Here is a 52,305-nt window from a genome sequence, read left to right on the forward strand (position 1 = left end):
ATGGCCAAGGATATCCACAGCAAGGCAGGCACCACCCTGCCCCCCTATTTCAACATTGATCCCGATGCAGCCATGGCAGAGCTGGACCAGCCCACCGACACTGCCCGCTTTGCCGAGATTGCCGAAGGCTGCGCCCGGGGACGTGCCGATCTCGCCAGTCGCGGTCTCGATGAAGAAGGGACAAAACACCTGCGTCTGTTCTCCACCTGGGAAATCACCCGCTATCTGATCCCGGTGGCGCAGGCCCATTTCCGCCGGGTGCTCAAAGCCAATCCGGATCTGCCGCAGGGGCGCTCGGAAACCGAAGGCGGCGCCAAGTGGTTCACTTTGGATGAGGTGCTGCGGCTGCGCGCGTTTTTTGCCGCGCAAGGATCAAAGGCCAAGAACTACCTGCCCTATCGCCCCGAAGGGCTGGCCGCCAAACTGGTGGCGGTGGCGAACTTCAAAGGCGGCGTTGGCAAGACCTCGACCGCCGCGCATTTGGCGATGTCCGCGGCGCTAGATGGCTACAAGGTGCTGGTGATCGATCTGGATTCCCAAGGCTCGATGACCTCAATCTTTGGCGGCAAGGTCGAGGATGAGTGGAAGACCGCCTTCCCGCTTCTGGCGCGTCACTACGGCGAACATCTGCGGGTGGAAAACCAGCGCCGTCTCGATCGCGGCGACGCACCGCAGCCGCTGGACGAGAGCCTCACCGCAGCGATGGAGATGACGGCGGCGGATGTGATCCAGCCGACCCATTGGCCCAACATCGACCTGATTGGCGCGCAGCTGAATTTGTATTGGGCCGAGTTCCAGATCCCGGTCTGGCGGATGGCGGCGCGCGCGTGGAAACTCTGGGACGCGCTCACCGACCGGCTGGAGGCCGACGGGGTGCTCGATCAATACGATGTGGTCTTTATCGACACGCCCCCTGCCCTTGGCTACCTCACCATCAACGGGCTTTCGGCCGCCGACATCCTCCTGGTGCCGATGGGGGCGTCTTTTCTGGAGTTCGACAGCACGGGGCGGTTTTTTGACATGCTGCATTCCACCTTTGCCTCGATTGAGGAGGGCGAGAACCTCGCCGCCCGTGCCCTGGGGCGGCCCGAGATCGGCTTTGAATGGGATGCGGTGCGGGCGGTGATCACCCGCTACGATGGCGCGCAGCAGGGCGAGCTTGCGGGGCTGGTGCAGGCCTATATGGGCCCGACCCTGTCGCCGCACCGGCAGGATTACACCGCGCTGATCGGTCAGGCGGGCGAGCAGGTCAATGGCATCTACGAGGCGGATTACCGCGACTTCAACCGCGAGACCTATGCCCGGGGGCGCGAGACGTTTGATGAAACCTATGCGGCGTTCAAGCGGCTGCTCAACGGCGTCTGGCGCCGCGAGGAACTGGCGTTGCAGGCCGAGCGCGCGGCCTCCTGAGGCGGCATTAGGATGGGACTGCGATACTCTGGGCCTGGTGCTCCGAGTGGCGGCATGAGGAAGGACGACGAGAATGGCAAAACGCAAACGGCTGACCCCGGCCCAGCCCACCTATCTGAGCGGCAGTGACAAAAGCCCCGCCGCGGCCCCCGGTCCGCTCTCGATGGGGGCGGCCCCGATCGCGCAGGTGGCCTCTGACACCTCTGCCTCCGCCGCGCTCGAAGAACTCTCCGGTGTGCTGGAGCAAGCCCGCACCAAGGGGCTGATGATCGAAGAGCTGCCGTTGTCGGCCATCGACGAGACCTACCTTGTGCGCGACCGCATCGAGCAGGGCGAGGACGACATGCTGGGCCTCATGGAGTCACTCCGGGCCCGTGGTCAGCACACGCCGATCGAGGTGGTCAAACGCGAAGACGCCCATGGCGAGAAAACCCATGGGCTGATTTCCGGCTGGCGGCGTCTGACGGCGCTACGCAGACTCTATGAAGAGACTTCAGACCCTAAATTCGCCGCTGTCAAAGCTCTGGTGGTGCGTCCCGAAAGCGCGGCGGACGCCTATCTCGCGATGGTCGAGGAAAACGAGATCCGGGTTAACCTCAGCCATTATGAACGCGCGCGCATCGCGGTGCAGGCGCTGGCAGAGGGGGTCTATCCGGATCAGCGCAAGGCGCTTTTGGGGCTGTTTCAAAACATCCCCCGCGCCAAACGCTCCAAGATCGCGAGCTTTGTGACGCTGGTGGAGGCGCTGGACGATGTGCTGCGCTATCCGACCGCCATCCCCGAAAAACTGGGTCTCGCCATCGCCCGCCACCTTGAGGAGAACCCCCGCTTTGGCCGCGAGTTGGCCGGCAATCTGATTGCCTCGGATTGCCAGCATGTCTCTGAGGAGCTGGCGGTCTTGCATGGGCATATTGCGGCGTGGGATGCGAGACTAAATGAGGATTTAGACTCTGATCCCCTGCCTGCCCTGGCCCCGACGCCCGCGCAGTCTGCCTCTGAGCCATCCTCCAAGGCCTCCCCTCCCCCGCGCCCGTCCCGTCCTGCACAAAACCGCGTTTCGCTGGAAGCCGCCCCCGGGGTTATGTTGACCTTCACGGAAGAGACCCGGAAAATCGAATTGCGCGGAGACGGCGTCACCCCGGATCTGGTGCAGGCCCTGCAGGATTGGTTCGCCCAACGCTGATCCTCTGCGATGCCCTCTTTGTTCGAGACAGGCAGGCGTCCTCCGGGGCGCCTGTTTTGAGTCTGGATGCACCCTTGGCGCGATGGATCCAGGAGAAGTCAATATAGGTCAGTTGTGTTGACCTATTGTTTCGCGTGCGAAACATTAGGTAAGTAGTGCTGACCTATTGTTTCGCACGCGAAACAATGCGTAAGGGATGCTGACCTACCTGTCCGGCAGTCTCCCCGCCAGTCCCTGCCGCATCCGCGCGGGCGGTCGCGTCGAGCACCCCGCGCGCGTGCCTGTTTCTCGGGCAGTACCGGCGCAACTCTGCCGATATCGGGATGCGTTAACGACAGAACGGGCGAAAACATCGTATTTCTGGATTTATTCCGTGGGAAACCTATGGCGCGGGCGCCGCCGCGCGCATAAAACCGTGAGGGGGATGTGATGATTTCGACCCGTGTATTGGATCAGGAACGCGATTGAAGACGGGCGTAGGACGCCCGCGATTTGAGGTGACGAACATGTTGAAACTCGTGGAGCGGCTGACGCGTCAGAACAAGGCCACGATCTTTCTGACGCTGGACTTGCTGCTGCTTCCGGTTGCGTTGCTGTTTGCCCTGGTGCTGCAAGACATGCCGGTCTCTCCCCTGGTGCTGCTGGGGCAGATGCTGCCGGTGCTGCCCTATATCCTGTTGCTGGCGGCGGGGCTGTCCTATTGGCTGGGGCTGCCGCAGGTGCAGCTGATCGCCTATGAACGCCACGCGGTCAGCCAGACCGCGCTTCTGGCCACCGTGGTGGCGGCGGCGGAGGCCGGGCTTTGCGCGCTGTTCGGCCCGGACTTGCCGCTGGGGGTGCATGTGGTCTTTGGCCTCAGCTACCTGCTGATGATGGTGGCGGCGCGGGCGATGATGTTGCAGATGGTGCTGGCGCTCTACCGCCGGGCGCGGCCGCGGGCGCGGGTGCTGATCTATGGCGCCGGCAATACCGGCACCCAGCTGGCGCAGGCGCTCAAGGCCCATGACGGGATCGATCCGGTCGCCTTTGTCGACGACAACAAATCGCTCCAGGGGCTGACGCTGGTTGGCTTGCCGGTCTATGCCCCGACCCGGATCGCCGAGGTGGTCAAAGGGCGCGACGTCAAACGCGTGCTGCTGGCGATGCCCTCCCAGAGCCAGCCGAAACAGACACAGATCATCCAGCGCATGCAGAAGCTGGGGCTGGAGGTGCAGGCGCTGCCCTCCTTTGCCCAGTTGATCGGCGAGGAAGCGCTGGTGGACAAGCTGACGCCGGTGCCGCCGCAGCGGTTCCTCAGCCGCGACGCCTGTGATGTGCCGCTCCAGGCCTGCGCCCAGTCCTATGCCGACCGGGTGGTGCTGGTGTCCGGGGCCGGCGGGTCGATCGGCTCGGAACTCTGCCGCCAGATCCTGGCCTGCCGCCCCAGCAAGCTGGTGTTGTATGAACTGTCGGAGCTGGCGCTTTATACCATTCACCAGGAACTCTCCCAGCAGCTGGAAGACGCGGATATTCCGCTGGTGCCGGTCCTGGGGTCGGTCACCGATCCGCGCCAGGTGCGCCGGGTTCTGGAGCGGCACCGGGTGCAGGTGGTGCTGCATGCCGCCGCCTATAAACACGTGCCGCTGGTGGAGGCCAACCCCCTGCCCGGTCTGGCCAACAATGTCTTTGGCACCCAGACCCTGGCGCGGGCGGCGGCGGAATATGGCGTCGAACGCTTCATCCTGATCTCTTCCGACAAGGCGGTGCGCCCCACCAATGTGATGGGCGCCTCCAAGCGGATGGCCGAGCTGATCGTGCAGGATCTGGCCTCGCGCTCCGGGCCGCAGGGGGATGGGTCTGCCGGCCGCACGGTCTTTACCATGGTGCGGTTCGGCAATGTGCTGGGCTCCTCGGGATCGGTGATCCCGCTGTTTCAGGAACAGATCGCCCGGGGGGGACCGGTCACCGTCACCGACCCGCGGGTCAAACGTTACTTCATGACCATCCGCGAGGCGGTGCAGCTGGTGCTACAGGCCGGGGCCGAGGCGGCGGGGGGCGAGGTCTTTGTGCTCGACATGGGCGAGCCGGTGTCGATCCTGCAACTGGCCCGCCAGGTGATCGAGGCCGCCGGATATCATGTGCGCGATGAGGCAAACCCCGAGGGGGATATTGCCATCGACATCATCGGGCTGCGCCCCGGCGAGAAGATGGAGGAGGAGCTGACGCTCTCCACCGAACTGACCACCACCGCCCACCCCAAGATCTTCTGCGCCCGCGAGGCGGTGCTGTCGGAAATCGAGGTGGCCGCCCTGATGCGGGCGCTGCGCCAGGTGGTGGCTGCGGGCGATGGCGCCGGTGCGCGGCGGGTGATCGCGCGCTGGGTCGAGGGCTATGTGCAGCCGCAGGAGGACCGCAAGATGTCCTGAAAAGCCACAGCAGCCCAGAAAGCGGCTCCCGCCCGTTGAACGGGGCGGGCAACTGGGGCAGTAAGCAGGAAACACCGGTGCCGCCGACGGGCCGGACGACAGGACAGATGACGGACCAAGGATACCCCCGCCCGTGACACGCCGCAGCCCCCGGACGCCCCAGCGCGCCGCGCCTTTCTGGATGGTCCTCGCGCTCGGCGGTGGCCTCGCAGCGCCGCTGATGGCCGACACCGAGACGCCGCAGGGCTTTGCCTGGCCGGAGACCCCGAGCCTCAATTTCTATGGGGTGCCGGGGCTGATCGACATGCCCAGTGCCGAGATGCTGCCGGATGCGCAATTTGCGCCTTCGGTCAGTTATTTTGCCGGCCAGGGCCGGGTCAACATGCAGGTGCAGGCGCTGCCCTGGATGACCGTCGGGTTCCGCTATACCGGCATCCGGAACAACAATCCCGACGAGTTGCTGTTTGGATTCGAGACTTATTATGACCGCAACTTCGACGTGCGGTTCCGCCTCTGGGACGAGGGGCGCTATCGTCCCGCCGTGGCCGTGGGCTTGCAGGATTTTGCCGGCACCGGCCTGTTCAGCAGCGAATATATCGTTGCCACCAAGCGGTTCGAGCCGGCCGCTTTGCCCGGCCGGCTGAAGGTCTCTGCGGGGCTCGGCTGGGGGCGCTTCGGCTCCAGCGGTGCGATCGCCACCCTGGGCGACAGGGGCAGCTTTACCGCCGGGGACACCGGCGGCGAATTGTCCACCGACCAGTGGTTCCGCGGCGATGTGGCGCCCTTTGCCGGGGTGGAATGGACCTATGGCAAATGGGGGGTGAAGGCGGAATATTCCTCGGATGCCTATACGATGGAAACCGAACAGGCGCAGGCCTTCGAGCGCAAGTCGGATTTCAATTTCGGGGTGGAATACCAGGCCAGCCGGCAGTTGCGCCTGGGGGCTTACTACCTCTATGGATCGGAATTCGGCATCACCGCCCAGATCCAGATGAACCCGCGCCATCCGGCCACGCGCATGCAGGTTCCGGCGCCGACGCCGGTGGTGCCCCGCAGCGTCTGGGCGCAGGATGAGGCGTTGTGGACCGAGAGCTGGGCCGGCAGTCGCACGGCCCGCGTCAAGACCCGCGACCTCCTGGCCGAAGCGCTCCAGCAGGACGGTCTGATCCTGGAAAGCGTGACGCTGGAGGGCACCCGCGCCGAGGCCCGCATTCGCAACACCCGCTACCTGTCGCAATCGCTGGCGGTGGGGCGCACGGCGCGGGCGATGGCGCGCAGCCTGCCGCCCTCGGTCGAGACCTTCCGGATCGTGCCCACCTCCGGTGGCCTGGGGCTGTCTGCGGTGGAGATCCGCCGCTCCGACCTGGAGGCGCTGGAGTTCTCGCCAGAGGCGGCGGATGCGATCTGGGCGGTGGCCGCGGTCAAGGATGCCGGTCCGGTTGCGCCCGAGGCCCTGGTCTCGGAAGAGCTCTACCCGGCATTTTCCACCTCCTTCACCCCCTATACCTCGCCCTCCTATTTTGACCCGTCGGTGCCGTTCCGGATCGATTTCGGCGTCGATCTGAAGGCCAGCTACAGCCCGGCGCCGGGCTGGAAATTTGCCGGGGCGCTGCGGCAGCGGGTCTGGGGCAATGTGGCCGATGGCCGTCCGGGCAACTCGAAGCTGCCGGCGGTGCGCACCGACCAGCATGAATACGCCCAGTTCGACACCACGCTGGAGCAGCTTTATGGCGAACGGCTCTGGCGGCCGGGGCACAACCTCTATGCGCGCGCCTCGGTGGGGTATTTCGAAAGCATGTATGGCGGGCTGTCCGGGGAACTCCTGTGGAAGCCGCCAAACAGCCGGCTTGGCCTGGGGGCGGAGCTGAACTACGTGCGCCAGCGCGATTTCAACCAGCGGTTCGGCTTTCGTGACTATGACGTGCTGACGGGGCATGCCTCGGCCTATCTGGAGTTGCCCAAGGACTACCTGCTGCAGGTGGATGCGGGCCGCTATCTGGCCGGTGACATCGGTGGCACGGTTTCGCTGACCCGAACCTTCGACAATGGCTGGCAGCTGGGGGGCTTTTTCACCCTGACCGATGTCTCGGCGGAGGACTTCGGCGAAGGCTCCTTTGACAAGGGCATCAAGCTGTCGATCCCACTCGGCTGGCTGCTCGGCCAGCCCTCCCGCAACGCCTACGGGCTGACCATCCGTCCGGTGCAGCGGGACGGTGGGCAGCGGGTGTCGGTGCCGGGGCGGCTTTATGGCCAGGTGCGCAGCGCCCACCGCAAGAGCCTGCAGGAACAACGCGCGAGGTTCTGGGAATGAGACATCTGCTGCGCCATATCCCGGCTGCGCTGCTGGGGCTGGCCGTGCTGGCCGGCTGCGCCCGCGGGCCGGAAGACACGCCGCTGGAGCTGGAACTCGGCCAGGTGCTGCGGGAGCAGCTGCCCTGGGGCAAGGAAAAGCCGCAGCCGCCCACTCTGACGCGGGCGCTGTTGGACAGTATCGAGGAGCCACATCTGGAGGTGGTGATCGAGTCGGAGGATCTGCGGGACTACGTGACGCTGCAACTGGCGCGCCAGGACGACCTGCCCGGGCGAATCGAGGTCTGGCGCACGGTGGACAATATCACCTTCGGGTTCCGCGACGGGCTGTTGATCTCCACCCGCGGGCTGCGCGGCACGCTGCTGTCCGCCGACGTGCCGGCGGACGGGCAGGGGCCCATGGGGCCGGCTGGCGGGGGCCAGCGCAGCTATGAGTTCCGCGGCGATGACAGTGCCTCCTACCGGGTGCGGCTGGCCTGCGAGGTGAAAGACCTTGGCGCGCATGAGTTGGAGATCGTGGGGCTCCGCTATGCCACCCGCCATGTGCAGGAACGCTGCACCGGACCGCAGGGCGGGCATATCGTCAATGACTACTGGGTTGATTCCCGCAGTGGTCGTCTGTGGCAGTCGCGGCAATGGGCCGGGCCGGAGGTGGGCTATATCCGGCTGCGTCAGGTCGTGATCTGAGCCGCCGGGGGCAAAACCTTGCCGATCTGGCCGCAGGATGTCGCGTTTTTTTGGCAACGGCGAAATAAAAACGAAAAAGCAAGGATCTTGATGCTAGGCAGGGCGTTGAAAAGAAACGGGGCCTGACTTAGGGTCCCTGCGAGGATATCCCATATCTCCACAGGAGTTTTGAAGACATGAAGAACATTATCGCAGTTTCCGCGCTGGCCATCATGGCCGCAACCGGTGTTGTTGCCCAGCAGCAGGGTGCTGCTGCTGGCGGTTCCGGCGCCGGTGGTGCCGGTGGCGCAGCAGGCGCAGGCGCAGGCGCAGGTGCAGGCGCAGGCGCCGCAGCTGGCGCAGGTCTGGGTGTTGGCGGTCTGGGCGCAGCAGGCATTGCTGCTGCTGCTGTTGCCGCAGCGGCCGTCGTGGCTGTCGTTGCCAATGACGACGACGACACTTCCACCACCACCACCACCACCAACTGATCTGTGACAGGCCCCGGGGTCGCTCCCCGAGAGGCTGTCGTGCAGAATAAAATTGAAACGGGTCCCCGCCGGCGGGGACCCGTTTTTCGTATGTGATGCCGTCTGTGGTCTGGGCCAGCGGACCGGTTAACCGGGCGTGCGCCCTGTTGGGCGCGTTTTTAGAGGAAACCGGCAGGATCGGGGCAGATTGCCTGCAACCGAAGGATTCTGCCCCATGCCTCCGACCTCGCCCCAGCGTTCCGACCGTCTTGACCTGCCCTATCTGATGCCTGCGCAGGCGCAGAAACATGTGACCCACAATGACGCGCTGCAAACGCTCGATCTGGTGGTGCAGCTGGTGCTCGAAGAATTGGCGCGAGAGACGCCGCCCGTGGACCCCGGGCCGGGTGACATCTATGCCATCGGCGCCAGCCCGGTTGGCGCCTGGGCCGGGCAGGGCGGGCGGCTGGCTGCCTGGAGCGATGGCGCCTGGCTGTTCTTCGATGCCGCCGAGGGCTGGCGGGCCTGGGCGCGCGACAGCGCGCAACTGGTGGTGCGACAGGGTGGCAGCTGGAGCGCCATGGAGGCCGAGGTGCGCGACCGGCTTGGTGTGGGCACCAGCCCGGATGCGCAGAACCCGCTGGCGGTTGCCGGTCCCGCCACGCTGCTGACCCATGTCGGCGCGGGCCACCAGCTGAAGATCAACAAGGCCAGCGCCAGCGATACGGCCAGTCTGCTGTTCCAGTCCGGCTGGAGCGGCCATGCGGAGATGGGGCTTGCGGGCGAGACCGCCTTTTCCCTCAAGGTCAGCCCGGATGGCAGCTCCTGGACCGAAGCCCTGCGCGCCGATCCCGCCAGCGGCCATCTGAGCGGGGCGGCGGTGCAGGCCTCGGCCAGCGATACCACCGCCGGGCGGCTGATGCGGGCGGACTGGGGCTATGGGCCGGGCAATCTCTTGGGGACAGTGGCGCTGTCGGGCGGGGTGCCGACCGGGGCGGTGCTGGAGCAGGGCAGCAATGGCGATGGCGACTGGCTGCGGCTGGCCGACGGCACCCAGATCTGCTGGGCGGCGCGCAGTGCCGGCAGCAGCTGGAGCTTTCCGCAGGCTTTTGCAGCCTCTCCGCTGGTGACCGTGACCAGTCAGGAGGCGTCCGCGCGGATGGTGGCGGCCACGGGGGGCAGCGCCACTGCGGTGACACCGGTCAGTTTTGACAGTACCGGCGCGCCCCAGCCGGGGGACAGTGTGGCCTGCCTGGCGGTGGGGCGCTGGGATTGACCCGGCGGGGGCTTCGGATCAGTCGACGACACCGAGACGGCTGAAGATGCCGAAGACATTGCCGAACAAGTTTGCAACTGTCAGCGCGTCATTGATCGGGCTTTCGGTGGCCATGACCAGATCGCCGGGGTTGATCTGGAAGTTGCGGGCCGAGAACAGCCCGTCGGCCGAGGTCAGATCCAGGGTGAAGATCACCCTTGTCTGGCGCGGTCCCCGGACGCCGGGCGCCACTGCGGAGGCCGGGTATTCGCGTAGGATCAGCAGCCCTTTGGGATCGGCGCGCCCGTCCTGAATACCGCCGGAGATCGACAGCGCATCCATCGCCGAGACCGCATCCTTGGTGAAAATATGGAGATCCTCGGTACCGGTGGCCCCGAACGAGAGGAAATAGCGCTCATCCTCCTCGACAAAGACCCGGTCGCCGCCGCGCAGCAACGTGTCCTTTTGCGGATGGTTGAGCAGGTTATCCACCGAGGTGCCATAAAGCCGCCCGCCGCGCATCAGCCGGATCTGCGGATTGTTGAGGCTTGCGGCAATGCCGCCGCCGGCGGCGATCAGCCCCATCACGGAGTAGTTGCGGTCGGGCATCGGGTAGGTGCCGGGCCGGGCGACGCCGGAGACCAGATCGACCGAGTTGTTGCGCCCTTCGGTCATGTCGAGTTGCAGCTGGGCGGAGGGCACGATGCTTTCCAGCTCCTGCTGCAGCTTTTCGCGCGCCAGCTCCGGGGTCATGCCGTGGACGTTCACATTCCCCACATAGGGCAGGAAGACCGACCCGTTGGCCGCCACACGCACGTCCTGCAACTGCACCATTTTCTCGCCCACGGAACTGAGCAGGGAACTGTCGTTGCTGTCCCAAATCCGCAGAGTCAACCGGTCTCCGGGCTGAATGATCTGGGTCTTGGGGCCCCGGCTGGCGTTGATCCAGGGCAGGGTTTCCTGTTTGCCGGTGGGGGGCCAATGCGCCACCGTCGGCAAAAACGCGCGGGTCACCGCATAAAGCGCAAAGTCGTTCTGAGGATTCTCGATATCCCTCAGGACTTCCTCGCTGGCAGGAGCGCCGCCGGGCAGGCGGGAGCAGGCGGCAGGGATGAGGGCAACGGAGACGGCCGCAACCAGAAGCGAGATTTTCAGCATGAAGTCCTTGTCCCGATGGCAGTCGGGGCGTGTTTGTGAATATGTTGCAGGCACCATACTGGTGGGGGGAGTATCGTCAATGATTGCCCCCTTGCAAACAGGATCCAAGAGCAATGACCCGCGCGCCTGTGACATTCCTGCTAACGCCCCTTGTACTCGGGGCCACCGGCCGCATCGGGCGGGCGCTGCGATACCGCTGGGGGGCGGAGGCGGCGCTCTGGCAGACGCGGTACAGGCAGCCAGGGGCGCAGTGGCGTCTGTTTGATCCGCTTGGACAGCCGGATGTGCTGGTGTCCACCGCACAGGCCGCGGGGCAAATCCTCTGCCTGGCCGGAGCCGTGCCGGGGCGTGGGGGCGATCTGGCGGACAACACCCGGCTGGCGGAGGCTGCGGTGCGGGCCGGGGCGGCGGCGGGCGTGCGGGTGGTGCTTGTGTCGTCGGCGGCGGTCTATGGCGCGGGGCAGGGGCCCTTGACGGAAGAGACCCCGCTGACCCCGGCCAATCCCTATGGCGTGGCCAAGGCCGAGATGGAGGCGCGGGCCTGCGCCCTGGCCACAGAGCTGGGGGTGGAGGTTGCCGTGCTGCGCATCGGCAATATTGCAGGCTTTGATGCGATCCTGGGCGGCTGGCGGCTGGGGTTCCGGCTGGACCAGTTCACCGACGGGCGCACCCCTAGGCGCAGCTACATCGGGGTGCTGACACTGGCCGATGTGATCGCCGCCGTCCTGGATGCTCCCGACCTGCCCGGGGTGCTGAACATCGCCCAACCCGGCCTGATCGAGATGGGGGCGCTGTTGCAGGCGGCGGGGCGGGATTTTGCAACAGTGCCCGCGCCGCAGGGCGCAATCCCGGAGGTGGCGCTTGACCTCTCCTGCCTCAGCGGGTTTCTGGCGCCACGGATGTCGTTGCCGGAGGCCGATCCGGCGCGGATGGTGGCGGAAATGGCCTTGTTAGAGCCACATATGAAGGAATCCCTCCGCCCATGACCTGGGACAAACGCTTGTTCGATCTGTTTTTTGTGATGCTGCTGATCGTGATCCTGGGTCCGATCCTGCTCGGCCTTCTGGCCTGGCTCTTGCTGAAGGAAGGCCGCCCGGTTTTTTACGTGGCAGAGCGGATGAAAGGCGTGAATCGCCCATTTAGACTCTGGAAACTGCGCACCATGACCGTTGTGGACGAGGACAGCGGCGTCTCTGGCGGCGACAAGGCAGCCCGGGTCACCAAAACCGGCGCCTGGCTGCGCTCAAAGCGGCTGGATGAGTTTCCGCAGCTCTGGAACATCCTCAAGGGGGACCTGAGCTTTGTCGGTCCGCGCCCGCCGCTGCGGCAATATGTGGAGGCGCATCCGGAGATCTATGCCGAGGTGCTGAAGTCGCGCCCGGGGGTGACCGGGCTGGCCTCGATCACCTATCACAAGCACGAGGCGATGCTGCTGGAGCGCTGCGCCACGCGCGAGGAGACCGATGCGGTCTATTCCCGCACCTGCGTGCCGGCCAAGGCGCGGCTGGACCTGATTTACCAGCGCCACCGGAACATGTGCTACGACTTTGATCTGGTGTTCCAAACCATCGGCAACCTGTTCCGGCGCGGCAGGTGTCGAGGAGGCCTTTGTGATCTATCGCCCCACCGGTCAGATCATGTGGGCCCTGGTCGATGGCGCCGCGCAGGACGAGATCATCCTGCGCATCGACGGCATCGATTATGACCTGATGGCCTGAGCGCTGCCACAAGAGCACATCAGCGGAGCTGGAGATATCGGCCGGCTCCGCAGCGTTGTTTGGCAATGCGGCGTCGGCGCCGGGGCTAACATCATCAAAACCAGTGCTCTGCTGGCGCATTTGTAGGTGCGGTTCTACGTCGGTTAGGGTTTGACAAGTGCCTGGTGGTCGCGGATTGAGGGGCTGAAGGTCGGGTAAGGACCGGCGCCAGACATATCCAAGGACCTAATACTACTATGCATGCCTCTTCGACCGCCGCATCTTCGCCTGTGAAAATGTGTCGCCTTGTGGCGGTGGTGGTGACCTATAACCGCTTGGATAAATTGAAGGTCACGCTGGCACGCCTTTTGGAGAGCCCGGCCAGGGAACTGGCCATGGTTGTGGTGGTAAATAACGCCTCGACCGATGGTACGGAGGAGTGGTTGGCGCTACAGGACGATCCGCGCCTGGATGTGATCAATAGCCAGATTAACTCCGGTGGTGCCGGCGGTTTTGCCAAGGGCATGCGCCGGGCGATGGAGACCCATGCCCCCGATTGGATGGTGGTCATGGATGATGACGGTCGCCCTGAACCAGGTGGGCTTATGGCCTTCCACAGCCTGCCCGCAGACAAATGGGATGCGGTGGCCGCCGCCGTTTATTTCCCCAGCGGTGAGATTTGCGAAATGAATCGCCCCTCGCGTAACCCGTTCTGGCATGGCCGTGAGTTTCTGCGCACGCTGATGGGTAGGGGACGGTCCGGTTTTCATATCTCGCCCGCCGCCTATGAGGGTGCGGGGATTCAGATTGATGTGACGTCTTTTGTGGGCTTCTTTATTTCGGCAAAGGCAGTGGCACGGATTGGCTATCCGAATCCTGAGTTGTTCATCTATGGCGATGACGGGATCTATACTTTGGGCCTCAGCAAAACTGGCGGGCGAATTGGCTTTGAACCAGGGGTGCGCTTTGAGCACGATCTGACCAGTTTTGCCGGTACAGAGGGGCAGAACGCGGTCCAAAGGGGCCGTTTGGCCCCTCTATGGAAGGTCTATTACTATCACCGCAACCTGCTGTATTTGTATCGTCTGGCGGCGGGTGTGCTGTTCTGGCCCGTGCTGTTGGTGATCCTACCCAAGTGGCTGGCCAAGGTGCGCCACTATGGTAACGACCGGCCTGTGTTCCTGCGGCTCTTGGGTCGTGCCATCCGTGATGGGTTGTGGGGCAAAGGGCTGCCCCACAAAGAGGTCCTGCGCCGCTCTGGCGAAGATTAAGATCGTGCATCGCTGGGTTAGCGGTTCACGATCTCTCGATTGTATCGGTGCAGTAATAGAAATCCAAATGCTGTCAGCCCGAGGGCGAGGAATAGTACATAGGTGATACTGATATAGGCTCCGGCATAGGTTGGGTAAAACCCTGTCCGCATCAGGCCGACAATATGGATAAGCGGATTGTACCAGAGGATATCTTGTGCAAAGGGCGGCATCTCATCATAAAGAAAAAAGATCCCCGATGCGATAAACAGCGGGCGGTTCACAACGCTCCAGATAATGTCCCAAATCGGGAAAAAGGCTGCGACGACCGCATTGACTGATCCTATCCCCAACCCCAGTAAAAGCGTGAGACACAAGGCCACCAGAATGGGGCTAGGATCCAAAATCGTCTGGGTGTCGACCAACACCAGAATACCGCCGAGAAGGAGGAAGGTGTTGAAAATTCCGGTCAAACCATTGAGTAAAAAACGGGCACTCATGGCGTCAATCCAAGTGACCGCAGGATAACGCAGCAGCGGCCGCGAGAACCCCAGGGCATGACGACAGGTCCGTGCCAAGGTCATGTATATGTCAAAAGGCATATAGCCCGTGGCGTAAAACAACAAAAAGCTATTGCCTAGAGAGGGGTTCCTGAGCATGAGAGAGAACCCGAAACTTAGAAAAATGATTGCCGCCAAAGGCTCTAAAACAGTCCAGAGATAACCACCAGGGGTGCGCCCATAGCGTGTCGACATCTCGCGTAAGATAAGAGCGAGAATGGTGCGGCTGGTTGCAAATGGCCGTTTGTGATGACGGGTCGGGGGCAGGGCTGGTGACAGCGACGAATGGGCCATGAAACCTTTGAGAACGTTTGGGGGAAGATATTTTGGCTTCACTATGCCGCAAAGCCTGTGGGGCATGCAAATAGCTCTTTGCGCTTTCTGTGTCTGGACTGAGCATTGATCTTACAGGCGTTTGCCATGATAACTCGGTCAAGAAGCAGTTTATAAAAGCGATGTGGTTGTGAACAACAGTGTAACCTCGACCCAGGCCGGTGACAGTTCATCCAAAAAACCTGTTGGTGAAAGCGCTGCGGGAACCAAACCCGCCGACAGTACACCGGCAGGCGAGCAAACCGCTGAGAAAAAACCCGCTGGGAAAAAACCGCAGAGTACTGCAGCGCAGGCTGCCGGCGCAGGGGCGTCCACGCACGCAAAGGCGGCGGATGCGGCCAAACCACAACGTAAGAAGAACCCGGCCCGCGAACGCCTTACTGTGATGGAAAAGGAAGTTGATGTCCTGCGGAAACGGGCAGAAACTGCCGAAGGCAAAGTGCACGAGTTGAACCGCAAACTGGCTGAGCCGGTGGCGCCTCCGGTGGCGCAGCCTGCGCAGATCAAACAGCGGCACTGGGGGGTGCTCACTAGCTTTTTGTTTATTGTCATTGCGCCGCTGATTGCGATTGGTGTCTACCTGTTCACTATAGCTGAGGATCAATATATCTCGACGGCGGGCTTTACTGTGCGCAGCCAGGAAGGGGCCAGCGCCACCGATCTTCTGGGGGGGCTGGCTCAGTTTGCAGGCGCTGGCGGCACAGGATCTGACAGTGATATTCTCTATGAGTTCATTCGCAGCCAGGAAATTGCCGAAGAGGTGAATGTAGAGCTGGGCGTGGTCGATCACTATGCAGCGCATTGGCCCAAGGATTGGGCCTTCGCGCTCTGGCCTGAGGCGACCTCTGAAGATTTGACCTGGTTCTGGCAACGCATTGTCAGCGTGTCTTATGACAGCGCTGCAGAATTGTTTGAAATTCAGGTCACTGCGTATGATCGGGATATGGCACAGGCGATTACCCGGGCCATTGTGCAGCATTCTCAGGATCGTATTAACGCGCTGAATGAACAGGCCCGCGAGGACGCCATGCGCTATGCGCGGGCGGATCTCGATGAGGCGGTGGAACGGTTGAAGCTGGCGCGCGAAGCAATGATCCAGTTCCGGACCCGGACGCGTATTGTCGACCCCGAGGCCGATATTCAGGGCCGCATGGGGGTGATGAACAACTTGCAGCAGCAACTGGCGGAGGCGTTGGTGGAATATGACCTGCTGCGCGGATCCGTGAATGCAGATGACCCGCGCTTGGGAACCTCCCTGCGGCGCATCAAGGTGATCCGGGAGCGGATTGATCAGGAACGCACCAATTTTGCCTCGTCCAACATTGTTGAAAACGACGGCATCGGAGAGAGTTATCCGGCGCTGATTTCAGAGTATGAACGGCTGACGGTGGATCGTGAATTTGCGGAGGAAACCTATCGGGTTGCTTTGACCTCGATGGAACTGGCGCGCGATGAAGCGTCGCGTCAGAGCCGCTATCTGGCCACCTATATCAATCCGACCCGGGCCGAGGATTCCGAATATCCGCGCCGCTACCTGGTGCTGTCGCTGGCGGGGCTGTTTTTGCTGATGTTCTGGGCGGTGATGGTGCTGATCTATTATTCCGTGCGGGACAGGCGGTAAGCCGCAATGATCCGTCTGGAAAATCTGACGAAGAGCTTTTGGGTCAAAGGCCAGCGCAAGGTGGTGATCGATAATCTGTCGCTCACCTTGCCCTCGGGAAAATCTCTGGCGCTGCTGGGGCGCAACGGGGCGGGGAAATCAACCCTGTTGGAGATTATTGCAGGCACCCTGCCTGCTGACAGCGGGCGGGTGATCAGCGATGGTACCATCTCCTGGCCTGTGGGGCTGGCGTCTTCGTTTCATGGAGATCTAACTGGGGCGGAAAACGTCCGGTTTATTGCCCGCATTTATGGCGTGGACACGGATCAGCTTGTGGCTTTTGTGGCGGAGTTTTCCGAACTGGGGCCGTCCTATTATATGCCTATGCGCACCTATTCCAGCGGGATGCGGTCGCGCCTGACGTTTGGGGCGTCGATGGGCATTAAATTTGACACCTACCTTGTCGATGAGGTCACCGCCGTGGGCGATCAGGCCTTCAAACGCAAAAGTCAGCAGGTTTTCCTTGAACGGGTTAAAAGCGCCTCTGCCATTTTGGTCAACCACTCGATGGGAGAAGTGCGCAGGTTCTGTAATGCTGCGGTGGTTCTGGAAAACGGTAAAGCGGAATATTTTGAGGACCTCGAAAAAGCTATTACCGAGCATGAAAAGATCCTTGGGTGAAATCATCATAAAGGGCGGTCACATCATCAAAGCTGGGATACCGCGTCGAGTAAAAAATCCAGAAGATTCCGGAGAAATATAAATAAGAGGCTGTATAGGATTACGGATCTAGGGTTTCTTTCCAATAAGAGGCCGTGGTCATGTCACTATACCCGCTGCGCCAATTGGATTTGATGGCGTCAAAATCCCAGCACAGCCGAAGGGTGTGCCCGGCCATTTTCCAAAGAATGCCAAAGAACCGGGCCTTGGAGTGGTGCAGCGTATAGCTGCGCTGCCCGGCAGTGTCGACAAAGGTAAGTTCGGCCGCGCCAAAGGTGGCGCGGATCTGATCGCGTTGCTCAATGCCCAGCACACGCCGTGCTGCAAAGATCGACCAGAAGGGGATCAGATGGCCGTTTAAGGTCAGTAAGCCAAAGGCGGTGTGTAGCTTACGCAGAAAGAGCGGCAAGGGCTTCACGGGTTGGGGGGGCGCCGGCGCCTGTTTTTTCTGCCAGGTTTCTTCTTGACTCAGCGCTGCGATGCCAGCCCGTCGCCTTGGTATATGAGTTTCATCGTCAAAAACCGCAGGGCCTGCCATTACGTCCTGCCAGGCCAAAAGCTGGGCTTCAGCGCTGGCATAGTGGCATCGTAGCAAAGAGCGCATGAGAAAATGGATTGCAATGGCTGCGGTGCTAAATCGCCCTCGTTCGAGCAGACTAAGGCTGAGATGATGGGCTAGGTGGCTGCGTAAATCCAGATAGAGCGTTTGGGCGTTCTCTTTTTCTGTGAACCCATCCTGAAAGGAGGCCACGCCGCTGAGGGTGTGGATTGCGAAATCATTGGCAATGGAGAAGCTGACATCATCGCCGCGGACAAAAAAGGGAAAGGGATAATGGCTCAGGCCCGCTAGCGGAAACGCAAAGAACCACCAGCCACCATAAAGACTGTCGTGAACCGGGGCGTGCATGTTGTGCTGAAACTGCATTAATGCGTCGCGCTGGCGCAGATCCACCCCATGGTGCAGAGGCCGACAAGAGCCATCAAACCAGGCGCCGTTTTCCCACAGGCACCATTTTTGCCCAGCGTTGATCATGGCTCCGGCCAGGGCGGTCTTTGGGTCCTGCGCCAGCGCCAGAAACACGTAAGTGCGGGCGATATTCTCCATATGAAACGACGCGTCATCATCCATGAACAGACAATGGCTCGCGCCCGCCTCCTGGGCTTCGAGCAGCCCGCGGGCAAACCCGCCTGCGCCGCCCAAATTGCGGTTCGGATAGAGGCAAAACCCGTGGTGCGCGGGCACAGTGAGGCTCTGGCCATTGTCGATGACTTGTAGGCGAATATGATCTTTGTAGATGTAGTCCGCCAAAAAGGCGTCGAGCCGGGTTAGAGTTTCCTCAACCTCTGCTTCGCGTTGGAACGTGGTGATTGAGAGTGTGAGCGCAGGCCAGGTGTCAATCTGTGTCGGGCTCGCAAACCTTGCGGACGTCAGCGTTACATCTGCAGATGTTGCGGTCAGAGACAGATAGAGCACCCCTTGGCGGTGACGCGACAGCACTTCGCCCAGGTCCAGACAGACCGAGGAGGTTTGCGACAGAGGCGTGTTTTTCTGGGTGATCACCTCGGGTGTGTCGCTGTCTGATGACACGTGCAGAATCTGCAGATCCACCGTGCCACTGCCGCTGAGTTCGAGGACCAACCCGTCGAGCGCGCAGGCACTGAGCCAGTTTTCCAGATTGAAGAGGTTGAAATAGCTGTCGAAGCTGAGGGTTTGCCCGGCCGGAACTTTGAAGACGATGTGATCCGGGTCAAAAGCGACCCCTGCGCCCCCCCTGAAGTACAGCTCTGTTTCGGTGCAGAGGCCGGGTTCCGGGGGAATGACGTTTTGCAGTGTGATCATAAAGGAGCCAGTCGTCGGACGCGATTAGAGGCAGCCAGAAGCTGAGACTGACGCCTCTATAGCGAAGACCAAGACACCCTGGAAGGGGGGCAAATCTATTTGCAAGCGTGTGTCGAAATACGATAGGGCTCCGAGTGGAAAGTGGTGCTACGATGCTCAAGAATGCCTTCTTTAGACCTAACAACCTGAAATATAACCTATATTTCCATATCGGCTCCCATCGCACCGCCACAAGTGCCCTGCAAGACTATCTGTTTCGAAATCGCGATGGGCTTAAGGCGCAAGGATATCTTTATCCCTTCGATTGCAAACGGCACCTTGAGGTGGTGAATGCGGTCTTCGCACGCAAGATCCGCCCGGCGCAGGTTTCCCAACAAATCCTGAAGCAGATGGAAGCCGAGGCGGTGCCTTTGCATTCCGTTGTGATCAGCGACGAAGACATTTGCATGCGCAAGAACTTGACAATGCTGGGGAAGTTCAGAAAATTCTTCAATGTCAAAGTGATCTATACGCTGCGGCGCCAGGACCTATGGCTGGAGAGCTGGCATTTGCAGAACATCAAATGGCAGTGGGACCCTAAATACAGCCATTGCACCTTTGAGGAGTTCTTGGGCAAGCAGAAGAAATTCCACTGGATAAAGTATGACAGCTATGTCAGCCATCTGGAGAAGATCTTTGGGACTGAGAATGTGTTGCTGAATATTTATGAAAAGCATCCCGATGTTCCTGATCCCATCGAGGCCTTCTGTCACAGTATCGGGTTGGAGCCGTCCGAGGATATGGTGAAACCCGCCCGTGTAAACGAGAGCTTTGCGCCGGTTGTGTCCGAGTTCATGCGCTGCCTGCCGCTGGATGAAGCCCCAGAAACCTATCGCGGTGTGCTGACCACGGCCTGTGCCAAGCTGTCCAAAGGCTATGAGGTTAATAACAGGCTGCTGTCTTATGACAGACGCGTAGAACTGTTGGAAACCTACGCCGCAGGTAATCGAGCACTGGCGCAGCGCTACTTTGGACGGGACGAGCTGTTTCGCGAACCCTTGCCCGACCGGTCCGCCCCGGTTGCCGATATGGCCTTGCCAGAAGATAGCTACGAGCTGATGCAGAATTTTGTCACCCCGTTGCTCAAATCTGTCATCCATCATCAGGTACACCACCAAAATAAGCAGCCCCCGAAACCGTAAAATGGTCGGCTGCATCTAAGTGATCTCAGGAGGGGTCTGGAATGTCGAAGAAATATTTGATGGTGGGCGCAGGCCTTTCAGGCGCCGTTATTGGCCGACATTTGGCCGAGGCCGGACACGAAATTACCATCGTCGACAGCCGCGCCCATATTGGCGGCAACTGTCACACTGAGCGCGACGCAGACACCGGCGTCATGGTCCATGTCTATGGTCCCCATATCTTCCACACCGACGACGCCGAGGTCTGGGACTATGTGAACCGGTTCGAGCGCTTCATGCCTTATAAGAACCGGGTCAAGACCACCTCTCTGGACCCTTCGGGCGAACGTGGCGTGTTTTCTCTGCCGATCAACCTGCACACGATTAATCAGTTCTTTCGCAAGACATTGCGACCCGAAGAGGCCCGTCAGTTCATCACCGAAGAACAAGCCGATACCTCGATCACAGACCCGCAGACCTTTGAAGAACAGGCAATGCGCTTTGTCGGCAGGGATCTCTATGAGGCTTTCTTCAAAGGCTATACGATCAAGCAATGGGGCATGCATCCCAGCGAGTTGCCTGCCTCAATCCTGAAGCGTTTGCCAGTGCGGTTTAACTACGACGACAACTACTTTTTCCATAAATTTCAGGGCATGCCGGAAAACGGCTACACGGCGATGATCGAGAGAATCCTCAATCACCCAGGTATTGCGGTCAAGTTAGAGACGGTCTTTGACCGCGACATGGGAGAGGCGTTCGACCATGTGTTCTACTCTGGTCCCTTGGATGGCTATTTCGATTTCGAACTGGGCCGTCTGGGCTATCGCACGCTTGATTTTGAAAAGTTCACCCATGAGGGGGATTATCAGGGCTGCGCGGTGATGAACTATGGCGAGGAAAGCGTGCCTTTCACGCGCATCACTGAGCACAAGCATTTTTCCCCCTGGGAGGAGCACGAGGGCTCGGTCTGCTACCGCGAGTTTTCGCGCGCTGCAGGCCCCGAGGACATTCCCTATTACCCGATCCGTCAAGTGAAAGAAAAAGCCCAACTGGCCGATTATGTCGCGCTGGCAGAACAGGCCGAGGGCGTGACCTTTGTTGGACGCTTGGGCACCTACCGGTATTTAGATATGGACGTCACCATCCGCGAAGCGCTCGACACCGCGCGCGGCTTTGAGGCGGCGGTTGAGGCGGGGCAAAAAGCGCCTGCATTCTTTGTGGCACCGGTATGATGTGTATTCTGACGCCCCCCTTTGGTATGATCCGCCGCAGCCAGGTGCCGCGATAATAGCATTTTAGAAAGGATTGAGCAGGTGATTGCTGCCCATGCTAAACGCGTTGTAAAAAACATCGTAGGCGCGACGCCTGCAACCGCGCTCTCTGGAGTGGGGACCCGGGGCGGGGACGCCAATGAGAACCTCAAGCAGCTGCAGGCGCAGTCTCTTGAGGCGCCGCTTAAAACGGTCGGCCCCCTGTCGCGCGGCATTCGGCTGGATATTGATACAGCCAATGCCCGCCCACTTGAGGCCAGCAGCCCACAGGGGGCTTTGATGCATCTGAAAGCCGCCGAAAAACAAAGCTGCCGCTGGACCGCTCTGCATATTACGCTGGGCGCACTGGATTTGAGTGACGTTGACTTTTTTGGCGTTGCGGTCAAATCTCAGTCCCACAGCAGCAGCACGATCAGCCGCATCTCTTTGCGCAGCGGGACCAAAAACAAGTTCCGTGATTGTTTCTTCGGGAAACATCTGGTGAGTACAACCGCGTCGGGGACCCATGTGGACATGCTGGATCTGGCACAGGCGAAAAACCTGCCGCTGACCTCAGAATGGCGGGATCTTATTGTGTTCTTCTCTGATCGCGATATCGATCTGACACTGACTAAGATTAGGTTTTTCACCGCATGAGCATTTCTGTTGTCATCCCCGTGTGGAATGATTGTGCCGGGGCGCAATCGGCACTGGAGGCGCTTGCAAAGGCCCCCGCGATCACCGAGATCATTGTTGTCGATGACTGTTCCGAGCAACTGATTGCCGAGGCGCTCGACACCAGCCCGACCCGTGCTGCGGGCCAGAAGATCAAGATGATGCGCCATGACAGCAACCGCGGAGGCGGGGCTGCGCGAAACACCGGTCTGGATGCGGTGACACAGCCCTATGTGATCTTTTTAGACTCTGATGATCTGCCGACAGAATGCTATGGCGACATCCTTGCAGAGTTTATCGCCTTTGATCCCGACTTGGATTTTGCCATGTTCCGGCACATTGACAGCCGGGAGGAAGCGAAGGGGAAATATCAGGGGCTGCCCATTGATGAAGAACGCTGGAAGACCCTGAGTAAAGGGCCGGGCCCGCAGCGCATGTCGCCCGAGGCACGGGCACATATGGCGGTTGTGAGCGCGTATCCTTGGAACAAGCTCTACCGGACAGCGTTCCTGCGCCAAAACGAGGTCCGCTGCACCGAAATCCCCGTGCACAACGACATTGAAATCCACTGGATTGGCTTCATCTGTGCAAAGAGTATCCTCTATTCGCACCGTACCGGCGTAAAGCATTTTGTGCACGCCAAAGGCGATCGGATCACCAATCGAAAAGGCGAAGAACGTCTGCGCGTGTTCTCGGCATTGGAAAATGTTGTGTCCCGCCTAGGCGATCAGAACGCGCCGCTGGATATGCGGATCGCCTATTGGACCTTCTTCGTCAATCTGATGAACTGGATCCCGGCTAATCTGGCAGAGGAGTTCCAAAGCCGCTTGAAAGACACAAGATCCAGCTTTGTGTTCCATTTCCTGCCCAAGGCGGAGTTCCGCAAGCTTGCCTGGCAGGATTCTGCGCTGACGTCGCGCCTCCTCAAACTTGTGGAACGGAACGCCTAGATGAATATCTCCTTTATTATCACCACCTACAATATTGAGACATACATCGGCCGTTGCCTTGAAAGCGTGCTCGAAGTGGCGACCGCAGGGGATGAAATCATCGTTGTCGATGATGGATCCAGCGACGGGACGCCGCAAATTGTCACGGATATTCTCAAGGGCAAAAACTTGTCCGACCGCGTCGAAGTTCAGACTCTACTCTTGGGCGAAAACACCATGGGTGGTGTTGGTATCGCAGGGAATATTGGGATGGATAAGGCCACAAAGGACTGCGTGTTCTTTGTCGATGGGGATGATTGGTTGGATGCGGACGGATTTCGGTATGCCCGCAAGCGGTTTGCCAAAGGCAAGCATGATATTCTGATCGCCAATTACCAGGAATTTGATGAAGCAAAAAACGCCTATAAGACACCCGCTGATGAATGGCGTTGGTGCCGCCTGTCGTCAGGGGCAGATCCGCAGCTGCGCCAGCTGCAGGCCTTGCGCCTGATCGCGGTGCCGTGGCGCAAGTTTTACCGCCGCAGCTTCCTCGAACAGCACAAGCTGCGCTTCCCGGAAGGGGATTATTTCTTTGAAGATAACCCCTTTCATTGGAACGTCTGTCTGAACACGGATCAGATTGACTTTCTGGATGTGACGCTGTGCTATCACCGGGTCAATCGACCGGGCCAAACTATGGCCAGCACCGGTGCAGAACTGGCCGCGTTTTTCGACCATTTCCAAACCATTCAGGGCTATCTGACAGGCGAGACCTCTGAGGTGTTCCGGACCCAGGCGATTGCCTGGATCCTGGGGAACATGAGCTGGCATCTGGACCGGCTGCAACCCGAAGCCGCCCCACAGTATTTCCGCAAAGCAGAAGCCGCCTGTGCGCATTTTGCCGAAGCAGACCTGCCCGAAGAGATGGTGAACTCCGAAGCGGCGCTTTACGCGATCTTGTTGCAGGAACGCGGCTGGGGGGCTGCGCTGGAATATTTCCTGGCCAAGCACAATCGCAAGGAGCTGCGCCGCATCCATCGCTCGGTGTCGGAGGCAAAACAAAAGATCCTAGAGCAGGTCATGCCGGTGCGTGGTGCTGTCGTCGCCCTGCGCAACTGCGCGTTTTATGAAATGCTTTATGACGCCTACCACAAACAGCAGGATGGGGCCCAGAAGGAAGGGTGACCTGACTGGCAGTGTTTGTCACACACCAAACCTGTGACGGCTCTATCGCTGGGGGCTGTTCGGCCCGAAACGAAAATTGGCGCATTACGCTGCGGTGTTTTCGCGGTCAGTCCCAAGTCGATCAAGGTGGCTCAAGACCCTGTTGAGGACATCGTCCAAGGTGATTTCGCCGATACATTTGCAGCTTTTGAAGCGTCCCGTGAACTGGCAGGGCACACAGTCTTTCACAGGAGCAATCACTTGGCTCTCGGGCGAGAGCGGGCCGTTTTTGACAACACTTGTGGGCGCGAAAATGGCAGACACCGGAACGCCAATCCCGTCTGCGACATGCATCAGGCCACTGTCATTGGCAATCATATAGGCCGCATCCGCAATCGTTGAGAGAGTTTCGGCTAGCGGTGTTCCCGTGCGATCAATTGTGCCGGGGACATATTCATGCGGCATGCCGGTAGAGATGACCTCCCAGCCGCGGTCCATGAGCTCCTTGGCCAGTTCCGTGAACAATGGCCAGCGTTTCACTTCCCATTCCCCTGGCTTGCCACCCGCGTGCAGCACAATCCGGCGGCTATTCAGACCGGTTGGTGTCAAGTCGCGAACAAAATACTCGGCGATGTCCTCTTCTTCGTATGTCATCCCGATTTCAGCAGCCTCGATACAGTCGAGATTGTATTTCGACTCATGCATACGTTCGGTGGCTTCAAAGGGTATTTTATGACGGGCGATGCAGGTGCGTTTGGCGTGAAACTGCGGCACGGCCTTGCCAAAGGATGCCAGTACAATCACCAGTTCATAGTTGCGGCGCACATATATACTATCTGATCCGAAGACCATCCCGACATAAGGCGAGCCCGCAAAGAGCCACTCACATCCGGGGAAGTCCTGGTTGATTACGACATCCACAGGCTGGCCCAGATGTTCTGACAGCCGACGGATCGCAGGGGTGCATTGGATAATATTGCCAATGCCATTACCGACGGCAATCAGAACCGGACGTTTTGCTTGTTTGACCAAGCGCTCCAGCACCTTGTTTTGCGGGGCAAAAGGGTAGCGGTCCGAGTTCTGGCTCGCTTGTCGCGACCGCTCTTCCCAGTAGTCTGCGTCCCCAAATAGCCGTTGCAGTTCCTGGGCCCAAAGCTGAGGATCTTCTGGCAAAGCGACGCCGGACTCGGTGAGCAGCAAGGGAACATTGCCACGATCGCTGCCAATAACGGGCACGCCAAATCGATGCGCTTCGATCACAACGCGCGAAAAGGTTTCGACAAAGCGATAGCTGGGCACCATGACGCACCAGGCCCGTCTATACAGCGCAGTCATATCCTCAACATGATTCAGCAGCTCGACATTTTGCAGTCCCGCTTGCTGAACGGCCACCCGTGCCTCCTCCATAGCCGATTGAGAGGCAATGGCGACGAATTTGAAGTCCGGGCAGCGGGCCGCGACTTCCAGCAAAATGTCAAAGCCCTTTTCGGGGCGTGCATTCACGAGCAGAATACAATCCCGGCCCTCGCGTTGGGCCGGTTCCGTAACGGTTGTCGGCAAGGAATACAGCACATCGGTCGTGATGGCGTGCTGGTCATACTGCATGTCCAACGTATAGAGGGAGTTTGCATAAACTGCCTCATTGCGTAGCAGCAATGATTTGAATTCCCTTTTCGGAGCGGCGTTTCTGTCGATATCGGGGAACCAGCCACTGCCCTGCAGCATTTCACGCCAGAAATGGGTGCCGTAAATGATTGGCACATCGATGTCCTGCGTATTGCGCAGCACAAAGGGACCGGATCCGGTGACAACATGCATCAGAGCAGGGCCGCGGTGCAGCAGGAAGCTTCTGAAGCCTTCCTCGTCGTCTTCAGTGAATTGCACAAACGGGATCCCGTCTGGTGTGACACCTTCTTGTCGGGCGCTGCCTCTGTGCCCGACCAAGACCGGTGTAAAACCGAGGTCGCGATAAAGCTGCGCCATGCCGCGCAGAAAATGCTCTGCGCCGCCGAATAGATTGTGCCCCGAGGAGGAAATCAGGAAGACCTCACCGGACATCTGTTCCAGAGGCAGTAAAACACCCTCTGGTGCGGGGCCAAGTCTTGGCAAGATTTCGCGACCGCGTTGCAGCAACAGGGCGATAAGCGCTTCATCTGTGATTGGTGTATCCAGCGTGTCCAGCACGTCTCGTGCAAAACGCGCGGAAACGGCGACGAGGTCGGTTTCATCGCGCAAAACCGCACCGGATGCACCGTGCAAGCGGTTGCATATTTCTTTTCGATCAGACTGTGTGTATGCGGGCTGGTCCAGAATGATCCAGGCGTTGTTTGCCTGTGCAAGCGCGGCCTGCACCCCAACATGTATGGTGTCCAGAATTTCGACGTCGCTGGCACAGTCCTGCCAGTCCATCTCTGTGGCGGCGGCCCCATAAATTGACACCGTCAGGTCGGCCGTATCGGTGGCAAACAACGCCAGATTGGCAAGGATCATCTTGGCGCTGATCTTTTCGGGATCAATCTCCAGAGCTTGTTCGCTCAGGGTGCGTGCCTCTTGGTACAGTCCTTTTTCCAGATAGATGGCTGCCAGTTCCGTTTTGATGGTGCCATCGTCGGGTTTCAGCTCCGTAGCCTGTTCGAGGAGGCGCATGGCCTCTTCCTGCTGGTCCGCATGGGTGCAGATCATGGCCAGTTCCCTATAGGCGCTGGCTTGCGTCGGGTTGAGCTTGATCACGGCTCTGAAGTGGGTTTGGGCTTTTTCAAAAAGCCCCTGCCGGGCCAGGACACGCGCCAATACAAAGTGAATGCGAGGGTTGTCGGGATCGTTTTCCAACAGCTCGACAAGACTGGAGGCGGAGCGGTTCAACACACCGGCTTTCAGGTCGCATTCGGCCACTTCGAGCGCCACAAGCCTGGGGTTGGCCCCCATGTCCCGTGCGGTTTGGAAACTCTGCGCGGCCTTTTCAACGGCACCTTGATTGCGATGGAACCGGCCAATTTTCAACCATTCATCCGTTGTACGCGCGGTCAAGGTGTTGAGCTTTTGCGCGGTTTCTGCTGCGGCCTCGACCTTTTTGGCTTTGTTCTGGGCCTCATACAGCAAGAGCAAGCGCTGCATGGGGGCGTGTTCGCCTTCGAAATCGCCCAAGAGGATTTGTTCAGCCTTCAGAAAGTCATTGGCCCGCAGAGCCGCGCGCGCATAGGATACCCGTGTCTTGGCGTTCAACAGCCCCTGTTGGTCGCAGTTTTCAAAGGCCTCCAGAGATTTGGCGTGTTCGCCAATTTCTGAGAACCCTTCTGCCATCAAGAGCCATTTTTTAGGATCCTTGATCGTCTCATCTTGCAGCGCATTTAGGACCTCGTAGGCCGCGTGATGCAACCCTAGCCGCTTATTGGCCTGGGCGAGGTGAAAGAAGGTCGCGGGCTTGGCTTTTGGCTGTGTTGACAGAGGTGCGAGAATATCTGCTGCGGGCTGAGACTGTCCCATCCGCAGATGCGCACGAGCTTTGATCAGTAGGGTTTCGGGCCCCAAGGGCGCCAGTTTTTCAGCACGATCCAAAAGTGCAATGACTTTGGGGTTATCAACCATCTGAAAAGAGACTGCGGCGAGATCTGTTAAGACGGCGGGGTGATCCCCTGTCAGATCCAGAAGCTTTGTCAAAATGTCCTGAGCGCCGGGCAAATCCTTTTGCTTTTTGGCCTCGGCAGCGGTCCTGCGGGTGCTGTCGACAAGCCGGCTGGTCGCATCGGCAAGAAGGTTTCGGCTATGTGCCCCCAGAGGTTCGATGGCCTGAACCTGGTTCAGGGTTTGGATGGCAGCAGCATCGTCGCCCAATGCGGCGTGGACAATCGCCAGCTCTTTCAGGGCCGGAATGTCATTTGGGTTTTCTGTGCAAGCGCGGTCGAGCAGCCGTGCGGCTTCTGCGAAATTACCGTCTTGCCGCGCGGTTTTGATGGCCCTTTGGCGGACACGAATTTGCGCGCGTTGATAAAGGTCGGCGGAGTGAGCGCCCAGGGGCCCTATCTCATTGGCGCGCTGCAGGGCTCTGACGGTGCCTTGGTCATCCCCTTGCTCGAAACGGGTACAGGCCAGAGACTTGAGAATGTCCGTGTTGTTTGGATCTCGGGTCAGAGTATTTTCGAGGAGAGCAATGGCTTTGGGGTGGTCTTTCACTCTCCGCGCGCGCTTTGCGCGGAAGAGAGCTACTCTCGTTCTTAATTGGATGGGCACTGTCTGTTCCTGCTGCAGTGAGCGTTTGTGCAAGGCTAGGGTTTTGCTGTAAAGACCTACAATATCATGTCTCGCATGGATAGCGTGTATGTGAATTTTTAGTCGTCCCAACGTGCAACTTAGGCGTGTTTTTACCGAATGTGCCCGGCTACTGAGCGACTTGCGTTATTGGTGCGGATGAGCGTGAATGGGCAGCGAGTGGCGTATTTCTGCCCACTTACTGCAGTTGGTACACGGCAGCCGTCCGCGTTCTCTACTACTGCTTGACCTATCCTGATTGGAGTGGAATACGTTCGGAAAAAGCTGGTCAGCATCGAAGTGGGAGAGCAATGTTATTAGTTACCGGGGGGGCTGGTTTCATCGGTTCCAATATCGCTCACCGCCTCTCGCAGCAAGGCCATGATGTCATCATCTGTGACTGGTTAGAGACAGATAATATCAAGTGGAAGAACCTGATTGGGATCGCCGCTGAACGCTTCATTGCCCCTGAAGATCTGCTGTCAACTTTGCCGGAATTGTCGGGAGGAATCGAAGCAGTCATTCATATGGGGGCGATTTCTGCAACGACTGAAACTGATGGCGATTTGGTGGTGCGGTCGAACTTTGAACTGTCCCGGTCACTTTGGAATTGGTGCTCCGCAGAGAATATTCCGTTCGTCTACGCGTCTTCCGCCGCAACCTATGGTGATGGTGAACTTGGTTTTTTGGATGGCAATCTGCTCGAGAACACCACACGCTTGCGTCCGTTGAACCTTTATGGTTGGTCAAAGCAAGCTTTTGATGTTTGGGCTCTTTCGCAAATTGAAAAAGGGCGTGTGGCACCGCCTCAGTGGGCAGGGTTGCGGTTTTTCAACGTCTATGGCCCACGCGAAAGTCACAAAGGCTCGATGATGAGCATCGTGTGCCGGAACTATGCGGCCTGCGCAGCGGGGCAGCCGGTGAAATTGTTCAAATCTCACAAGCTTGGCGTGGAAGATGGTGAACAGCTCCGGGACTTTATTCATGTGGAAGACTGCGTCAACGTCGTAGACTTCTTACTGGAGAACCGGGGCCGAAGCGGCATTTTCAATGTGGGGACCGGACAAGCACGCAGTTTCCGTGACCTGATTGCCGCCACATATCAGGCCTGCGGCCATGTCGAGAATATCGAGTATGTTCCGATGCCAGAAGAATTGCGAAACCGTTACCAATATTTCACGCAAGCGGATATAAGCCATCTGCGTGATGTGGGATATGATCGGCCGTTTTTGTCTCTGGAAGAGGGAGTCAAAAAATACGTCGAGGCGTATCTGTCGCGCGAAGAACATGATCGCTGAGACGATGGAAGCCCTTTAAGTCAGGAGATAAGATCATCTCTCCCCGTATTAATTTTGAAGCTGCGCGTGTCGCAGTGATCGGCGATTTCATTCTGGATAAATATATCACCGGAAAAGTGAGCCGTATTTCACCGGAGGCCCCCATTCCGGTGCTCCTGAAGCAGGGCGATACAGTTGTTCTGGGCGGTGCGGGCAATGTCGCAGCCAACATTAAAACCCTGGGCGCGACCCCTATTCCTGTTGGTCTGCTTGGAGATTGCGCGCAGGCGCGCGAGGTCTGCTATCTGCTTGGCCGCCAAGGGATCGATCACCGTTATCTTGAAGTAACAGGGCAGCGCAGCGTTCCGGAGAAAACCCGCCTGATTGGGGGCCATCAGCAAATCTTGCGGTTAGATCACGAAACTATCCAAGCCCCCTCTGCGGAGGAAAAACAATGGCTGCTTGAGGCTGCTGAAAGCATTGAATGCGACATTGTGATCTTGTCTGACTATGGCAAAGGTCTGTTCTTGGACGGCATGTCCGAAGTCCTGATCGATGTGTTTGCAAAGCGCGGCATCCCTGTTCTGGTTGACCCCAAGGGGACGGATTACACGAAATACCGGGGCGCAACCGCATTGACGCCCAATCTCAAAGAGCTTGGCGAAGCCTGTGACGCCGCCGTCGAGACATCCGATGACATTACCAATGCGGCCCGTCAGCTGATCCAGGATCTTGACCTGGACTTCCTGCTGTCCACGAGAGGCGAAGACGGTTTGTCGGTTGTAAAGGCCACATCCGTGCTGCATATGCCGACCTTTGCGAGAGAAGTGTTTGATGTCTCGGGCGCGGGGGACACGCTGATTTCCGCGTTTGCGGTTGCATTGGCCGTGGGCCAGTCAACGGCCGAGAGTGCCCGCATTGCCAATGCGGCCGCCGGTGTGGTGGTGGCCAAAAATGGCACCGCGACCGTGTCGGTGGAAGAACTTGAACAGGCCCTGTCCCATCGCCACCATGGCGTCGAGGATGTTGTGGTCTCTCGGGAGCGTGCACAGGAAAAAATGGCTGATTGGCAGGCGCGTGGTTTGCGTGTCGGTTTCACCAATGGCTGTTTTGACATTCTGCATCCAGGTCATGTTTCGTTGCTGGCCGAGTCTGCAAAAGCCTGTGATCGTCTTGTTGTCGGTTTGAACAGTGACGCCTCTGTCCAGCGCCTGAAGGGGCCAAGCCGTCCGGTCGTCGATGAAGAGTCCCGGGCGCGGGTCATTTCTGCGCTGGGGATGGTGGATCTCGTGGTGTTGTTTGAGGAAGACACACCGTTTGAAGTGATTTCAGACTTGCTGCCGGATGTGTTGATCAAAGGCAGCGACTACGAAGAACATGAGATTGTTGGGGCCGATGTTGTCAAAGCAAATGGCGGCCAAATCGTGCGGGCCCAGCTGATCGATGGCAAGAGCACAACGCGCATCGTGGAACGAATTCGAGAAGAGAACAGGGCGAAGCAATGACCAGTCTTGAGAGTTATATTGAGCGTAGCGAGCATGTTCTGCAGAAAATGCGCGCTGCTGATTTTTCAAAGACGATGGAGGCCGCAGCCGATATTCTCGTCTCGGCCCTGAGCCAGAAGAAACCGGTTCTGGTGTGTGGCAATGGGGGCTCCGCAAGTGATGCGGAACATATTGCCGGGGAGCTTGTGGGCCGTTTCCTGAAAGAGCGCGATGCGTTCAATGTGATCTCTTTGGTGTCCAATGCAGCCGTCATGACGGCTTGGTCGAACGACTATGAGTATGACACGGTTTTCTCCCGCCAAGTGCAGGGGCATGGCGCAGAAGGGGGGGTTCTGCTGGGGATTTCGACCAGTGGGAACTCTGGCAATGTTATCAAAGCGGCTGAAATGGCGCGCCAGATGAATATGCAGGTGATTACCCTGACGGGCGAAGGCGGTGGCAAACTGGCGCCGCTGTCTGATGTGAACTTTGCCGTTCCAAGCCGTGAAACAGCATTGGTCCAACAAGGGCATATCACCCTGTACCATTACTTGTGTTATGTGCTCGAAGAGCGTTTGGCGCAGGCATCTGCGTGATGCATCTGCTTGAGGCTGGCGTCTGGAAAGAGCGCCGCACGACCCGGGACTTTACGGGGTCTGCTGCCCTTTTTCTGGATCGCGACGGGGTTATCAATGTCGACCACGGCTATGTCGGTCACCCCAATGACGTGGACCTCATTGAGGTGACAGCGCAGCTGATTGCACATGCCAATGCCGCGGGCCATCCCGTTGTGGTGGTGACAAACCAATCGGGCATCGGGCGCGGATATTATGACTGGGACGGGTTTGCAGCCACCATGGATCATATTCATGAAAAGTTGCAGCAGGTCGGCGCGCAGATTGATATGGTCTGCGCCTGTGCGTATCACGACGAGGCGCAAGAGCCCTACCGCAAGCCTAAGCATGAGATGCGCAAACCGCGGGCCGGAATGATTAATATGGCCTGCCAAGAGCTGAACTTGGTGGCGGAGGGATCTTTTATCGTTGGGGATTCCGTCAGCGATATGGAAGCGGGTGTTGTCGGCGGCTTGGCTGGGGGGATTTACCTTGGCCAAGCAGAGTGGACAGCGCCCCCGTCTTTTGCCCTCGCGCGCTATAGTCTGCCACAGGACCGCGACGCGTTTCTCAGGAGCGGTCAGGCCTTTTGGGCGAACAATAGGGTCGCAGAATAAAAAAGGGCGCTTATAGCGCCCTTTTGCTTTTGAAGCTATGCGCAGGGGACCCTGTGCCAGCGGGGGACAAGATCCCCTCAGGTGGCGCCATTATGCACGGCAGCAGAGAGGAACCATTCCCGTTCTGTAATGCGATCAACCAATTCCTGAGCGACCGAAGACACACGTTTGGACGGTTGGGAGGAATTCACGGTCTCCCCGCCATCGAGATAAGCAAGCGCTGCGTCCTGATCGGGGAAGGCATGCGCCAGCGGCCCGACGACGAGTTCTTTCATGTCCTGAGACATATGTTCCTGGCGGACGATTTTGGAATAGATGCGGTGCTCTTCGAATGTCTTTTGCAGATCTTCTCGTGTTTGGCAGTTCTTGAACACGTCAAGAGGCGCCGGAACGGAGAGCATCAGGTGCCGAAAACTCATAAAGCCCACAAGCTCGCGCAGCTTTTCGGCTTCGCGCGATCCATAGCTTTCTCGGACAAAGCGGGAATTAGCAGAGTCTAGCATGAAATCCAGCCAGGTTTCAAATCCTTCGGGACCAGAATACAGATGGCCTTTCCCAGCCTGCGTCAGGCGCTGATGCAGGCCGCCTTCGCCGCCACAGCCGAAAGAATAGAGCGACCGATAGGATGAAACGGGATCCCGGGTGGAGATGAAATAGAACTTGTCCGGGTCACAGGTTGCGCTCAAACGCTCATGCTTCTTTTTGAAAACAAGGTCTTCCTTGCAGAACAAATTACAGAAGTGAATGACCTGCTCCCCTTAGAGTCCGCGGATATTAGTTCGCTCTGTTCAGGGTTTGGTCCTCTACTGACCGTTGGTGATACTCCCGCGGGGTGAGCCCGTCGAGGCTCGAATGCGGGCGGTGGTGATTGTAATCTTCGCGCCAAGCCGCGATCAGGTCTCGGGCATGGCGCAAATTGGCGAACAGGTGCTCGTTTAGACACTCATCCCGTAGGCGGCCGTTGAAGCTTTCCACGAAGCCGTTTTGCATCGGCTTTCCAGGCGCAATGTAGTGCCACTCGACCTTGCGTTCCTCCTGCCATTTCAGGATGGCGTTCGACGTCAGTTCCGTTCCGTTGTCGCTGACCACCATGCAGGGGTAGCCGCGCAGCCGGGCGATGTTGTCCAGTTCGCGCGCCACGCGTTGCCCGGAAAGGGACGTGTCGACCACGCAGGCCAGGCACTCCCGGCTGAAGTCGTCAATGACGCACAGAACCCGGAAACGGCGCCCGTCTGAGAGGCTGTCGGATATCGAGCCATGGGAACGCCACTGGTCCGAGAGACCATGGCGAGCGTCCAGCGACCATCGCTGGTTTGGCCCTTGTGGTATTGCCATCGGCGCCCTCGTTCCGATCGCGCGTTTGCGACCGCCACGCTTGCCCACTGTCAGGCCCTCTTCCCGGTAGATCCGGTAAAGCTTCTTCCAGTTCACCTTCCAGCCTTCGCGGCCAAGAAGCAGGTGCAGCCTTCGATAGCCGAAGCGACGCCGTTCGCTGGAAAGCGCCTTCAGCCTCTCCCGCAGCTCGGCGTCGGCAGGTCTGGTTGATCCACGTCGATACACACGCGGGTCGATCCCGGCCAGGGCACAGGCCCGCCGCTGGTTGTAGTTCTTCTCTGACATGGCCCAGTCCACGGCTCGTCGCCTTGCACCGGGCTTCAGAAGGGTCCGCAGGCTCACTCGAACGCATGGCGTTCGCCTGCTTCCATTCCCAGCATTTCCTTGAGCGTGGCCACATCGAGCATCTGCTCTGCCAGCGTTGTTCGGGGCAAACGCCCCACTGGGGCCTTTGCTGATCCCTCCAACTCTTCAGCTTTGCATTCTCGGCCTCAAGAGCCTTCAGCCGCTTGGCCTCCGACACTTCCATGCCGCCATACTTCGAACGCCATTTGTAAAACGTGCCATCACTGATGCCATGCTTCCGGCAGAGCTCCTTGGCGCCGATCCCGGCTTGGTGCTCTTTCAGGATGCCAATGATCTGCTCTTCGCTGAATCGGCTTTTCCGCATTGTCTGTCTCCTCATGTGGAGAACAGGCTAACTTCAAAACGCGGACATTTCAGGGGAGCACGTCAACCTGCTTTTACTTGAACAGGTAAGTGGCTTTGAGTTCGGCTGGAATGAGACCCGATGCGACCAGACGTGCGTTGGCCTTTGTATTTGCGCTCACAATGCGGTCTCGAATTTCGGGTGGAATACGATAGCGGGGGAATTTGTCGGCGCCAAATTCCCGCTGGAGCGTTTTGGTGAGCAGGCGACGCTCTTTGGGGGTTTCAAGTTCGCTAAAGCCCGCTTGAGCAACCCGTATACCCAGCTCCGACAATGACATATTGGATTCCTCGACGCGCTCGTATGCATTCAGGATCTCTTTACGTTGAATGTCGGTGAACTTCCGGAAAAAGTTCAGGACATATTTCCGAGGGCCGAATTTGATCGTCTCAAAAGGCAGCACCGTCACGTTTTCCGGGCCGATGAGATCCATAGCGGGCTGGAGAACCTTCAGCCAGTCAATGGTCAGGTTTTTGAAAGCTTTGCTAAAGGCCTCCGCATCTTCGACGCTACCGCGATGGACTTCTTGGATGTAAAGGCTCTCAAAGAAACTGTCCTGCCGCCGAACATAAAAGCTCATGTCGATTTTGTGCTCAGGGAAGAAGCGTTGCAGAGCTTTGATGCAGGTCGCCGCGCCAGGATAGGGTATCGGGTAGGCTTCCCCGAACATGTTCTCAATGCTGATGACAATGTCCTTGGAGGCCCAGTCTGCTCCCAATACCGTTTCCGCCATGGCAAGCCATTCGCTCTCAGAAATGATGCTGTCCTGCAGTTCTGTACTCAGAAATAAATTCCGCATACCGCTTCTGTAGTAGGCTTGTCTCTTTGCGATCGACAGTCCTGTGGCCTCAAGGCGCGGGCGGAGATTTTCCATGGTGGCCTGTAGAAGGCTCGTTGCTGTCTTATGGGCTCCGGGGAATATGATTATTCTTTTGTCACGCATCTTTTTATTTCCTTAGTTCCCACCAGCGAGTGCGAGGTTTGGCAGGGTCAGTTCCCTGAATCGGCATCTGAGTGACTGGGCTGCATATGCCTGTTGCACGTTCTGCTGACGTCACTATGAGCAACTTGGAAAGCAACGTGCAAGATCTTCAATAGGCTTTGGGAGGGGACTGCTCAAGGCTCAATGGACCTGTCACGTATTTGTGCCGCCCCAAGTGCTCGCTTAGGCCACTTTCCGTTCGAAGGCGGCATTGTTGCAGAACTCCCTCTTGAGGCCTGACTACCCCTTTCCCCTATGGGCTTAGGCGACACGGACGATCTCGACGGCGCCGAGTGCATTGAAGCGGTTGATGAGGGCGATGCGGATATGGATTTCGGCGGTTTGGCGGTCAGGGTCTCTTGCAGAAATGCGCTCGCCGAAAGCTTTCAAACAACGCATCTTTGCCTCAACCCGGCTCCGGGCGTGGTATCCCGTCCAGCGTTTCCAGAAGGCTCGGCCGTAGTGCCGGGTGGCGCGCAAGGTTTCGTTTCTGACCTGCGCAGCCGGGCAGTTTTCCTTCCACGGTCGGCCATTCTTGCGGATAGGGATAATCGGGGCGGCGCCACGCTCGATGATGGCGGAGTGGCAACGGCGCGTGTCATAGGCTCCGTCTGCGGTCACGCTGCCGATCTCTTCGTCCTTCGGAATCTGATGGAGCAATTCCGGCAGGACCGGGCTGTCGCCGTCGCGGCTGGGGGTGAATTCGACAGCACGGATGTCAGACGTGGCTGCATCCATCGCAAGATGCACCTTGCGCCATTGGCGGCGCCCCTGAACGCCGTGCTTGCGGGCCTGCCACTCGCCATCGCCAAGGAACTTGATCCCGGTGCTGTCCACCAGAAGGTTCAGCGGCCCATCGGCGCGGCGATACGGGATCTGGACGGTCAGTGCTTTCTGCCGACGGCAAAGCGTAGAGAAATCAGGAACGGGCCAGTCCAGCCCCGCCAGCTGCAAAAGGCTGGCGACCATCCCGGCGGTCTGCCGGAGGGGCAGCTTGAAAAGAACCTTGATCGACAGGCAGAACTGGATCGCCGCGTTCGAGAAGACCGGTGGGCGCCCTGGTCGCCCTTCATGCGGCGCGAGCCAGGTCATTTCTTTATCCAGCCAAATCAGAAGCGAACCGCGCTTCCTGAGCGCGTCGTTGTAGCTGGACCAATTCGTCGTGCGGTAGCGGGCAGGTGCGGGCTTACTCATCGGCCCCGTCTAACCGCATGGATTCGTGATGTGAATCCTTAGCGGTAAGAGTTCTGCAACAACACCGTGCAAACCCAAGACTGAATTGTTCAAGAGACAACCATACTACCCGCCAGGATGTGACAGATAAACTTTCTAGGTCTTTGATTTTTATGAATTATGGTGAGCACCTGCCGTGTTGAGCCGTGGCAGCAACTTGAGTGTCAATCGTATCGACTGTAGGCATGATGGAGATTACTCATATAGGCGCCTTACAATGACCATTATCCCCGTCCTTCTGTGTGGTGGCTCTGGCACCCGTCTATGGCCGTTATCGCGCAAGAGCTATCCAAAGCAATTTGTGCCCTTGATGGGGGAGGAGACCCTGTTTCAGGCCTCGGCGAAGCGGTTGGCGGGAACGGCCGAGGGGATGTCCTTTGCGCCGCCGATGGTGCTGACCAATTCTGACTTCCGCTTTATCGTCACCGAGCAGCTTCAGGGGGCGGGCATTGATCCCGGCGCCATCCTGATCGAACCCGAGGGGCGCAATACCGCGCCGGCGGTGCTGGCGGCGGCCCTGCGCGCCCGGGCCCAGGATCCGGAGGCGGTGCTGCTGATCGCGCCGTCGGATCACGTGGTGCCCGATGTGGCGGCCTTTCATGCCGCTGTCGTCCGCGGACTGGAGGCCGTGGCCGCGGGCCAGCTGGTGACCTTCGGCATCACGCCGACCCATGCCGAAACCGCCTATGGCTATCTCGAACTGGCCGAGGCGCCAGGGGCCGAGGGCGCCGCGGTGGCGCTGAAGCAGTTTGTCGAGAAACCCGATGCCCTGCGCGCGGCCGAAATGCTGGCGGCGGGCAATTTCAAATGGAACGCCGGCATCTTCCTGTTTGCGGCCAAGGACATCATTGCCGCCTTCGAGGCCCATGCCCCCGACCTGATCGCTCCGGTCGAGGCGGCGCTGCGCGAGGCGCAGGTGGATCTGGGCTTTTTGCGGCTGGCGCCGGCACCCTGGTCGGCGGCGACGGATATCTCGATCGACTACGCGGTGATGGAACAGGCCCGCAACCTCTCCGTGGTGCCTTTTGATGCGGCCTGGTCCGACCTTGGCGGCTGGGACGCGGTCTGGCGCGAGGCGGGGCCCGACGAGAACGGCGTGGTGGCCAGCGGCGGTGCCACGGCGATCGACTGTTCCGACACGCTGCTGCGCTCGGACAGCGACCGGCTGGAGGTGGTCGGCATCGGGCTTGAGGGCATCATGGCGGTGGCGATGAACGACGCGGTGCTGGTGGCGGACAAGTCCCGGGCCCAGGACGTCAAGCTGGCGGTGCAGGCGCTGAAGGAAAAGGGCGCGCCCCAGGCCACCAGCTTTCCCAAGGACCACCGTCCCTGGGGCTGGTTCGAGAGCCTGGTGGTGGGCAGCCGTTTCCAGGTCAAGCGCATCCTGGTGCATCCGGGCGCCAGCCTGTCGCTTCAGAGCCATTTCCACCGCTCCGAACACTGGATCGTGGTCGAGGGCACCGCACGGGTGACGGTGGACGAGGAGGTCAAGCTGGTCACCGAGAACCAATCCGTCTACATTCCGGTCGGCGCGGTGCACCGGATGGAAAACCCGGGCAAGGTGCCGATGGTGCTGATCGAGGTGCAGACCGGCGCCTATGTCGGCGAGGATGACATCGTCCGCTACGAAGACCTCTACGCAAGGAACGAAGAATGAAAATTGCAGTTGCTGGCCTCGGCTACGTCGGCCTGTCCAATGCTGTCCTGCTGGCGCAGCATCATGAGGTGGTGGCCACCGATATCTCCGCCCCGCGGGTAGAGATGGTCAACGCCCGCCAATGCCCAATCGTCGATCCGGAGCTGGAAGCGTTTCTCGCCGACCGCAGCCTGAACCTGAGCGCGGCCTCCACCGCCGCCGAGGCCTATGCGGGGGCGGACTATGTGGTGGTGGCGACGCCAACGAATTATGACCCCAAGACCAATTATTTCGACACCTCCAGCGTCGAGGCGGTGATCGCCGAGGTGATCGCCACCACCCCCGCCGCCACCATCGTCATCAAATCGACGATTCCCGTGGGCTATGTGCAGGACCTCCGGGCGCGGCTGGAGACGGATCAGGTGATCTTTTCCCCCGAGTTCCTGCGCGAGGGCCGGGCGCTCTATGACAATCTGCACCCCTCCCGCATCATTGTCGGCGAGCGCTCCGAGCGCGCCCGCGTCTTTGCCGATCTGCTGCTTGAGGGGGCCGAGGACAGGGATGTCCCGGTGCTGTTCACCGACCCCGACGAGGCGGAGGCGATCAAGCTGTTTGCCAATACCTATCTCGCGATGCGGGTGGCGTTTTTCAACGAGCTGGACAGCTATGCCATGGCCGGCGGCATGAACACCCGCCAGATCATCGACGGCATCAGCCTCGATCCGCGCATCGGCGGCCATTACAACAACCCGTCCTTTGGCTATGGCGGCTACTGCCTGCCCAAGGACACCAAGCAGCTCTTGGCCAATTACAACCATGTGCCGCAGAACCTGATCCGGGCCATTGTCGATGCCAACCGCACCCGCAAGGATTTCCTCAGCGACCAGATCCTGATGAAAGGCCCCAAGGTGGTGGGCATCCACCGGCTGGTGATGAAGGCGGGATCGGACAATTTCCGCCAGTCCTCGATCCAGGGCATCATGAAGCGGCTGAAGGCCAAGGGTGTCGAGGTGATCGTCTACGAGCCGGTGCTGGAGGAGGCGCATTTCTTCCACAGCCGGGTGATCCGCGATCTGGCCGCCTTCAAGGCGGAGGCCGATCTGATCGTCGCCAACCGGATGACCGACGAAATCCGCGACGTGGCCGACAAGGTCTTCACCCGCGATCTGTTCGAGGCGGACTGAGGGGCGCGCCGCTGCTGCTTGTCACGCCCCCGGCGGACCTCTAGGACGGGGCAAACGCAATCCCACTGCGAGTGTGCCGCCATGCAAACCGTTCTCGTCACCGGCTCGGCCGGCTTTATCGGCTTTCACCTCAGCATGCTGCTGCTCCGGCAGGGGGCGCGGGTGGTCGGGCTGGATGCCTTCAGCGACTATTACGATGTTCGCCTGAAAGAGCAGCGCCACGCCTTGCTGATCGAGGCCGCCGCCGCCGGGCCGGGGCAGTTCCTGCCGGTCACCGGCCGGATCGAGACGCCCGGTTTGCTGGGCGATCTGCTGGCCTCTCATAATCCAGATTATGTTATCCACCTGGCCGCCCAGGCCGGGGTGCGCCATTCGATCAAGCATCCGCGCGCCTATCTGGAAAGCAATCTCATCGGCACTTTCGAACTGCTCGAGGCCGCCCGGGCGCATCCGCCCCGCCACATGCTGCTGGCCTCCACCTCCTCGGCCTATGGCGCCAATTCCGAGATGCCCTATCGCGAGGACCAGAAGGCCGACCACCAGATGTCCTTTTACGCGGCCACCAAGAAATCAACCGAACATATGGCGCATTCCTATGCCCATCTGTTCGACCTGCCGGTGACCATGTTCCGCTTCTTCACCGTCTACGGCCCCTGGGGCCGGCCCGACATGGCGCTGTTCAAATTTACCAAGGCGATCCTCGAAGGCCGTCCCATCGACGTCTACAACCACGGCAACATGCAGCGGGATTTCACCTATGTGGAAGATCTGGTGGAGGCGATCCGCCGCCTGATGGCCGCGGTGCCCGAACGCCCCGAGGACGGTCAGGTGCCCGCCGGGGACAGCCTGTCGCCGGTGGCCCCGTTCCGTGTGGTCAATATCGGCAATTCCACCCCGGTGCCGCTGACCGATTATATTGCCGCCATCGAACGGGCCACCGGCCGTGTGGCGCAGCGCAATCTGATGCCGATCCAGCCCGGCGACGTGCCCGCAACCTGGGCCGACGCCACCTTGCTGCACCGGCTCACCGGCTACGTGCCGCAGACCGGCATCGACGAGGGTGTGGCCCGCTTTGTGCAATGGTACCGGGACTACACCAGCACCGAAGATCCGCGCTGACGCCGTGCGAGCGGTCCGGGTCCCTTGCACCGGTGTCGGCCTCATGTTGTCCAGCCGGGTTTCTTGGCTGGGAAAGGAACACAAGCACATGACGTACGCTGTCGTGTAACGCAGCAGCAGTATTCAGCGGCACGGAAGATCAGGACGTGCGGTGCTCAGCACCGCTTTCCTCGCTGGGATACTCCCTGAATACGCAGCTTCTGCCCGCTTTTGGCCGGAGTAAAGCGGCGCGGATCACAACGCCCGACATCACCGAATGGCTCTATGCCACCCCGATGACATCGAGCAAACCGTTGTCGAGCATCGCTCCAATAGTCCGATCTCAAATTCACTCTGCAACCCTGGATAAATTCATCGCGCGTTAAGGGTGATTGAATAATCCATTGATTACATAACCTTGATGACACCTCTCCCTGCCAGGGCCGGATCCGGCAAAGGATCTCTCGCCTTCAGCCTCCCTCATTGCGGGTGCAATCACTGAGGAACATTGAGAACGTGAAAAATTCCTGACGCCATTGAACACAATATATGGCGACCTTTGCTCGGAAGATTTCAAAACACCACAGCTGCCAGCCGCGGCGCCACGATGTGAATGGCCCCGGCACTTACTTTTGAGGTCGCAGAAATGAACCAGATTTTTCCTCAGGCCGTCGCGAAGACCAAACCCTCACTTGAGATGTGCCGGAATTTGATAGACGAGGGTCAGCTTCAGCCTGCCTTGCAGTTGCTCCACCTCCTGCTGAAGGAGACGCCCGGAGACCGCAAACTGCTCGCCCTGACCTCAGATTGTTATTGGGAGATGCGCCGCGCCGAACAATCCCTGAAGATCATGCAGGTTCTGCTCGAGCAAGATCCACATGATGTTGCACAGCTGAGCCAGCTTGGCAGTCGCATGCTCTCCCTCGGCAACAAATCGGCTGCGAGAGAGGCATTTGAAGCCGGCCTCCAAGTACAGCCAGACAATATCAACCTCATCTGCGCCCTTGACCTTGTCGCGCCTCTGGATCCGGCAAGCAAACAGGCCGAGAGGCTCCGGCGCGCCGTAAAATTTCGAAAAACGGCGGTGGAAGAACGCGAAGCGGCCTTCAATACCCTTGGCCGCCTCGCTGAGAGAGCAGGAGAGTTTGCAACCGCAATGCAGCACTTCCAGGCTTCCAAGGATTGCACCCCCCTGAACTTTGATCCCGGTGCATTGGAGGCTTTGGTCGAGAGCCAGGTGGCCACCTTCAAGGCCAGCTCTTTGCAGACGCTCTTTGCCCCGCCGCGTGAAACCCGCCCCCTCCTCATCACCGGCGTGCCCAGGAGCGGTACGACCCTGGTTGAGTCAATGCTGGCTGCCCATTCTGCCGTCGGCACCGTTGGAGAAAGCGCTGCACTGCAGAAGGCAAAGTCTGAGGTCCGTGCGGATTGCTTTGGCAGTGAGGCGGATTGGACGTGGTGCGAGAACCTGTCCGCGGAGCATCGCGAAAAGGCCAGAACCCTCTATCTCAAGGGGATCGGTCAATCCCTCACGCAATTGAAACCCTGGATCATCGACAAGATGCCCCAAAACATCTTTGATCTCGGCTTTGCAGCGCAGGCAATGCCGGAAGCGCGCTTTCTGTACATGAAGCGGCACCCATTGGATATTGGCGTATCCCTGCTGGCGAACAACTTCGACGGTAAGGCCAATGCCTTCACAAAATCGCAGGAAGGGATAGCGCATTACATCCTCCAATCCGAAAAATCCGCTGACGACATGCAAGCCAAATTGGGCCGCAACTTTCGGGTGCAGTCCTATCGCGCATTGATCGACAACCCAGAGTCGCAGATGAAGGAGATCCTGGATTTCATCGGATTGCCCTGGGAAGAGGCGGTTCTTCGACCAGAGAGTTCTCCTGTCGCGATCAGAACTGCGTCTGTGGCACAGGTGCGCGAAGGCGTGAACCGGGATGGCATCGACCGCTGGCAAAACTACGAAGCATATCTCCAACCTCTGATCCATGCCCTTGGCGGTTGGGAATGGATCCACAACTGGGAAGAGCGTGATCGCGCCTTGTGGCAGTAGCAACAAGTTAAGCTAGCGCCAAGGCTCTGTGAGCGCGGCATCCTATCCGATCATACGCACAGCGCGGATGGGGCGGGAGAGGTAGTCCATCAGCGTGAATTGCTGTAGCTGCGCTAGGAATAGGAAGTGCTCCAGTGCCTTGGTGCGCTTGAGGTTTTCCAGCCGGGGCGCACCGCCCATGGCCAGTGCCGGGAAGAAGCCATAGCATTCACCCGGTTCCAAATCGCCCAGCCGCTTACGAGCGCGAGCGAACAGCGGTTTGTCATTGTCGTCGTAGATGTTGAGCGATTTTTTTCTATCCGCATGTAAAGATAGTGAAAATACCGCTTCCAAGCTTGGATCTTCCGTTTTCTTACCATCAATCAGATTTATACAGCGAAGCGTAGCACTGGTTAAATTAATATCCACAATGCCATATTTCTCACTCCACACATGCAGCCCACCAAAGGCAGAGTAGCCAAACACATGACAGTCCTTGTGAGAAAAATCCTCATCGGCATGAAACACTTGGGAAAGAAGCCCATCAAAATCATGTGGATTGCAGACATGATATAACCCGTTTGACCAGCTTCCAAACCCATGCTGTTTCCATAGTTCCAGAAGAAAGTCCGGAAGCTTCCCGGTAAACTCTGTGATGAGGTCTGCCGGGGCGGGGTGGAACTTGGCATAAACGCCGTTGTCTTCCATGAGGTCGTTTAGCTCTTCCTGAATATTCATCTCGTCCTCAGCATTTTTTGAGTCTTATGTTCGCCTTCACGCCACCCTGAGCAGCGTGCCCCGCCAGCGCCTCATCCAGAGTATGTACCCGAGTGCGCCATTGGCTGCCAATCGAGCGGTTCACGGAGCTGTTTTGAAGTCCAGATATCTCCGAAGGGCTTCCCCCAGCCACGATGTCAAGAATGTGCGTAGCATCAAGCTTTTTGGCCTCCTGTATGGCAAGTGCTTCTGCTGCTTTACGCGATAGACCTTGCGCTTTGGCGATTTCCAGGCTTCTTTTTAGCAGCCAATCTGCTCGTGCGCCTGACTGCGCAGCCGTATCCCGCAGTGCCCCCGTTCCCATCTGTTTGACCATTTCCCGGCGCTGGATCAGTTCCGCGATGTCGGTGTTGTTGATGGCGTCTTCCTGTTCCAGCAGTTGCTCCATGAAATCACGGTCGGTGACGCCTGCGGGTTTGTTGAAACAGGGGATGTCCCCAGGGGGATTAATGCGCTTGCCGGGCAGGCGGCCCTTGCGGGTGATCCTGATATTTCCGCCGTTCATGCCCAGGGTGTTGGGATCGATCTCGACCTTGTACTGGTTCACCCGGTGGCGGATGCGGGCCACGCCATTGGCCCCAGCGCGGGCGAAGGCTTCGATTTCGTCGTGCAGGCCTTTGCCGATTTTTCCCAGGGCGGTGATGGCCTTGCCGAAGGCCTCGACGATGCTGGCCAGAACACCGAGGCTTTTGGCTTTGACAGCCAGGCCACGCAGCTTGGCCACAAAGGTCGCTAGGCGGCCCGCCAGCAGCGCGATGCCGCCGCCGCCGGTAAGGGCCGCGATGACCGCCAGGATGATCTCAATCAGCACCTCCGGCAGGATGAAACCGCTGACCACCCCCGCCATCTCGGCCCAGAAATTGGGCGTCATGTTCATCGCCACCGCCATGAAAACGTGGAAGACGTATTCAATGGCGTTGGTCTCGCTGGCGATCAGCACCAGGCGCTCGATCCAGTCCTGACCGTTGTCGATGAGCTGCGCGAACAGCCGCCCCGTCTCGCCTGGGAGGGCGCGCAGGCTGTCGAGCGCGGCCTCCATCAGATCCACGGTCCCCGAGGCCAGATCGCGCATCGCCGCCATGATGGTGGCGATATAGGCGGCCAGATCATCCGCGCCGCTGATCCAGTCCGAAACGGTTTCGGCGGCGGTTTCGACCAAGGATGTCCCGTAAACCGCAATCGCGCCGAAGGGGCCGCCGTATTGCATCATGCCTTGCTCAAACGGGCTTTGGCGGGCCACATAAGCGTCATGCCAGTTCTGGGCGTTTTGATAGGCTGCAACGGCGCGGTCGCTGACACCGCCCCAGAAATCGGCCTCGCCCTGATACCAGGCGGACAGACCCTTGCCGACACCCCGAAACCGCGCCTCGGGGATGGAGAGGAGGCCTCTGGCTTCCCATTCCAGCACATAGGGCTGCAGCTTCACCAGCGCATCGTCCCGGAACGCGGCCAGCGCCGCGCCCAGGTCGCCCATACCGGCGTCAGCCTCTCCGGCCCCCTGCGGCACCAGCGTGACCTCCGAAGTCCCCTGTGCCACTTCGATGGGCGGGGTGGTTCCCATCGTGGCCAGCGGGGCGGTCGGCGCGTCCCCGTCTTTCAGGCCATGGGCGATCAGGGGTTCCGTGCGGATCGCGCCGTCCACAACAACTCCGGTGCTGTCCTCGACCCGCACACAGGCATTGGTCAGCGGTGTGGTCCAGGCATCCCGGTAGCAGGCTTCGACCCGGATCAGCCCCGCACATGGCAGGCATATCCGGTCCATGTCGCCCTGCGCCGCAGGCGCGCCCGCCCGGGCCTGGGCAGCAACTGCGCTGGGGGCCGGAGTTTTGGGGCTGCCATCCGCCATCACAGCGCTCCTGTCTCATGCAGCGCATCCATGCGGCGCTCCAGCTGGGCCAGCTTGGCGTCTTCGTCCAAATGGCCTGCAAGAATCTGGATCAGCTGGCCGGCCGGATCACGCTGTTCAAAGCGCTCACCGAAGAACAGCTGCCAGCTGGCTAGGACATGAATGCTGCGCAGCTTGCGAATGCCGTATGCGCCCATTCGCTGGGCGACCTGCGCGACCACGCTGTGCAGATCGTCGCGGGACCTGCCGGCGGTTTGCTCGGGAAACGAGCGGCGTAGGGCCAGGGCCATCTCGATCCGCCGCCGCCGCGCGACCGCCTGGGCCATCGCCTGTTCCTGTGCGCGACTGAGCTGGCAGGCGGGCGCGGCGCCGGGATGCTCCGGGGCATGATGCAATGTGCACTGATCCAGCACGTTGCAGCAGATCACGGCCGCGGCCATCTGCTGCTCGGAACCGTGGAAATAACGCAGATATCCGGCCTCCAGGCAGGCCTGGGCGACATGCGGCTCCCAAAAGCGGAAAAAGACCCATTCGCCCTGACTGTTACGCACGCGGGTAAAGGTCCTGAAGTGCTGCCACAGCGCATCCAGGTCCTGTGATGACCGCAGATAAAGCCCCGGCTCACGATCCCAGAACTGCGTTGGCTTCGCCCCTGTGGTGAACAGCTGCCGGGTCAGGTTGCTGCCTGCCTCAAGCTGCACAATCCATGGCGCAGCATCGCCCAAGGTGTCAAAAGCGTCCCCCTGGAACAGGCATCGGTGCGGCAACCCCGAGGCCATGAGAACGTCCGGCAGGTTCGCGATTTTGGCTCCGTCCAGAATGGCGAAACAGCCCGGCACCGTTTCGCAGCCGTCCGCAAGAGGGCCGAACAACGGGGGGTGCAGGAGATCCGGCACGGTCTTCTGAGGCCAGGCACCGAATTGGTCCCCCAGCGGCTCAACTCCGCAGATTTCTTCTCCGCCTGCGCTGGGGAGAACGCCTGGAACCGCATCCGCTGCGCGGCCCAGATCAAGCCAGTAATCATCTTCCGCCTGCATCATCAGACGCCTTAAACAAATCAACCAATGCGTGCACAATATGGAACCAGAGACGGGAAACCTCAATCCCGATATCAGATGTCAGCAAAACAGCGCCCAAAGGGGTCTATTGCGGACCCGCCGGCTCGCACTGCCATGTGACACACAGCATTCGGCAAGAAGAGATCAGGAGTGTTTCCTTGCGTCGCGGATGCGCAGAATGGTCTGGTGAGATGTGTTGTAGCGCCGGGCCACGGCGGCGACGGTCATCCCGGCCTCAAGGTCCGCCCGTACCGCTGCCTGCGTTGCATCATCCAACGCGGGTGGCCGACCGATCCGCCCGCCTGCGACCCCACGCCCCGTCGCCTTCGCCTGTTTGCGTTCAGCTTCTGTCAAACGCTCAAGCGTGGCCATCGCGTCCATGGTATTCCTGAACTCATTGTCATTGAACAGGTTTTCTTTTGTTCCCAGAGACGCACAAAACGGCTCAGCCCCCATCTCGTGAATGAGCCGGATCGTCTTCAGGATATCGGCTGCATCGCGCCCGAAGCCGTCAAGCGTATAGACGATGACGGCATCGCCAGGTCTGAGCTTGCGGATCAGCTGCTGCAATTTTGGTCGCCCTGAGGCGGCAACCGAGGCGCCCACCCGTTCGCGCACAGCCCAGCGGCTATGCACGACAAATCCGTCGCGCCGCGCGGCCTGCGTGTGTTTGCGGATGGTTACACGATCAGAGGGGGTGCTCCCCTCTTTGGGATCAAGGCGAACATATACGTAGTCCCGGGTATTCAATGGCCGAGCACCTCCTGTCATTGGGCAGATCGCCTTCGTTTTCCACGCGTATCACGCATGGCACGAACTGTCCGAAACAGTTCTGGACGACGTGCCACGCGTGGCATGCGGTGTGGCACGGCTGTGCCGCACTCGGGACTTTGACTCGTAAGGTGTTGTTTTTTATGTGAAATCAAGTTGCTGACAGTCCGAAAATACTATCGGACAGGATTAAATCAAAATTATCAGTATCTTAGTGGCACTTTGCAGTTTGCTGCGTAATGTGTGGAAAATGGCACGAGGCCACAGGCCGAAACCGTCACTCCAGAGCCACCGATCCTCCCGCCCCCTGACCGCCTGTCCCGCCTGCGGCATGTGGCGCGACGGCGTGCAATGCGCGTCCCTCTGCCCCTGACAGGCAGAACAGAGGGACCCGCCGCCGCTCAGCCCAGGCCCGCGCGCAGGCAGTCGTGGATGTGCAGCAGCCCCGCCACCCGGTCCGCGTCATCCAGCACGAACAAGGCCGAGATCTTGCGGCTGTTCATCTCGTGCAGCGCTTCCGAGGCGAGCGAGCCGCGCCGGATCACCTTGGGGCCGCGGGTGGCCACTTCGCCCGCGGTGCGCGCCATCAGCCCGTCCATGTTGCGGCGCAAATCGCCGTCGGTGATGATGCCGGTCAGCCGCCCCCACTCGACCAGACCGGCCAGGCCAAAGCCCTTGGCGGTCATGGTCAAAAGCGCCTCCGACATCGGGGTGTCCGGCGCCACCAGCGGCAAAGCCTCGCCCGTGTGCATCAGACCATCCACCAGCATCAGCTGCGCGCCCAGCTTGCCGCCGGGGTGGAAGACCTTGAAATCCTCGCGCTCAAAGCCGCGCCGCTTCATCAGGGCCACCGCCAGCGCATCACCCATCGCCAGCGTCGCCGTGGTCGAGGTGGTGGGCGCCATGCCGATGCCGCAGGCCTCGGGCGCGTCGGGCAGCAGCAGCACCACATCGGCCTGCGCGGCCAGGGTGCTGTCGGCCTTGCGGGTGATGGCAATCAGCGGAATAGCAAAGCGGCGGCTGTAGGTGACGATATCGGCCAGTTCAGACGTCTCGCCGGAATTGGAGATCACCAGGCAGACATCGCGCGGCGTCACCATGCCGAGATCGCCGTGGCTGGCCTCGGTGGCATGTACAAATTGCGCCGGCGTCCCGGTGGAGGCCAGGGTGGCGGCGATCTTGTTGCCGATATGGCCGGACTTGCCAACGCCCGACACAATCACGCGGCCCTCCATGGCCTCGAGGATTTCGATCGCCTTGAGCTGCGCGTCGCCCACGTCGCCCGCCATCCGGGTCAGCGCGGCCGCCTCCACCGTCAGCACGCGGGCCATTTCGGCCAGGGTCTCGTCGAGGGTCATCTGTCGGGGAGTCATGTGGCGGTCTCCGGGCACTGGGGATGGAGGAAGAAGCATCATCTGGCTCCTGTGTAGGCGGCACACAGGCGAAAGACCAGTGCCGCCCGCCCCGGCAACGCGGCCCCGGGCAACAGAACTGGCCCGATCCCCGACCATAAACTGGGCATAAAATTTTCAGCGGGCCTTAATGCGTGCCTGCTAGGCCAACCGGGACAGCTCCCTTGCAGCAGAAAGGAACACCCATGTCCCGTCGCACGCTCCTGGCCACCGCCGCCTGTGCCCTCTCCCTGTTTTCCGCCCCCGCCTTTGCCGAGACCATCCGCCTGGTCCAGGACGAGGCCTATGCCCCCTATATGACCAAGGACGGCAAACGCCCCACCGGCATCTGGGCGGAAGTGATCACCGAAGCCCTGACCCGTATCGAAGGCGACTATGACGTCGTTCTGGAGGCGGTGCCGTGGTCGCGCGCCGTGAACCTGGTCGAAAGCGGGCAGGCCCATGGTCTGGTCGGCACCTACCACAAGCCCGACAGCCGCCCCTGGATCGGCACCTATTTGGTGGCGCCGTTCACCGAGAACGTCTCCGTCTACTGCCGCGATGGCGTGGCCGAAGCCGACTGGTCCTACCCGCAGGACTTCAAGGGGCTCACATTTGGCAACAACGCCGGCTTCGGCACCCCGGGGCCGGAGTTTTTTGACCTGGTCGCCAGCGGGCTGATCTCGCTTCAGGAGGCACCGACCACCGATCTCAACCTGAAGAAACTCGCCGCCGGCCGTATCGACTGCTACGTGCAGGAGCAACTGACGGCACAGATCGCCATGGGTGCGCTGGAACTCAGCGGTATCACCCAGGTGCTCGATACCTCGGTCGAAGACAGCATGATCGGTTTTCGCGGCAGCTGGCAGGGCACCGAGGCCGAAGCGTTTGCCGCCGATATGGACCGCGCCCTGACGGCGATGATGGCGGACGGGACGATCGACCAGATCATCGCCACGGCAGTTGGCGGCTGACGCAGGCCGCGCGGCCTGTTCCTGGCGGCGCGGCCCCCTGTGGGGGCGTGCTCAGCCCGCGTCGATCCGGATCGGCGGCGCGGTGCTGACCAGCCGGTTGATCTGGCGCAGATGCTCCGGCAGGCAGCGGGTCAGGAAATCATAATCCCGCAGCACCCGCGCCCGGGCGCGCGCGCCCAGCTCCGCATGTTCCGCCGGGCGGGCCAGCACCTCCACCACCTGCGCGGCCAGCGCCTCCGGGTCGAAGAAATCCACCAGCAGGCCGGTGTCGCCATGGGTGATCGCCTCGCGCACCGGCGCCACATCGGCGGCCACGATGGTGGCCTCCATCGCCATCGCCTCCAGAAGCGACCAGCTGAGGACAAAGGGCATGGTCAGATAGATGTGGCAGCGCGACAGCTGGATGATGCGGCACAGATCGCCGTAGGGCACCCGGCCGAGGAAATGCACCCTGCTCCAGTCGACGCGGTCGCCGACCTCGGCCTCCATCTCGCCGCGCAGGCCGCCGGGGTGGTCGCTCTCGCGCCCGTAGGAGACCTCGTTGCCGCCGATCATCAGGATGCGCGCATTGGGGCGTGCGGCCTGGATCTCCGGCAGCGCCCGCATCATGATGTGAAACCCGCGCGCGCGCTCCATGTTGCGGGCCACATAGGTCACCACCTCATCCCCGCGCGACAGCGGATGGCCCAGCCGCCCCAGCGCGATCTGCGCATCCGGGTTGGCCTGCAACCGGTCCGCCCGGATGCCATCGTGGCAGACATACATCATGTCATGGAACGAGGCCGGAAAGCGGTCGCGCTGCCAGTAGGTCGGCACATGGCCCAGGTCCACCACCTCGCGGTTGAGGCAGGGCACCACGTTGCGGGCGCGGTTGAAATAGGGCGCATGGGCCCCGGCGGGCTGTTCGGGGTCAAAGCCGACCATGCCGCCTTCCATATTGTAGTAATATTCAAAGAAGCCGAGGATCGGCACATCCGGCCACAGATCCTTGAAGAAGGACAACTCCCCCCAGCCGGTATGGCCGAGGATGATGTCGGGGCGAAAGCCGGTCTCGGCCTCGTATTTCTGCATCGCCTGCACGGCGCCAAAGCCCGCCCCCGCCGCCGCTTCCCAGTCCCGGGCCAGGCCAAAGGCCTCCTTTGTAGGCGTGTGGAAGGGCGCATAGACCACGGTGCGCACGCCCGCGATCTTCACATCGCCCCGCTGGCTCAGGAACACCAGCTCATGCCCGCCCTGCGCGACAAGCCATTTCACCAGCTCGCGATACTGACCCGGCATGTTCTGATGCACGAACAGCAGTTTCATTGCCGTTGCTCCCCTGCTCTCTCTCGATGCGATTGGCCGCTCTGCGGCGCTTGCACCTTAGCTGCACAACAGACAGCCGAAAACCACATGCCGCCCCGGGACATGTGGTTTCCCGCGCGGCGGCGGCCCCCGGTGGGCCCCACCAAAAGGTAACCTCCGCAACGGCGCCAGGCCATCGACGCGCCCCTCGAAAACCGCCCGCTCAGGCACCTGCCCGCTTGCGCACCCAGCCCAGGAAGGCCGCATCCGGCTTTCTCAGACGCGGCCCCCCCGAGCGGGCCCAGACCGCGCGCCAGTCAGCCTCCAGCGCGTAGACATCCGCCCCCGGCAGCAGGCGGCGCGCCTCGTCGCGGGCCGCTTCGGAGACCACCGGCGGCGGTGTCTCCAGCAGCTTGTCCTTCTGGGCAAAGCGGATGATGTCGCCCTCCAGCTCTGCCATCTCGTAATCGGGCAAGGGCTGGGCCTCGATCATGTCGCGGACCATCTTGCGAAAGACCCGGCGCGGGCTGGCGGAGCCGGATTTCTTCAGGAGCGTCTCCACCGAGATCTGCCAGCTGTCCTGACGTCCGCAGTGCTTGCGCGCCAGCTCGTAGATGCGCCGCTCCAGCGGTTTGCGCAGGCGAAAGTAATCGCGGCTGAGCGTCAGCACCGATTTCGACAGCACCGCCCGAAACAGCCAGTCCGACAGCGTCACCGCCACCGAGACCATGCGCCCACCCCGAGATTTGCGCACAATCTCCCAGCTCTCGATGAGGCCAAAACCCGAGGTGATTTCCTGTCCGCCCGTGGTGATATTGGTGGTGATCCGGGTGCCCGCCAGCCGCTCAAACGCCTCGCGCAGCCGCCGGTAGGCATCGCCCGAGGTCTCGCGGTTGCAGGCCATCAAGAGATCATGCGCCGTCAGATGCAGCGTGCGGCTCACCTGACGGCCTGCATTGAGCGCCGCCATCAGCTGGCTCACACAGAAGATCAGGATGTCCTTGTCGTGGATTGTCGCCAGCCCCTTGACGCTCGGCGTCACGGTGATCTCGGCGCCGTTGTGCTCGTAGTTCAGAATGCGCCGGTCGGGCCGGGTGCTGAGCGAAAACAACGGATGCTCCATCGACGCCAGATCATTCTTCGGCATCGCATCGAAGATGTCACAGAGGAAATATGCCCCCTGCCCTTCGGGTGGATAGCCCCCGGCCCCGCTCACCGCGCTGGTCATGTATTCAGTCTCACTGCTCTGCCTGTTCCACGATGTGCGTCCTGCTGTACCGCCGGATTCGCCTTCGTGGTTTTGATTACACTCACCCTAGGGTTATCCACAGCCCCGCACAACGGGGGTTCGGAGTCAGCAGATCGGGGGTTCAGAGTCATTTCATCGGGGTTTCAGAGTCGCGCATCTCAGAATTTCACGGCCAAAGCCCAATAAAAAAGGGCTTTGCAGATGCCCATGCTCTGCCTTAACTAGAAATAACACAATAATAACAGGATATGTTTTTTTCACCCCTCCTGTTCAGACCTCAGACACCAGCAATATCGCCTGTTGCAAGTGTCGGATTTGCTTAGAAAATAATGGCAATGTCATCATAATGCTTCCACCTGCTGCCTTTTCTGCTATCTTGTGAAAAAGGCGATACATCGAGGGTGGTGATCCGGGCAAACCCGGGCAGGGCATCCTCTGTTCCAACATGAGGCAGGACGCAGG

The 52,305-nt window shown here is 60.1% G+C and carries 39 protein-coding genes and 2 pseudogenes; 26 read left to right on the forward strand and 15 right to left on the reverse strand.

Annotated features, from left to right (window positions below; translation table 11 throughout):
* From ACXAF5_RS20800 to ACXAF5_RS20830, 7 genes are all read left to right on the forward strand, one after another.
* Positions 1-1,410, forward strand: a complete 1,410-nt coding sequence (locus ACXAF5_RS20800) for an AAA family ATPase (RefSeq protein WP_474948069.1) — start codon at positions 1-3, stop codon at positions 1,408-1,410.
* A 73-nt stretch (positions 1,411-1,483) separates the two neighbouring features.
* The gene (locus ACXAF5_RS20805; protein ID WP_474948070.1) at positions 1,484-2,593 is read left to right on the forward strand and encodes a ParB/RepB/Spo0J family partition protein; all 1,110 of its coding nucleotides are present in this window, start codon (positions 1,484-1,486) and stop codon (positions 2,591-2,593) included.
* A gap of 506 nt (positions 2,594-3,099) precedes the next feature.
* A complete protein-coding gene (locus ACXAF5_RS20810) occupies positions 3,100-4,998 on the forward strand; it encodes a polysaccharide biosynthesis protein (RefSeq protein ID WP_474948071.1) in 1,899 nt (632 codons plus the stop codon).
* A 133-nt stretch (positions 4,999-5,131) separates the two neighbouring features.
* Positions 5,132-7,309 carry a YjbH domain-containing protein gene (locus ACXAF5_RS20815; protein ID WP_474948072.1) on the forward strand — a complete coding sequence of 726 codons (2,178 nt, stop codon included), beginning with the start codon at positions 5,132-5,134 and terminating at the stop codon, positions 7,307-7,309.
* Positions 7,306-7,995 (forward strand): YjbF family lipoprotein, encoded by a 690-nt coding sequence (locus ACXAF5_RS20820; protein WP_474948073.1) that lies wholly within the window; start codon positions 7,306-7,308, stop codon positions 7,993-7,995. Before ACXAF5_RS20815 ends, ACXAF5_RS20820 begins: the two co-directional genes overlap by 4 nt.
* Positions 7,996-8,171: 176 nt before the next feature.
* Positions 8,172-8,462 (forward strand): hypothetical protein, encoded by a 291-nt coding sequence (locus ACXAF5_RS20825; protein WP_474948074.1) that lies wholly within the window; start codon positions 8,172-8,174, stop codon positions 8,460-8,462.
* A 214-nt stretch (positions 8,463-8,676) separates the two neighbouring features.
* Positions 8,677-9,717: a DUF2793 domain-containing protein gene (locus tag ACXAF5_RS20830; protein ID WP_474948075.1), complete on the forward strand. Its 1,041-nt coding sequence runs from the start codon at positions 8,677-8,679 to the stop codon at positions 9,715-9,717.
* Positions 9,718-9,735: 18 nt separating this feature from the next.
* Here the strand turns inward: ACXAF5_RS20830 and ACXAF5_RS20835 are convergent, their stop codons facing one another.
* Positions 9,736-10,854, reverse strand: coding sequence for a polysaccharide biosynthesis/export family protein (locus ACXAF5_RS20835; protein WP_474948076.1), 1,119 nt, complete (start codon positions 10,852-10,854; stop codon positions 9,736-9,738).
* Positions 10,855-10,967: 113 nt separating this feature from the next.
* Here ACXAF5_RS20835 and ACXAF5_RS20840 point away from each other — a divergent pair, with 113 nt between their 5' ends.
* From ACXAF5_RS20840 to ACXAF5_RS20850, 3 genes and pseudogenes are all read left to right on the forward strand, one after another.
* Positions 10,968-11,840 (forward strand): NAD-dependent epimerase/dehydratase family protein, encoded by an 873-nt coding sequence (locus ACXAF5_RS20840; protein WP_474948077.1) that lies wholly within the window; start codon positions 10,968-10,970, stop codon positions 11,838-11,840.
* Positions 11,837-12,445 (forward strand): annotated as a pseudogene (locus ACXAF5_RS20845) (sugar transferase); the annotation flags it as partial. The gene ACXAF5_RS20840 and the pseudogene ACXAF5_RS20845, both read left to right, overlap by 4 nt.
* A 363-nt stretch (positions 12,446-12,808) precedes the next feature.
* A complete protein-coding gene (locus ACXAF5_RS20850; protein ID WP_474948078.1) occupies positions 12,809-13,822 on the forward strand; it encodes a glycosyltransferase family 2 protein in 1,014 nt (337 codons plus the stop codon).
* Between the two features lie 17 nt (positions 13,823-13,839).
* Here the strand turns inward: ACXAF5_RS20850 and ACXAF5_RS20855 are convergent, their stop codons facing one another.
* A complete protein-coding gene (locus ACXAF5_RS20855) occupies positions 13,840-14,721 on the reverse strand; it encodes an ABC transporter permease (RefSeq protein WP_474948079.1) in 882 nt (293 codons plus the stop codon).
* Positions 14,722-14,824: 103 nt separating this feature from the next.
* On the opposite strand from ACXAF5_RS20855, the gene ACXAF5_RS20860 reads away from it, so the two are divergent.
* Both ACXAF5_RS20860 and ACXAF5_RS20865 read left to right on the forward strand, forming a co-directional pair.
* Positions 14,825-16,315, forward strand: coding sequence for a KpsE/RkpR family capsule polysaccharide export protein (locus ACXAF5_RS20860; RefSeq protein WP_474948080.1), 1,491 nt, complete (start codon positions 14,825-14,827; stop codon positions 16,313-16,315).
* Positions 16,316-16,321: 6 nt separating this feature from the next.
* Complete coding sequence (locus tag ACXAF5_RS20865; RefSeq protein ID WP_474948081.1) at positions 16,322-16,975, forward strand: ABC transporter ATP-binding protein; 654 nt, start codon at positions 16,322-16,324, stop codon at positions 16,973-16,975.
* A gap of 100 nt (positions 16,976-17,075) precedes the next feature.
* Here the strand turns inward: ACXAF5_RS20865 and ACXAF5_RS20870 are convergent, their stop codons facing one another.
* Entirely contained in the window at positions 17,076-18,854 is a 1,779-nt protein-coding gene (locus ACXAF5_RS20870; RefSeq protein WP_474948082.1) for a glycosyl transferase, read from the reverse strand.
* A 152-nt stretch (positions 18,855-19,006) separates the two neighbouring features.
* Between ACXAF5_RS20870 and ACXAF5_RS20875 the strand changes: the two genes are divergently transcribed.
* The 5 genes from ACXAF5_RS20875 (at position 19,007) to ACXAF5_RS20895 (ending at position 24,053) form a co-directional block, all read left to right on the forward strand.
* Positions 19,007-20,035: a hypothetical protein gene (locus tag ACXAF5_RS20875; RefSeq protein ID WP_474948083.1), complete on the forward strand. Its 1,029-nt coding sequence runs from the start codon at positions 19,007-19,009 to the stop codon at positions 20,033-20,035.
* Between the two features lie 41 nt (positions 20,036-20,076).
* Positions 20,077-21,246: a UDP-galactopyranose mutase gene (glf, locus tag ACXAF5_RS20880; protein WP_474948084.1), complete on the forward strand. Its 1,170-nt coding sequence runs from the start codon at positions 20,077-20,079 to the stop codon at positions 21,244-21,246.
* 81 nt (positions 21,247-21,327) lie between these two features.
* The gene (locus ACXAF5_RS20885; RefSeq protein ID WP_474948085.1) at positions 21,328-21,921 is read left to right on the forward strand and encodes a hypothetical protein; all 594 of its coding nucleotides are present in this window, start codon (positions 21,328-21,330) and stop codon (positions 21,919-21,921) included.
* Positions 21,918-22,889 (forward strand): glycosyltransferase, encoded by a 972-nt coding sequence (locus ACXAF5_RS20890; protein WP_474948086.1) that lies wholly within the window; start codon positions 21,918-21,920, stop codon positions 22,887-22,889. Before ACXAF5_RS20885 ends, ACXAF5_RS20890 begins: the two co-directional genes overlap by 4 nt.
* Positions 22,890-24,053 (forward strand): glycosyltransferase family 2 protein, encoded by a 1,164-nt coding sequence (locus tag ACXAF5_RS20895; RefSeq protein ID WP_474948087.1) that lies wholly within the window; start codon positions 22,890-22,892, stop codon positions 24,051-24,053.
* 84 nt (positions 24,054-24,137) lie between these two features.
* Here ACXAF5_RS20895 and ACXAF5_RS20900 read toward each other — a convergent pair whose 3' ends face one another.
* Positions 24,138-28,202 (reverse strand): tetratricopeptide repeat protein, encoded by a 4,065-nt coding sequence (locus ACXAF5_RS20900; RefSeq protein WP_474948088.1) that lies wholly within the window; start codon positions 28,200-28,202, stop codon positions 24,138-24,140.
* A gap of 386 nt (positions 28,203-28,588) precedes the next feature.
* Between ACXAF5_RS20900 and rfaD the strand changes: the two genes are divergently transcribed.
* From rfaD to ACXAF5_RS20920, 4 genes are all read left to right on the forward strand, one after another.
* Positions 28,589-29,575, forward strand: a complete 987-nt coding sequence (gene rfaD, locus ACXAF5_RS20905; protein ID WP_474948089.1) for an ADP-glyceromanno-heptose 6-epimerase — start codon at positions 28,589-28,591, stop codon at positions 29,573-29,575.
* Positions 29,576-29,649: 74 nt separating this feature from the next.
* Positions 29,650-31,059 (forward strand): D-glycero-beta-D-manno-heptose 1-phosphate adenylyltransferase, encoded by a 1,410-nt coding sequence (gene rfaE2, locus ACXAF5_RS20910; protein WP_474948090.1) that lies wholly within the window; start codon positions 29,650-29,652, stop codon positions 31,057-31,059.
* Positions 31,056-31,634: a D-sedoheptulose-7-phosphate isomerase gene (locus ACXAF5_RS20915; RefSeq protein WP_474948091.1), complete on the forward strand. Its 579-nt coding sequence runs from the start codon at positions 31,056-31,058 to the stop codon at positions 31,632-31,634. Before rfaE2 ends, ACXAF5_RS20915 begins: the two co-directional genes overlap by 4 nt.
* Positions 31,634-32,269 carry a D-glycero-alpha-D-manno-heptose-1,7-bisphosphate 7-phosphatase gene (locus ACXAF5_RS20920; protein WP_474948092.1) on the forward strand — a complete coding sequence of 212 codons (636 nt, stop codon included), beginning with the start codon at positions 31,634-31,636 and terminating at the stop codon, positions 32,267-32,269. The genes ACXAF5_RS20915 and ACXAF5_RS20920 overlap by 1 nt, the downstream gene beginning before the upstream one ends.
* 77 nt (positions 32,270-32,346) lie before the next feature.
* On the opposite strand, the gene ACXAF5_RS20925 is transcribed toward ACXAF5_RS20920, so the two are convergent.
* From ACXAF5_RS20925 to ACXAF5_RS20940, 4 genes and pseudogenes are all read right to left on the reverse strand, one after another.
* Positions 32,347-32,955 (reverse strand): hypothetical protein, encoded by a 609-nt coding sequence (locus ACXAF5_RS20925; RefSeq protein WP_474948093.1) that lies wholly within the window; start codon positions 32,953-32,955, stop codon positions 32,347-32,349.
* 88 nt (positions 32,956-33,043) lie between these two features.
* Positions 33,044-34,274: pseudogene (locus tag ACXAF5_RS20930) on the reverse strand (IS3 family transposase).
* Between the two features lie 73 nt (positions 34,275-34,347).
* Positions 34,348-35,256, reverse strand: a complete 909-nt coding sequence (locus ACXAF5_RS20935) for a hypothetical protein (RefSeq protein ID WP_474948094.1) — start codon at positions 35,254-35,256, stop codon at positions 34,348-34,350.
* 300 nt (positions 35,257-35,556) lie between these two features.
* Complete coding sequence (locus tag ACXAF5_RS20940) at positions 35,557-36,489, reverse strand: IS5 family transposase (protein ID WP_474948095.1); 933 nt, start codon at positions 36,487-36,489, stop codon at positions 35,557-35,559.
* 256 nt (positions 36,490-36,745) lie between these two features.
* On the opposite strand from ACXAF5_RS20940, the gene ACXAF5_RS20945 reads away from it, so the two are divergent.
* The 4 genes from ACXAF5_RS20945 (at position 36,746) to ACXAF5_RS20960 (ending at position 42,514) form a co-directional block, all read left to right on the forward strand.
* Positions 36,746-38,185, forward strand: coding sequence for a mannose-1-phosphate guanylyltransferase/mannose-6-phosphate isomerase (locus tag ACXAF5_RS20945; RefSeq protein WP_474948096.1), 1,440 nt, complete (start codon positions 36,746-36,748; stop codon positions 38,183-38,185).
* On the forward strand, positions 38,182-39,348 hold the full coding sequence (locus tag ACXAF5_RS20950) for a nucleotide sugar dehydrogenase (protein WP_474948097.1): 1,167 nt from the start codon (positions 38,182-38,184) through the stop codon (positions 39,346-39,348). Before ACXAF5_RS20945 ends, ACXAF5_RS20950 begins: the two co-directional genes overlap by 4 nt.
* An 81-nt stretch (positions 39,349-39,429) precedes the next feature.
* On the forward strand, positions 39,430-40,467 hold the full coding sequence (locus ACXAF5_RS20955) for an NAD-dependent epimerase/dehydratase family protein (RefSeq protein WP_474948098.1): 1,038 nt from the start codon (positions 39,430-39,432) through the stop codon (positions 40,465-40,467).
* 625 nt (positions 40,468-41,092) lie between these two features.
* The gene (locus tag ACXAF5_RS20960) at positions 41,093-42,514 is read left to right on the forward strand and encodes a sulfotransferase family protein (RefSeq protein WP_474948099.1); all 1,422 of its coding nucleotides are present in this window, start codon (positions 41,093-41,095) and stop codon (positions 42,512-42,514) included.
* Between the two features lie 42 nt (positions 42,515-42,556).
* Here ACXAF5_RS20960 and ACXAF5_RS20965 read toward each other — a convergent pair whose 3' ends face one another.
* The 5 genes from ACXAF5_RS20965 to ACXAF5_RS20985 all read right to left on the reverse strand — a co-directional run bounded on the left by ACXAF5_RS20965 (position 42,557) and on the right by ACXAF5_RS20985 (position 48,318).
* Entirely contained in the window at positions 42,557-43,231 is a 675-nt protein-coding gene (locus ACXAF5_RS20965) for a GAD-like domain-containing protein (RefSeq protein WP_474948100.1), read from the reverse strand.
* 7 nt (positions 43,232-43,238) lie between these two features.
* Positions 43,239-45,116: a polymorphic toxin type 15 domain-containing protein gene (locus ACXAF5_RS20970; RefSeq protein WP_474948101.1), complete on the reverse strand. Its 1,878-nt coding sequence runs from the start codon at positions 45,114-45,116 to the stop codon at positions 43,239-43,241.
* Positions 45,116-46,153: a DUF4123 domain-containing protein gene (locus tag ACXAF5_RS20975; RefSeq protein ID WP_474948102.1), complete on the reverse strand. Its 1,038-nt coding sequence runs from the start codon at positions 46,151-46,153 to the stop codon at positions 45,116-45,118. The genes ACXAF5_RS20970 and ACXAF5_RS20975 overlap by 1 nt, the downstream gene beginning before the upstream one ends.
* Before the next feature lie 165 nt (positions 46,154-46,318).
* The gene (locus ACXAF5_RS20980) at positions 46,319-46,945 is read right to left on the reverse strand and encodes a recombinase family protein (protein WP_474948103.1); all 627 of its coding nucleotides are present in this window, start codon (positions 46,943-46,945) and stop codon (positions 46,319-46,321) included.
* Between the two features lie 401 nt (positions 46,946-47,346).
* The gene (locus ACXAF5_RS20985) at positions 47,347-48,318 is read right to left on the reverse strand and encodes a KpsF/GutQ family sugar-phosphate isomerase (RefSeq protein WP_474948104.1); all 972 of its coding nucleotides are present in this window, start codon (positions 48,316-48,318) and stop codon (positions 47,347-47,349) included.
* 224 nt (positions 48,319-48,542) lie between these two features.
* On the opposite strand from ACXAF5_RS20985, the gene ACXAF5_RS20990 reads away from it, so the two are divergent.
* Complete coding sequence (locus tag ACXAF5_RS20990; RefSeq protein ID WP_474948105.1) at positions 48,543-49,310, forward strand: substrate-binding periplasmic protein; 768 nt, start codon at positions 48,543-48,545, stop codon at positions 49,308-49,310.
* Between the two features lie 51 nt (positions 49,311-49,361).
* Here the strand turns inward: ACXAF5_RS20990 and ACXAF5_RS20995 are convergent, their stop codons facing one another.
* Together ACXAF5_RS20995 and ACXAF5_RS21000 are read right to left on the reverse strand one after the other, a co-directional pair.
* The gene (locus tag ACXAF5_RS20995) at positions 49,362-50,615 is read right to left on the reverse strand and encodes a glycosyltransferase family 4 protein (protein WP_474948106.1); all 1,254 of its coding nucleotides are present in this window, start codon (positions 50,613-50,615) and stop codon (positions 49,362-49,364) included.
* 202 nt (positions 50,616-50,817) lie between these two features.
* Positions 50,818-51,822 (reverse strand): replication initiator protein A, encoded by a 1,005-nt coding sequence (locus ACXAF5_RS21000; RefSeq protein ID WP_474948107.1) that lies wholly within the window; start codon positions 51,820-51,822, stop codon positions 50,818-50,820.
* Positions 51,823-52,305: the final 483 nt, after the last annotated feature.

The organism is Epibacterium sp. ABV4_022 (genome assembly GCF_056159345.1).

Bases quoted from the DNA above. Each gene is read 5' to 3' on its own strand.
- ACXAF5_RS20800 (WP_474948069.1), top strand. From the start codon at position 1: ATGGCCAAGGATATCCACAGCAAGGCAGGCACCACCCTGCCCCCCTAT.
- ACXAF5_RS20805 (WP_474948070.1), top strand. From the start codon at position 1,484: ATGGCAAAACGCAAACGGCTGACCCCGGCCCAGCCCACCTATCTGAGC.
- ACXAF5_RS20810 (WP_474948071.1), top strand. From the start codon at position 3,100: ATGTTGAAACTCGTGGAGCGGCTGACGCGTCAGAACAAGGCCACGATC.
- ACXAF5_RS20820 (WP_474948073.1), top strand. From the start codon at position 7,306: ATGAGACATCTGCTGCGCCATATCCCGGCTGCGCTGCTGGGGCTGGCC.
- ACXAF5_RS20825 (WP_474948074.1), top strand. From the start codon at position 8,172: ATGAAGAACATTATCGCAGTTTCCGCGCTGGCCATCATGGCCGCAACC.
- ACXAF5_RS20830 (WP_474948075.1), top strand. From the start codon at position 8,677: ATGCCTCCGACCTCGCCCCAGCGTTCCGACCGTCTTGACCTGCCCTAT.
- ACXAF5_RS20835 (WP_474948076.1), bottom strand. From the start codon at position 10,854: ATGCTGAAAATCTCGCTTCTGGTTGCGGCCGTCTCCGTTGCCCTCATC.
- ACXAF5_RS20840 (WP_474948077.1), top strand. From the start codon at position 10,968: ATGACCCGCGCGCCTGTGACATTCCTGCTAACGCCCCTTGTACTCGGG.
- ACXAF5_RS20850 (WP_474948078.1), top strand. From the start codon at position 12,809: ATGCATGCCTCTTCGACCGCCGCATCTTCGCCTGTGAAAATGTGTCGC.
- ACXAF5_RS20855 (WP_474948079.1), bottom strand. From the start codon at position 14,721: ATGCCCCACAGGCTTTGCGGCATAGTGAAGCCAAAATATCTTCCCCCA.
- ACXAF5_RS20865 (WP_474948081.1), top strand. From the start codon at position 16,322: ATGATCCGTCTGGAAAATCTGACGAAGAGCTTTTGGGTCAAAGGCCAG.
- ACXAF5_RS20870 (WP_474948082.1), bottom strand. From the start codon at position 18,854: ATGATCACACTGCAAAACGTCATTCCCCCGGAACCCGGCCTCTGCACC.
- ACXAF5_RS20875 (WP_474948083.1), top strand. From the start codon at position 19,007: ATGCTCAAGAATGCCTTCTTTAGACCTAACAACCTGAAATATAACCTA.
- glf (WP_474948084.1), top strand. From the start codon at position 20,077: ATGTCGAAGAAATATTTGATGGTGGGCGCAGGCCTTTCAGGCGCCGTT.
- ACXAF5_RS20890 (WP_474948086.1), top strand. From the start codon at position 21,918: ATGAGCATTTCTGTTGTCATCCCCGTGTGGAATGATTGTGCCGGGGCG.
- ACXAF5_RS20895 (WP_474948087.1), top strand. From the start codon at position 22,890: ATGAATATCTCCTTTATTATCACCACCTACAATATTGAGACATACATC.
- rfaD (WP_474948089.1), top strand. From the start codon at position 28,589: ATGTTATTAGTTACCGGGGGGGCTGGTTTCATCGGTTCCAATATCGCT.
- ACXAF5_RS20915 (WP_474948091.1), top strand. From the start codon at position 31,056: ATGACCAGTCTTGAGAGTTATATTGAGCGTAGCGAGCATGTTCTGCAG.
- ACXAF5_RS20920 (WP_474948092.1), top strand. From the start codon at position 31,634: ATGCATCTGCTTGAGGCTGGCGTCTGGAAAGAGCGCCGCACGACCCGG.
- ACXAF5_RS20935 (WP_474948094.1), bottom strand. From the start codon at position 35,256: ATGCGTGACAAAAGAATAATCATATTCCCCGGAGCCCATAAGACAGCA.
- ACXAF5_RS20940 (WP_474948095.1), bottom strand. From the start codon at position 36,489: ATGAGTAAGCCCGCACCTGCCCGCTACCGCACGACGAATTGGTCCAGC.
- ACXAF5_RS20945 (WP_474948096.1), top strand. From the start codon at position 36,746: ATGACCATTATCCCCGTCCTTCTGTGTGGTGGCTCTGGCACCCGTCTA.
- ACXAF5_RS20950 (WP_474948097.1), top strand. From the start codon at position 38,182: ATGAAAATTGCAGTTGCTGGCCTCGGCTACGTCGGCCTGTCCAATGCT.
- ACXAF5_RS20955 (WP_474948098.1), top strand. From the start codon at position 39,430: ATGCAAACCGTTCTCGTCACCGGCTCGGCCGGCTTTATCGGCTTTCAC.
- ACXAF5_RS20960 (WP_474948099.1), top strand. From the start codon at position 41,093: ATGAACCAGATTTTTCCTCAGGCCGTCGCGAAGACCAAACCCTCACTT.
- ACXAF5_RS20965 (WP_474948100.1), bottom strand. From the start codon at position 43,231: ATGAATATTCAGGAAGAGCTAAACGACCTCATGGAAGACAACGGCGTT.
- ACXAF5_RS20970 (WP_474948101.1), bottom strand. From the start codon at position 45,116: ATGGCGGATGGCAGCCCCAAAACTCCGGCCCCCAGCGCAGTTGCTGCC.
- ACXAF5_RS20975 (WP_474948102.1), bottom strand. From the start codon at position 46,153: ATGCAGGCGGAAGATGATTACTGGCTTGATCTGGGCCGCGCAGCGGAT.
- ACXAF5_RS20980 (WP_474948103.1), bottom strand. From the start codon at position 46,945: ATGACAGGAGGTGCTCGGCCATTGAATACCCGGGACTACGTATATGTT.
- ACXAF5_RS20985 (WP_474948104.1), bottom strand. From the start codon at position 48,318: ATGACTCCCCGACAGATGACCCTCGACGAGACCCTGGCCGAAATGGCC.
- ACXAF5_RS20990 (WP_474948105.1), top strand. From the start codon at position 48,543: ATGTCCCGTCGCACGCTCCTGGCCACCGCCGCCTGTGCCCTCTCCCTG.
- ACXAF5_RS20995 (WP_474948106.1), bottom strand. From the start codon at position 50,615: ATGAAACTGCTGTTCGTGCATCAGAACATGCCGGGTCAGTATCGCGAG.
- ACXAF5_RS21000 (WP_474948107.1), bottom strand. From the start codon at position 51,822: ATGACCAGCGCGGTGAGCGGGGCCGGGGGCTATCCACCCGAAGGGCAG.